This window comes from Kordia jejudonensis (assembly GCF_001005315.1).
Lineage (GTDB): Bacteria > Bacteroidota > Bacteroidia > Flavobacteriales > Flavobacteriaceae > Kordia > Kordia jejudonensis.
In genome coordinates this window covers 1-57,671 of record NZ_LBMG01000002.1, presented here as the reverse complement: position 1 = coordinate 57,671, position 57,671 = coordinate 1, and the positions used below count along the sequence as shown (strand labels likewise).

Genomic DNA, 57,671 nt, shown 5'->3' with positions numbered 1-57,671 from the left:
GTTGTCCGTAAAGGAAATTACAATATCATCAAAATACCGAACAGTACCGCAGCATTTTCCATCTTCAATTTTGTATTTATCGGAAGCGATATTCAAGAAGAAAAACTACAAGATATTCTTTCACACGAGTTGGTTCACATTCGTGAAAAACACTCACTCGACTTATTATATTTTGAACTTTTACGCATTCTGTGTTGGTTCAATCCGTTAGTCTATATCTATCAAAAACGTATCTCAGAAGTGCATGAATACATTGCCGATGCTTCTGTAGTAAAAGAAAATAATACATCCGATTATTATGAAAAATTGTTGGCTGAAGTCTTTCAAACCCAGCATTTTTCGTTTACCAATCAATTCTTTAAACATTCATTAATTAAAAAACGAATCATTATGTTAACAAAACAAAAATCCCGTCAAATTTTAAAATTAAAATACTTGGTATTAGTTCCAGTATTCATTGTTTCCTTATTATACACATCATGTGACGATACCACAGTTACTGATACTGAAGATAAAGTAGAAGCTATGAGTGATGCTGATAAGAAAGAACAGCTTCAAATTATTATGGAGAAAATTGGAGCTATTCACAAAGAAAATAAGCCAAATGATATATTAACTGAAGAACAATTTGACAGACAAACAGTATTGTATAAAGAAGCTTCAAAGTTACTCAGCAGCAGTGAAGGTCCTAGATTTTCTGGACAATCTTACGAAGAATATGTGGCTTCTGTAACAAAAAGTAGAGAAGAGGTTGCGAGTATGAGCGAATTGGAAAAAGAAGCACTTGACTTGAAGTCTCTTGACAAAGTGCCAGTGTTTCCAGGTTGTGAAAATGAAGCAACACAAGAAGATTTAAAAAAATGTATGAGTCAAAATGTACAACGTCACGTAAATGCTAACTTCAAAGTGGAGATAGCAGAAACATTAAATCTTAAAGGAATTAATAGAATATACGCAAAGTTTATCATTGATACCAACGGAGAAGTATCGGAAGTTTCGATAAGAGCGCCACATCCTGATTTGGTAGAAGAAACAAAACGTGTGCTTACATCGTTACCGAGAGTTATACCAGGAGAAAAAGATGGCAAACCTACAAACGTAAAATACATGTTGCCAATCATGTTTAAAATAAATTAATTTTCAACATGAACAGAATAATAATTTTATACATTATGTGTATCATTAGTGGTAAAGTCGGAGCGCAATCTCCGACTTTATCTGTATCTACCGCAGATAGTTTGTATCGTGTTGGAAACTACTCCAAGGCAATTAAAGCGTACGAGAAATTAGACAATAAAGCGTATGCAACGGTTCAAATTGCAAAAGCATACAAAGCGTTAGGAAACAGTAAAAAAGCCATTGAAAACTATGAAAAATCATTGCAAATCGATTCACTAAATACATTGGTGTTGTACGATTATGGAAAATTAGTTTTTACCACAGGAAAGTTTGAAAAATCATTAGCAATCTTTGAAAAATTAAAACAAAAAGACACGCTGAATCCAAACTTTCATTATCAAATAGGTTTGGCAAAAGAAAGTCTACAACATATAGATTACGTTACTTCGTATGAAACCGCTTTTCAATTGGATTCGCAGCATCAAAAAAGTATTCACAAGTTGATCGTTTATCATTTGGAGCGTAAAAATTTTGACAACGTACAGGAAATTATCAAAATTGGGTTAAAAAACAATCCTGACGATTTGAAGATTACAGGATTTAATGCGCAATTACATTATGCTTTAAAGGAATATAGAACGGCCTTAGTTTGGTTTGAAAAAATCATCAATCGGAACAAAGCAACACAATATGTTTATGAAAAATCTGCGTTTGCGGCATATCGTTCTGGAAAAATTCTCAAAGCAATTGCCTATTATGAAGAAGCTTTAAAACGCGATACAGGAAACTACTTTTACCATTCGCAATTGGCAAAATTATACTATCAAGATGGTATAATTAAAAAAGCAGAACATCACGCTTCACAAGCTATTGCAGCAAAAATGTTAGACAGTTCGGGCGATTATTATATTTTAGGATTGGTGGCTTTTGATCGGAAACAACATACTGAAGCCATGAACTACTTTAAAATTGCTTTGCGCGAAAATCCAGATTATGAAGCGGCACAATTTCAACTTGCTTTATGTGCCGATAATTTATATGCCGATTTAAAAGAAAAACTGAAAATGTATGAACTGTTTTTAAAGAAATTCCCAACAGCAAAATTGCGTATGCAAAAGCTGGCAAGAGCTCGTATTAGCGAATTGAAACAGGAAATTCATTTAAAATCAGAATAATCTAACGGAAAATTATTGCAAAATATCTAAAAGTTGTATTTTTCATGATATTTACAGTCATGAAACATCTTTGGAAATACGGTCTATTACTTTTGGTTTGCACTTCGTGTGAATACATCAATAGCACTATTGTAAAAGAAGAAACCATAGTGGCAGAAGAAAAAAAGAGTATCAATTTGGATACTGTAGATGAATTTCCATCATTTGAAAGTTGCGATCATTTAGAGAAAGAAGCACAAAAAGATTGCTTTTTTCAAACACTAACCGATCAAATATACGAGCGTTTATCAGTCAGTAATTTGGTGGTTTCTAAAAATATTCACGATACCATTCAGGTTTCTTTACACATTGATACTTTAGGAATAATTCAAATTGAAAAGATTCAGAAAAGCTCGTTAACTTCTGCACAATTGCCAGCATTAGATAGTATACTTCACGAAAGTATCAACAGTTTGCCAAAAGCTTATCCAGCTAACAAACGCGGCATTCAGGTCGCAACAAAGTTTATCTTGCCTATTATTTTACACGTGGAAGAATAGTTCTTTTCTTATACCATTTACAACTTGAAATTACCGTAATAAAACGCTCTTTTTTCCTTTCTTCTTCCTTTAAAAAAGAAAACGTAGCTACGGCTATGGTTGATTTTTGAAACTCGAATAAAGAAAAAAATCATCATTTTCTTTTACAGTAATTTCAAATCATAACTGGTATTAGAAACGAATTGCCAATTTTCGCAGCAAGCGCAACACTTCTACATACAACCAAATAATCGTTACCAACAATCCCCAAGTGGCAAACCATTCGTATGATTTATTAGCTTTTCCCATATACCGATCTATGTAATCAAAATCGAGCAGTAAACTCAAGGAAGCAAAAATGGCAGCAACTATATTAAAAGCAATTGCAAACCACGAAGTACTCGATAGAAACGTAACCTGAATACCAAAAAAGCTTAAAATAAAGGCAACAATATAAATGATGAAAATAGTTGTCGTTACTGTAATTACAACACTTCTAAACTTTTTTGTCACAATGATGATTTTTGTGATAAAAAGTAACAGCATTATGATAAACGTAACCAAGGTAATTATGACAGCTTGTATAGGTAAATTTGGATAACTAGCATGCATGTAAGCACTAAATCCGCCGACAAACAATCCTTTGGCTAATGCGTAAATAATTGTGAGCCAAGCAACCCATTCACGACGTACAGAAATTAAAATGCTGCATACAATGGCTACGATAATTCCAGCAGTTGTATACCATTTTATAGCAACACCATCAAAATGTAGTTTCCATGTGATACTTGCAGTAGCACACACGAGCAGCAAACAAAAAATTGATTTTAACACAACACCCGAAAGTGTCATTTTTTTGCGTACCTTTTTATTGCCATCACTATTCCAGAAATAACCTGTAAAAGCAGGATTAGAAGTCGATAATCCAAATAAACTCATGTGTTGTTTTTTGTTAAAAATACTAAAAAATTCAAGGAAATGATAGCACTCCGAAAAAATATTCGTAAATTTACGCATACTTATAGGTAAAATAACTAAAATATGGAAGCGCTTACATTAACAAGTTACATTGATAACAGGAATGATTCTCCCCAAAACAAACTAAAAATCATTCATGCCACACGAACAGGAGTCACACGTTCACAGCTAAAAAAATTTAGTTTGCGTGTTGCTTTGCCACTCACAAAAATATCAGAAATAGTTCCTGCATCCTATTCTACATTATCTAAAAAAAACAGTTACGACAAAGAAGTTAGTGAGCGCTTATTTGAAATTGCAGAAGTATACTCAAAAGGTTTTGAAGTTTTCGGCGATGAAAAAAAATTCACACGATGGCTAAATAAAAAAAGCAAAGTTTTAGGAAGTCAAACACCATTTTCACTCCTTGATACAAGTTACGGCGTCAAATTAGTTATTGATGAAATTAGACGTATTGATTACGGAATTTTTGCCTAATGATTGTATACAGAATAGACCGAGCAAAACGTAAAAACGAGTTGCTTTCAGGAATTGGCGCTGAAAAAATCGGCGGTCGATGGAATGAAATTGGAACGCGTGCCATATACACTTCACAACATATTTCGCTTTCGTATTTAGAAGTTGTAATGCATTTAGACATTACGGAAGATTTACCTAGTGATCGAATTTTAGTTCACATCGAAATTCCAGACGATGTTTCTGTTTTTGAACTAAAAAAATTGCCCAAAAACTGGAATACTTTCCCATACAATAGTAAAACACAAGAAATTTTTACAAAGTTTGTTGAATATAATAAACAAGCTGTTCTTAAAGTTCCATCTGCAATTGTTAGAGATGAATTTAATTATATTTTAAATCCAAGACATGTAGATTTCCCTAAAATTAAAGTCGTAAAAGTTCAGAAATTTGCATTCGATTCACGGTTGTATCATGAAGTGTAAAGAATGTTTTAAAATATAACCAATATTACATTTTAAACGCTCTATTCTTCCAAGTATATGACGTAAATAGAGAACTCAAGAACACAAAAACTGTAAAAAACGGATATAAAAAAGCACTTATTATAAAATATAGGAATCGAATTTTCTGTCCAGTAAATCGAAATGTTTGTGCCAATAATAGACTATCAACTAAAAATTTTAGGACTAGAATCAAAACAATCAATTGCCAAGAAACACTAGTAAAAAGTAGTAACAACGGAAGCAAACAAATAAGTATATTCATCAACATAACAACAGCACCAACCAATTTTCCTCTAGCTAAACTGTACTTTGCACTTTTAGAAGCCCAACGCATGCGCTGTGAAATTAATTCAGAAAACGTAGCGACTGGAAACGTATAAATAACAACAGCTCTCGATTTTAAATAGTGTATTCTATTGGGCCATTTTTTAATGAATTTTTCAAGTAAAAAAACATCGTCTCCGCTGGCAATTGTATCGTTTCCTGCAAATCCTTGCACTTCTAAAAAAGCTTCTTTTTGATAGGCTAAATTGGCGCCGTTACACATGAAAGGAGCTTTTAGACCGAAACTTCCGATTGTTGTTCCTTGCAAACTCAAAAAATCGAGTAACTGAAAATACGAGAAAAATGAAGCTGTGTTTTTATACGAAACTGGCGCAGCAATCATTCTTGGGCGTTTCAAGAAAATTTCCTGATTAAAAAGTTGCAACCAATTCGTCGGAAGTATACAATCGGCATCTGTCGTAATGATCCAATTGCTTTTAATTTGTCGAATTGCTGTTCGAATGGCATCTTTTTTAGGCGAACTAGAGACACGTTTATTTTTTAAAACTGAGATATTAATTTCTGGATGTTCTTGTTGAAAACGTTCAATAATTTCACTTGAATCATCTTCCGAATCATCATCAATAAACCAATAAGAAACTTTCGTCGTCGGATACTGTATCTGTGTAATCGATTCAAGCAAAGCAGGCAAATTTGAAGCTTCATTTCGAAAAGGAATAATTACTGAAAAATCAACAACAGGATTTATATGTTCTTGTTGTTTTATTGTAGGTTGTTTCCAAAAGCCAACAATAAAACAGCCAATCATGACAATGTAGATTGCAATACTGCAACACAGAAGAATATCTATCATAATGAGACAGTTTTATCTTCTGCAAAAGAAGGTTGAAACTTCAGTACAAAGTAACTTCCGATACCACTAGGAAGTACAAAATTTAAAATCCACATCAGTGCTACAACGCTTAAAATATGCAACTCAGAAACCTGTAAGTAACTAAAAAGCCAAACAGCAACACTTCCTTTTACAACCACATCAAAAATAAAAAGCATCGGAATAATAGACGTAATAAAATACATGGCTGTAATAGTGCTCATGGCGTTTACATATGAAATGTCAACACTAAAAAGTAATATTAAAAAGTAAAATTGATGCGAAAAAATTAAATACCTAGCCACTGAAAAACTAAGATTTTTAATGTGAATATCTCGTGAAATATTTCGAATAAAATTTTTCAAACTTTCCCATGAATAGCCTTTGAGTTGAAATCGTTTTTGCTTGGTTCCTAAGAAAAAAATAAACGCAAAAAGTCCCACAATTGTGAGCATTCGGGTAATTTTATACCAAGGCAATTCTATATGAAATTGATACACAAAAAAGGAAAATCCGAATATACCAAATACGACTGTTGTGATTAATTGTGCTCCGTTTCCGAGAAAATTTAAACCTACAATTCGCTTCCGTTCTGCTTTTTTAAAATACAATGCTTTTGCGCCATATTCTCCAACTCTATTAGGTGTAAACAAAGATGCAGTAAGTCCACCTAAAGAATGTGCGGTACTTTCCCAAATAGAAATTTTCTTAAGATGAGAAACAAGCGTTTTCCATTTTAAAATTTCTAAAAACCAATTGCAAAAAGTAGCTACTAAAAGTATCAAAATAATAGATATATTCATAAAGTTTGATGCTTTCAGTTGCGCTCTAAACATATCAAAATCCAATTGCTCGTTATGAACCAACTTATCATATATAAAATAAGTCGCTCCAATAACTATGGCAAGTTTTATGACCAAAGCAAAGAATTGCTTAGATTTGTGAGATTCCGTAAAGCGCATGCTGCAAAGAAAAGCATTTCGTTACATAAATTTATATAATCCATTACTTTTACTACGCAAGACTAAAAGCAAGGTAAAACTAACAAAATTGTAAGAAAAATATCAAATTTTTACCAAAAACATTCTAAAAAAAATAATTGAAGACAGAAAAAATCATATTAGGAATTGATCCAGGAACGACAATTATGGGTTTTGGTTTGATAAAAATTGTAGGGAAGAAGATGCAGTTTTTACAACTCAATGAACTTCAATTACAAAAATATTCAGATCATTATTTGAAGTTAAAATTAATATTTGAACGAACCATTGAACTGATTGACACCTATCATCCTGACGAGATTGCTATTGAAGCGCCTTTTTTTGGTAAAAACGTACAATCAATGCTAAAACTTGGACGCGCTCAAGGTGTTGCCATGGCGGCTGGTTTATCGCGAGAAGTTCCTATCACAGAATATTCTCCCAAAAAAATAAAAATGGCAATCACAGGAAATGGAAATGCAAGCAAAGAGCAAGTTGCCAAAATGTTACAAAGCTTATTGGGTTTAAAAACATTGCCAAAAAACTTAGATTCTACAGATGGCTTGGCAGCTGCAGTTTGTCACTTTTACAATCAAGGTAAAGTAGAAATTGGAAAAAATTATTCAGGCTGGGCAAGTTTTGTAAAGCAAAATGAAAAAAGAGTAAAAAAGTAAATCGAAATTTTAACAAATATTGAATGATTTTGATATTTTAGCTACATAACCAAATTAAAACTGTATGAGTTACCAATTAGAATTCTGTAAAAAATGTGTCAACAAATCCTTTTCTTCCTCTCAAGGTATTGTTTGTGGATTAACCAATGAAAAGCCTACATTTACAAATACCTGTCCTGATTTTGTTAAAGATGATAAAGAAGAAAAAAGAATCAAAGAACGTGAAGCTGCAATGGTTGCAGGTGACTATGTAGATGAAAGCGGAAACTCAGTTTCTCCGTGGCGAACGGCTCTCAGCATCATTATATTTATACTTGTCATGATCCGTATTGCCGTACGCTGTTCTAGATATTAACATATTTTCTTTGTAACTAAAGACTTCGCCGTATTTTTACACAAACTTTTCGGTTTAGGAAAGTCAGCACGAATCATTTCTTTTTTATAATCATATGGCTGGAATTTACATACACATACCATTTTGCAAACAGGCATGTCACTACTGTGATTTTCACTTTTCAACTTCGTTAGCTAAAAAAGATGTGATGTTGGAAGCCATTCACAAAGAATTGCAACTTCGTAAAGATGAATTGAAAGATGTTTTAATTGAAACCATATATTTCGGAGGTGGAACGCCAAGTTTGTTATCATTAGCTGAATTGAACAAAATTTTAGAAGTTGTTCAAGAACAATATACCGTAATAGAAACTCCTGAAATTACGCTTGAAGCCAATCCTGACGATTTATCGGAAGCAAAAATAAAAGAACTAGCAGCTTCTCCAATCAATCGATTAAGTATCGGAATTCAATCTTTTTTTGAAGATGATTTGCAACTTATGAATCGGGCGCACAAAGCCGAAGAAGCCAAACACTGTTTGGAAATTGCGACACAGTATTTTGATAACATTACAATTGACCTCATTTACGGAATTCCCACAATGAGCATGCAACAATGGAAAGAAAATCTTCAAATTGCTTTCAATTTTGGCATTCGACATATTTCAAGTTATGCACTCACAGTAGAACCGAAAACGGCGTTGGAAAAATTTATCCGACAAGGAACCTATCCAAATGTTTCTGAAGAAGAATCTCTGGCACATTTTAATGTTTTGTTGGAAGAAACGGCAAAAAAAGGATTCATACACTATGAAATTTCAAACTTTGGGAAACCTGAATATTTATCAAAGCACAACACTTCTTACTGGAAAGGTGCCAAATACATCGGAATTGGACCCAGCGCACATTCGTTTAGCAAAACAACCAGAAGCTGGAATGTGGCAAACAACGCACTATATATCAAGAAAATTCAAGAAGGAATATTACCTTCAACGATTGAAACACTTTCGCTAGATGATCAATACAACGAATACATAATGACGGGTTTGCGTACCATTTGGGGAATTTCGTTATCGTATATTCAAGAAGAATTTGGCGAACATTACAAATTGCACACAGTACAATGTGCGGAAACACATCTTACAGAAAAAACAATTCAACAAGAAGCAGGAATCATCAAAACGACACAAAAAGGAAAATTTCTATGCGACGGCATTGCTTCTGACTTTTTTAAGGTATAATCTAACTTTTTAGCGTAATTTTGAAAAAACGAACCAAAGCCTACGCACATGATTTGTACCATTCAACACAAAACCGTAAAGCATCAAATTGACTTATCAAAACCGTTAGACATTTCAATTCCTTTGCATGCTTCCAAAGACAATGTAAATGCTTGGTATGTTGAAGCACCAAAGATTTTTCCTGTAAAAACGGATGATTGGATTGGAAATGTAAAACAAGGTGGCGATGTCAATTTTAATAACATTCACTTCAATCCTCATGCACACGGAACGCATACAGAATGTGTTGGACATATAACAGAGGAAATTCATTCTATAAATCAACATTTACAACGATTTTTCTTTTATGCCGAGGTAATTACGGTAGTTCCTGAACGAGAAGGAGAAGATCGTGTAATTTCAAAAAAACAATTGCAATTTGCTATCGGAAATAAAAAACGAGAAGCCATTGTCATTAGAACACTTCCAAACTTTACGGATAAAAAAAGCATGCAATATTCGCATACAAATCCGCCATACTTCTCGGAAGAAGCTGTTATATATCTTCGAGAAAAAGGAATCAATCATTTGTTGATAGATCTTCCGAGTATTGATAAGGAAAAAGATGGTGGAGCGCTGTTGGCGCACAATGCTTTTTGGAATACTGATGGCGAAATTCGTATGAAAGCTACCATTACAGAGTTTATTTACGTAGCAAATAGTATCAAAGATGGCGCGTACTATCTAAACTTACAAATTGCACCTTTTGAAAATGATGCATCGCCAAGTAAGCCAGTTTTGTATAAGATAAAAAAATAACTACTGACCTTTCAAATTCTTTTGAATTTCGATACTTATTTGTTCCAAAGTAGGGACGTTTTCAAGTTGATCGCTAAACTCTCGAAACTGTTCTTTAACAATCCGTTTGATTTTATTTTCGATAATTTCATCGATATTTTTACCATATTCCAAAGGTGATTCGTCCGTTGTTGGTTGCTTAGGATCAATAATCATTTTGCCGCGTCCCGTAACGAGCCAAAGTGGGCTTAACTCTGGATATTTTTCAATAATTCTTTCCAATACATCACTTCCAACCGAAGCTTTTGTTTTGGCTTGTTTGCTGGTATAACCGTTGCCAACACCAATAGAATTATCAAAAGCACGCATGCTTAGATTTTTATGTTTTATAAATTTTACAATTCGATCAATTATTTTCATGATAGAGAATTTAAGCCATATAAAAATCAAATTTTATAGAAAATAAGATTGAATATATGCTATATGTTATATAAACTGACAGTAAAACAGCACAAGTTTATCAATTTGTAAATATACATATTTCGTTTAGATATTTAGAAAAGTGACTAATTTTATACTGTAGTTGCACTATTCTGTAGCTGAAAGTAGCATTTTTTTGAAGTAGGAAGTAGCTTATTTTCCTTTTAAATTTTTCTGAATTTCTTTACTAATTTGATCCAATGTTGGAAAATTTTCCAGCTTAGCGCTAAAGTCTTTGAGCTGTTCGCTAACAATTCGTTTAATTTTGTTCTCCAGAATTTCATCTATAGATTTTCCATACTCAGGAAGTGGTTCTTTAGAAGTATCTACAGATAAAATCATAGGCTCTTTTCCTGTAATTAACCATAATGGATTCAAATCTGGATATATATCGATTATTCTCTCCAATACATCACTGCCTACAGAAGCTCCTGACTTTGATTGCTTACTTGTATAGCCGTTTCCTACGCCTATAGACATATCAAACGCACGCATGCTTAAGTTTTTATATTGAATAAAGAGGAGAATTCTGTCGATTATTTTCATAATAATTAGAAATTATACTATAAAATGTTTAATTTTATAGAAAATAGTTTGCAATTGTATTGAGTAAGCTACTACAAGCGTCATAAAATCAATAGTAGTTCAGCATTAATATAACAATTAGTAAATATATGGATAAATTCAAGAATCTAAAATGATACACAAAGAACAAAGAAGAAAACTCAAAGAAATCTTGGGATATCACTATACAGATGGTGTCTTAAAAATCCTAAAAGAAAATAAAATTACGAGTAGAAATGGAAAGCCATACGGTTCTTCAATGATACGAAATGTTTTCAATGGACTCAACGAAAATGAAGATATTGAAAACGCAATCATAGAACTATTTATCAGAACGCAGGAAGATGTAAAAGAAACACAAGAAATCCGAAATAGAATTTTAGGAATATAAATTCGAGTATTTTAGCATAAAACAACACCGTTTCTTACAATTGCTTAAAAATAATGTAAATTTGTCGTGCAATAATTAAGGTATAGTTATTGTAATTACGAGCATTATATGGATATATTTTTAGCACTATTACTTGGAGGAATTGTTTCATATTTCATTTACAATTACTTAGGAAAGAAACAAAGGGAACAGTTAACAACACGACAATCACAGTTATTATTAGATAAAATAAGAAGTGTTTGTAAGTTGACTACGGTTGAAGGTGACTTTAGTGAAATTTACCATTATGAAAACAAATCAGCGCACTTTCTAAAGCTTATACCAAGTAAAAAAAGAGCGCTTATTGTCATAAAAGCTAAAGCAAGTGTTGGGTACGATTTGAAAAAACTTCAACTAAAAGCGGATACAGAAAAAAAGCAAGTTCAAATTATTCATTTTCCAGAACCTCAAATTCTATCAGTCGAAACAGATTTTACCTATTATGATAAAAAAGATGGTTTGCTAAACAAATTTGGTGCTGAAGATTTAACAGCTTTAAATAAAGAAGCAAAACAATATATTATTGATAAAGTGCCCGATAGCGGATTGATTGAAACTGCTAAAAGAGAAGCACTTGATGCCATACTTATCATTGAGAAAATAGTAGAAACGATCGGTTGGGAATTAGACTATTCAAAACTAGCACTTCTAGAAGATGATATCTCGTATCTAAAAGCACGTTAATTGCCTTAATTTCGCATGAAGTTTATGCTGAATTAATACTTACATAACGTAAACTCAGAAATTCTTGTTGTATCTTTGTTGCAAATAATTAGCAATGCAAAAGAAATCTTTGGTTGATAAAGTAGTTTACTATCTAAATGACGTTCTTGTTAGTTTAGATATCGCGCCAATTCAAAAAGTTGGAAATCAAGAAAAAAATAAAAGCAACACGATCACTAAGACAAATATCAATAATTAGTAAAGTTTGCCAATTTTCGTATTCATCGCTTTTTTATATCTTGCCACAAATTAAATGCAATGAATATTGAATTACTTCGTAATTACTGTATTTCAAAACCTGCCGTTACAGAAGAATTTCCTTTTGATCAAGACACCTTAGTATTTAAGGTTTTAGGAAAAATGTTTGCACTCAGTTCATTAAAAAAATGGGAGCAAGGCTTAGGTGCTGTAAACCTAAAATGTGATCCTGAAAAATCGATTGAACTTCGGGAAACCTACGAAAGTATCATTCCAGGGTTTCATATGAGTAAAAAACATTGGAACACTATTGAATTGTTTCAACACGAACTGTCAACTGAATTTGTACAGCAACTCATAGATCATTCATATGAATTAGTGGTAAGTGGCATGACAAAAAAGCAACAAGCCGAATTGAAAAACCATTAAAATTCTAAAAAATACATGTTAGAACTGAGGCCAAATTGCGAACACTGTAACAAAGATTTGCCACCAGATGCTGTTGATGCATTAATTTGTACATTTGAATGTACATATTGTGAAAAATGTGTGACGACTATTTTAAAAAATACATGCCCAAATTGTGGCGGAAATTTTACCAAACGACCATTGCGTCCAAAACGACTTTTGGAAAAATATCCACCAAGTTTAAAACGTGTTCATAATCCTACAGATTTAGAAAGGCATTATGAGAACATCAGTAAAAACAGTACGTAATCGACGAAAAACACTTTATTTAACAAACCATTTATCTATCATAAAGTACCATTCGACTTGTTTAGAATCAATTTAATCGAAAGATACTTTCTTTCTAACATATAAATAAGAAATTTACGTTGTGATTGGAGATATAACAATAACGCCAATGGTAGAAAATCTTTCGTTTTTATTCATCGAAGATGACGAGATTGAAGTAATGAAGTTTAAAAGATCCTTAAAAAAATTGGGCTTTAAACATCGGATACTTGAAGCCAAAAATGGAGAAGAAGCTTTAGCCGTTTTAAAAAGAAAGGAAGAGCTTCCAAACGTCATTTTGCTCGATTTGAATATGCCAAAAATGAACGGACTTGAATTCTTAAAAGAACTCAAGGCGGATGAGCATTTGCGTTACATTCCTGCAATTATTGTAACCACTTCTAACAATCACAAAGACATGCTGGAAAGTTACAAACTTGGAATCGCAGGCTACATCATAAAACCATTACGCTACGAAGATTACATTGTTAAAATTCAACGTGTTATCGATTATTGGATGGTAAATGAAGTTATCAGTCTCTAAATAAAAAACATCCATCTTCCCATTTCTTTACAACAATACATTTCAAAAAAGTGTGTAGATCATCGGTTAATTAGGCTAAACATCTGAAAAGTATACGGAATTTAGTATATTCATCTCGAAATACGAATCCATTCAGATTTGCGTTTAATGAAAGACCCTATCCAAACCCTAAAATTAGCGCTCGAAAACGAAAAAAAAGCACGCGAAAAAGCAGAATCTCTTTTGCTACATCGTACAAGCGAGCTTTTAGAAGTGCAAGAAGCCTTGAAGAAAAAAACCATCGAATTTGATGGCGTTTTTCAAAACATTCTCGACTCTTTTATTCTCATGGATATCATGGGAAACGTTATCAAAATGAACGATGCGGCTGTCAAACTTTTTGGATACGATATCAAAAAAGAAGAGCTCAATGTCTTAAATATCATTTACAAAGATGACTTCGAATATGCCATGAATTCCTTTGCAAAACTAATTGAAGATGGATCTTTTGAAAACTATGAAGCTCGCGTATATACTAAGGAAAAGCAAGTAAAATGGGTTCAAATCAATTCGAGTCTTATCTACAATGAAGAAGGACGTATCATTGCTGCACAAGGTATTGTACGCGATATCACACAAGCCAAAGAAAGCACGAAAATTTTTGACGAACAACAAGAGCAATTAGCCGCTATAGTTAACAACTCTTTAGCAGGAATTGTGTTGGCACAAGATCGAAAAATCATTAAAACCAATAAAGCATTTCAAGAATTCACACAATATTCGGAAGAAGAATTATTTGAAGTACCACTAGCGAAGCTATCATTTCCTGAAGCACGTGAAGAATCGAATATGTATTATGATCAAATGGTTGCTGGCGAAATTGATCGGTACGATCTTAGAGAAACTTACAAACGAAAAGATGGTACTTTTTTTCTATCCAAAACAAACGTGACTGCGATAAGAAATACATCAGGTAACATAAAATACCAACTGGCTTTTGTGCAAGACATTACCGAAAAACACAAAAGACGTTTAATGTTGAATACACTCAACAATCTCACTCGATCATTTATAGGAAAACTAAATTTTCACGACATTGCTTGGGAAATTGCAAACGTAATTGCGCGCGACTTAGAATTTGAAGACTGTGTAGTATACTTGGTAGACAAAGAAAACCAAGTCTTAGAACAAATTGCAGGTTACGGTGCAAAAGTAAATGAACAAAAGGAAATTGTTAACAAAATATTCATTCCGTTTGGCAAAGGAATCGTTGGGCATGTTGCACAAACAGGAAAAGCTGAGTTAATACATGACGCCTGTAATGATGAAAGATATGTTGTTGACGACAAGCGAAGACATTCCGAAATTACCGTACCAATCATCGTAAACGGAGAAGTTATAGGAATCATAGATTCTGAAAACTCAGTAAAAAACTTTTTCACAAAACAACACTTACGCTTACTCAAAAATGTTGCCGATTTAGTGTCAATTCAGTTGACAAATGCCGCAAACTTAGAACGCACAATTGCCGCAGAAAATCAAAACAAAGAACTATTAGAAAACTTAAAACGTAGTAACAAAGAACTGCAAGATTTTGCACACATTGTTTCGCACGATTTAAAATCTCCTTTGCGAAGTATAAATGCATTAATATCTTGGTTTCAAGAAGATTATGAAGAAGTTTTAGATGCGGAAGCGACCGAAACTTTTGACAAACTCAATAACAAACTAGAGCAAATGGATGCGCTTATTGATGGAATTTTGCGCTATTCAAGTATTGCAAACAACAACAGCTTGCCCAGACAAAATGTTGCTATTGAAGAAGTTTTGCAAGAAATTGAAACCATTTTGTACATTCCTGATCATATTGCGTTCGTATATCCAACAAACTTACCAACGATTAATGCCGACAAAACACGCATCAAACAATTATTTCAAAATCTAATCAGTAATGCAATTAATTATATTGATAAAGAAAACGGGAAAATTGAAGTGCGTTTTGAAGAACAAAAAGACTATTGGAAATTTGCGGTTGCAGACAATGGAGTTGGAATTGCCAAAAGCTATCACGACAAAATATTTAAAATATTTCAGACACTTGATAAAAAAGGCAAATCAACAGGAATTGGTTTATCTATCGTGAAAAAAATTATAGAACTCTACAATGGCGAAATTTATCTTGAATCTGAAGCACAAAAGGGAACTACATTCTTTTTTACAATAAAAAAATAATATGCAGCTAGATACACCAAATTTATCCTACATACAAATGCTGTCTGACGGAGACGAAGAGTTTGAAACCAGCATGATAGCCATCCTAAAAAGAGAACTTCCTGTAGAAAAAGAAGCTTTCGTGCAAAGCATCCAGAATAAAAACTATAAAAATTCTGCGGAGCTCGTACATAAAATTAAACATAAAATTAGTATTTTGGGACTTGAAAAAAGCTATGAGTTTGCCGTTTCTTTTGAAGAAGCGCTAAAAAATGATGATTCAAGTGGATACGATACGTTTATGAGAATTCTGCAAAACATGGAAGATTTTTTAACCAAAATTTAAGCCTACCTACTTATGAAGTGTATAATTGTTGACGATGAAGCTGCAGCAAGAGCAATTACCAGACAGCTCTGTAAAAAAATAGAAGAATTGGTTATTGAGGAAGAATTTGATAATGCCATTGACGCGATCAAATACTTAAACTCAGAAACAGTTGATCTTATTTTTCTAGACATTCATATGCCTACATTTTCAGGATTTGATTTTATTCAAACCTTGAAAAATCCACCACAAATCATCTTGACCACTTCCGATAAAAATTTTGCATTGGATGCTTTTGAGTACGACTGTGTTGTTGACTATTTAGTAAAACCAATTACGCCAGAACGTTTTGCAAAAGCTGTGGAACGCATGAAAGATAGAACAGCTCCTGCAAAGACTGAAGAGCCTGTATTAACTTCTTCTGACGATACTGCAAGCATAGGAAACGATTTGTATGTAAATATCGATCGTCGTTTGGTAAAAATAAACATTCCTGATATCTGTGTGATTGAAGCAAAAGGTGATTACATAAAAATTAAAGCCGAAGACAAAAACTACATTGTACATTCTACACTAAAAAAGATAGAAGAAAAATTACCAAACTCTCTTTTCTTAAAAGTACATCGTTCCTACATTATCAATACAACAAAAATTGTTGATATAGAAGACAATAGTGTATTGATAAAACAAGACGTTATTCCTGTAAGCAGAGCGAACAAAAAAGAACTGATGCAGCGTCTAAACTTATTATAATTTAGAACAAATTATAAGGGTTTAAAGGTCATTTTTCTCACATATAGAACATTTAGCGTCAGCACCTTGAAATAATTGCAATATTTTTCTTATATTTTATCTCAAGAAATTAACCTACTGAACCCATGAGATGGAAAGGAAATAAAAAATTCAAGGAAGTCATTACCGATGACGGCTATCATCTAAAAGCAGAGTACATCCAAGAAAGTAAATATTGGTGGATTGTCTACAAAAATGGCAAAGTACTATACAGAGCTATCGCTGAGAGTGAATTTGCAACTAGTTTACAAATTGCCCAAGCAAAAGCGCAGCAACGCATGATTAGACATCTAAAAAGTATGAGCAATTAAGAGCTGACTTAGAATTGTTTTTTCTGTAAATTGAAAAAAGCATCGGCTTGTAACTTCATCAATTCACGTGCTTTTTTGCGTTTGTGTGCGTACAATTCTTCTTCTTCCGCAATATCAGCATACACTTTATTATTTAGTGCTATATCAGTATCTAATAATGTTTTGCGCTGATCTACTTTTTGTGCAACCCAAGTTTTTACTGCGTCTTCCGCATCTTGCAATTTCAAGTCATATTCTCCTTTAGAGGAAAATAGTTTTGCGAAAATTGGCGATGTTTCTACAGCCAAAAATAATAAAAAGATAAAAAAGGAAGGAAGCCAAGGCAATTCTCCCAAAGCATTCACACGCGCCATTAATCCGTCAAAACCTTCAATAATAGGTTGCGTCGTTGCTTCTTGTGTTTTTTGTTTTTCAATCAAATCAACAATCGCTTGATCTTTAGCAGCCAACTTGGTATTTGTTTCTGCGCGTAGCGTTTGTAATTCTAACAACGCAGCATCGTGTTTTTCTCTTTTCTCTTTGTATACAGGACCTTTTCCAACCAATTCGGTACCTTTTCGTCCTTCTGCTTCCGAAATATATGTTTCGTATAAGTCTTTTACTTCTTTCTCTTTGGCAGCAACCTCATTTTTCAGTAGTGTAATTTCTCCTTTAATTTGTTCAATTTCAGGTGTAAATTGTTGTGCAATTTGTGTTTTATTCACCAGTGTTAATTCATTCTTTTGCTCCAACAACACTTGATTGATTTCTTTCTCAAAAATCTTTAATTCCAATGGTTTGGAAATGACAACGGCAATAATTAGCGCTAAAATAATTCGAGGAGTTGCTTGGAGAATTTCATCAAACTTGTTGTCTCTTTTTCGAAGTGTAGAAACAATAAAACGATCTAAATTAAAAATTAACAATCCCCAAACGAGTCCAAAACCTACAGCTGCAAACGCATTGTCAAAAACGGTATATAAAGCGTAACTACTTGCAATAAAAGCCATTAAAGCAGTGAAGAAAACCGTGGCGCCAATTCCAGCATATTTGGTTTGTTCGCCATCGCTACAATCGCGAACCAAGTCGAGGTCTACGCCCGAACAAACGAGAAAAAATTGTTTTAACATAAAAAAGTCTTTTGATTGATGATACTATAAGAACGCAAGTTTTGTAGAAATGTTACAAACTCGTGACTACTTTTTTCTATGTCAGCAGTGTTTATTTTTCTAAAAATGCTCGAAGTTTCGCTATATCACTTGGTCTTGGTGCATTATTGGTCACTAAATTTCCTTTTTTGTCCACAATCAAATATTGAGGAATGGTCACATATCCATCAACTAAAGAGTGATTTTTTTCAAAATCGACAAAAAATTCCTGACTCGCTAATAAGTGCAAACCATCTAATTCAAAATACTTAATATCTTGTTCCCATTTGGTGCGTTTTTCAGGTTTGTCTAAAGAAATGTATAGTTTTTTATATCCTTTTTCTTTCAACAAAGCATTTAAGGTGTCATTGTGTTTAAATTCTCGCTTACAAGGACTGCACCAAGTTGCCCAAAGGTCTATATAATACGGTTCGCCTTTTAAATCTGCTAGTAAATCTGTTAAACTTGCAACCGTTTCATTTTCATAGAATTTTACATCAGCGGGCATTTCTCCTGAAATTTTCAAATGATATTCGCGAATTTTATCAATATCAGGTTTTAAATATGGAGTGTATACACTATTTGGAAAATCTTCTTGAAACTGTTCAAATACAGAAATCAAGCTTTTTTCAAATTTAGTTTGTTTGGCTTCTTCGATAATATATGCTGCCGCAGCTTTTTCGGCAACGGATTGATTTTCATAAGTACGAATTAAGTTATAGTGAAACGGATGCATCTTATCATTTGTGTAATAATTTTGCAAAGAATCTTTCGTAATCGTTCCTTCCGAAAGTACTTCATAGGTAGCATGCTCTTTCAAAACAGTGTTTGCATACGTATTCCAAAAACTTGGTTTGTACTCGGTTTCAAGTGGATACGTAGTAACAGTTTCTTCAAACAGCGCTAAAAAATCATCTGGAATGGTAGTTTGAAAATATTGCTTCGTTGTTACAATTTGAGCAGTTCGCATCGCATAAAAATAGTCAATCTCCTTCTTCAATATTTCTTCCAGCTTAGGATCAATTTTTTTAGTGTCGATACTATTTTGTAATGTTTCTAACTCTGCATTTTTCAACAAATTGATTTTTTCTACTACTTGCGTAACTAAGGTATCATTTTTAAACTTGTTAGATTCAGTCATCGTAAAATACGGTCTTTCAACACTATTCAAAAACTCCATTCCAGCGTTATGTTTTCCGGTAAAAACATAGGCAGAATCTTGTGGAATAATTTCAATACGTTGACCAGGTAACAGAATCGCTTTCAGGTTTTTTTGTCCAATAATAACATTGATAAATTCAGGAGTTTCAATGGTTTTCGTAAATACAAATTCATCCTGTTCATTTTTATAAATAGTATCTGTTTTTTCATTCCACAAGATAAAATCGTCAATCGGATTTCTTACTTCAATAAATTGTATATCAGGCGCGTTAACTTTAATTGAAGCTGGTTTTTGTTCTTTTACAGTACAAGAAATGCAAAGGACTAAAAGAAGTGAAAAAAGGATTGGTTTCATGCTGAGGTTTTAATTTGATGTCTGATTTTTAAAGATACATAAAAGAAAAAGCTCTTTTGTATATTTTAGGATTCAAATTATACAAAAGAACTTTTTATAGTTTCAAGCACTCAAAAAATTACGAATCTGATAACTTTACAAAAGCACTACTATTTTCAGTCTCAGTTCTTGAATATACCTTGAGGTTTTTATTTTTACGAACCATACGCAACGCTTCTCTATACGTAATACGTTTTTCATTAAAATAAAATACAGCATTGTGTCTGTTCATTACTTTTATATGATTCACAATATTATCAGCAGTTACCGCAGGCATCGATTTGACAACTGCGACTGTTTTACCGCTTCCTTTTTTTCTTGGTGGCGGTGGCGGCAATACTTTCCCGTTTTTATCTACAGGTTGTCCAAAACGATTGTATAGTAGTTTTTTCCCGTCTTTAATTGTAAAATAAAATGTTTCCCCGTTAATATCCGTATAACCTGCGTGCACTTCTTTACCGTCCCAAGCGGCAGCTTTTTTAGCATCTGGTGCTACTGGCGGTGGCGGTGGTGGCGGAATTATGTTTCCGTTCTCGTCAACCAATTGACTTTGTTCATTGTAGATATATTTTACGCCATTTTTTACGATATAGTAGTGCTTTTTACCATTAATAGTCATGGTTTGTACGTTTTGACCTTTAATGTTTTCATGCATTTTACCAATATCTTTAGACCTTGCTTCGGTTACAGTTGGAAATGCTGTTTCTTTCACTTCAATAACCACTGGTTTTTTCGGTTTAGGAACTTCCCCAGTTTTTACCTCTTTAATAGTAGGAACTTTTGGAGCTGGTGGCGGCGGCGGTGGCGGAATATCAGTAGAACTGATCGTCTCAATTTGACGAATTTTGAATTCCTTTAGTGCTTTTTTTGCGTTTGCAATTGGTGTTGTAAGCGCTTCTTTTTCGTAACCATCGTAAATAATGAGCCCAGTTCTTGCTCTTTTGTGTTTAATTTTTGAAAGTTCAGCTTGGATGTATTTGTTCAGTTCTTTTAAATCACAGATGTGCTCATAATTCACTAAAAACCTTCCGTTTTTGTTAATATAAATCACGATGTCTTTTCTATTTCCTTGTCTTTTTTCTTTGGCAGGAAACTTCATTTCGTTTGATTCCTTCTTTTCATCAACATATGTAATTGATAATTTGTCGGCGTTGGCAAGTTCTTCTTTTACCGTTCGTTGTATGGTGCTAGCACCAACTTTTTTGTTGTGCTTTCCTTTTTTGAAATACAATATAGCGCTTTTCGATAATGGATTCGATAGTTCAGCTTTCAACGCTTCAAAACCTTTCGCAGTGTATAAGTGCATTTGATACAACTGTGGAAAACGCTTGCTTCGCGCATTTTTTGCCACACGACTTCCTGTATAATGAACAATGTCATAGTTTGAAATTTCGTTGTTTTCAATCACTTTTCCATCGAGCCAAATGGCAAATCCTTCTTTGCTTTTCCAGTCGTTTAATAGTTTTGCTGTCGGACGTTTCGCAACTGGCGTTTTTGGAACAGGCAGCAATAAGGCTTTTTCTTCCTGCGTTAATTGCGCATATTTCTTTTTGACTTTGGAACCATCTTCTTTTTCAAAAATAAAGGTTGCATTTTGGTAATAATATTCTTTTGGATCTTGTTGATCGATGATAATTACCGCTTCCGTTGGCGTTTCAATAGTTGCTGACGTAGTTTCTTTTGCCGCTACTTTTGTGCTAAACAAAAATAGTGCGCCAATAAAAACAGGAATTGTGAGTGCAGCAAAAAGCCAAGCTCGAATTTTAGATGTATGTTTTGTCATCATTTGAAGTCTTTTTTTAGTTACAGAAAAATTTAAATTACTGGCTAAGTATAAGTTATGATTCCAACTAGCATTGTTGAGTAATAATTGTTGATAGCTTGGAATTTGAATGTTTGATTTTAGTACGGCATCATCCGCTAAAAATTCATGATTGAGCTGAATTGCCTTTTTGTAAAAAATTAATAATGGATTGAACCAAAATACGATCTGAATCAATTCGATTAAAATAATATCCAATGTGTGTTTTTGCGTGACATGTGCGAGTTCATGTGTGTACAATTCCTCAGCAATATTTTGCCGTTCATACGCTTCTTTTTCAATAAAGATGAAATGTAAAAATGTATGTGGAAGTGTTGTTTCTTTTAGTAAAACGAGCGATGCTTTTTTGTACAATGCTTTTGCATTTCGCGTAATTTTATAAAAGATTTGATAAATATTATTCATGAAACGTAAAAAGAATACCAAATAGCCAATGCTATAAACACTTGCTAATACGATCATCCAAGTAGGAATTCCGCTTGGTACTTCCGCAGTTGTTTGTGTTACAGGAAGTATTTCTGAAAGATTTGGTTGCTCGAAATTGATCATTGAAGCACTTTCCGTTTCAGGAATTACAAGCGTTGTTTCCATGGTAATGAATGGTACAATTAGTGCAAAACACAAGCCAAAGAGTAAATAATACCGATTGAATTTGTACATACGTTCGCGTTCTAAAAGTACTTTGTATACCAGCAAAATTAGTGCGATACACAATCCTGATTTGATGATATAAGTAATCATTGGTTATTGTCTTTTAATTGTTGATCGATAATTTTTCGCAATTCTTTTAATTCAGTATCGGACAAGTTGGTTTCTTTGGTAAAGAAAGAAGCAAATTGTGATGCTGAATCATTGAAGAAGTTTTTAATCAATCCGTTTAGATGATTGGAGAAATAGTCTTCCTTTTTTATTAATGGATAGTATTCTCTTGATTTTCCAAACGTTGTATAGGAAACATATCCTTTGTCTGTCATACGTTTTAGCAACGTAGCAATTGTAGTGGTTGCTGGTTTTGGTTCATCATATTGTTCCAAAATGTCTTTCATGAATGCTTTTTGGAGCTTCCATAAATGTTGCATCAATTGTTCTTCAGTTTTCGATAGTTTCACAAGTCAAAAATTTTAGTTCATCTTTTAGGTATTGGTACAAATGAATGTTTTTACTTTGGTCGACATCAACGTAAAAACAGCTCAGGAGATACCAAGTAGTGTAATATTACTCTACAAATGTAGAACATAAAATTTAATTCTACAAATGTAGAGGTAAAATAGTTCGTTTCAATAAGTGTTGCGATTGGAGTAGTGAGTATTAAGCACTAAACTTGTTCCTACATATTTTTATCTTTACAACTTAATATTAATAGGTAGGTTCTACTTTCGCGTTAAGGATAGAGGCTTTGTTGAAGCTCCTCGAAGAGAGCGACTGCCGATAGCCTGACCCTTGGGAAACGCCCAAAAAAAAATCCGCACGAAGCGGATTTTATAGATTGTATGTGTTTTTTACTTAGAAAGTTCAGTAAAATATTTGTAAAATAGTGGAATGGTTTCAATTCCTTTGAGATAATTGAAGATTCCGAAATGCTCATTTGGCGAGTGAATTGCGTCGCTGTTAAGTCCGAATCCCATCAAAATGGTTTTACTTTTCAGTTCTTTTTCGAATAAAGAGACAATCGGAATACTTCCGCCAGAACGTTGTGGAATAGCAGGAACGCCAAAAGTATCTTCATAGGCTTTACTCGCTGCTTGATAGCCAATATTGTCAATCGGCGTTACGTATCCTTGTCCGCCATGATGTGGCGTTACTTTTACGGTTGTGCCTTTTGGAGCCAAACTTTCGAAGTGTGTTTTAAATAATTCTGTAATTTCTCGCCAATCTTGATTTGGTACTAAACGCATTGAAATTTTAGCATAAGCTTTACTCGCAATTACGGTTTTTGCGCCTTCGCCTGTGTATCCGCCCCAAATTCCGTTGACATCTAGTGTTGGACGAATGGAATTCCGTTCGTTAGTTGTGTACCCTTTTTCTCCGTATACATCGTCAATATCGAGTGCATTTTTATATTCCTCAAGGGAGAATGGTGCTTTTGCCATTTCAGCGCGTTCTTCCGCAGATAGTTCTTCTACGTTGTCGTAAAAACCTGGAATGGTGATATGATTGTTTTCATCGTGTAGGGAAGCAATCATTTTTGTCAATATATTGATCGGATTAGCGACTGCGCCTCCGTATAAACCTGAGTGTAAATCACGGTTTGGTCCTGTAACTTCAACTTCTACATAACTCAATCCGCGTAAACCTGTTGTAATGGAAGGTTGCGTATTGCTAATCATGCCCGTATCGGAAATTAGAATGACGTCATTGGCAAGTTTTTCTTGATTGCGTTCTACAAACCAAGCCAAACTTTCGGAACCAACTTCTTCTTCGCCTTCGATCATAAATTTTACATTGCAGGGCAATTGGTTGGTTTCGTTCATTAATTCCAACGCTTTTACATGCATGTACATTTGTCCTTTGTCATCACATGAACCACGAGCAAAAATAGCACCTTCTGGGTGAATGTCTGTTTTTTTGATGATTGGCTCAAAAGGACCACTTTCCCAGAGTTCTAATGGATCTGGCGGTTGCACATCGTAATGTCCGTATACTAAGACCGTTGGCAAATCATCTGAAATATGTTTGTGACCGTATACAATAGGATAACCAGGTGTTTCACAGATTTCAACATGATCGCAACCAGCTTTTTCCAAACTTGTTTTGATTGCGGCTGCGGTATCGATTACATCTTGTGTGTAGGCTGGGTCAGCACTTATTGAGGGAATTTTTAAAAGTTCGATGAGTTCATCAATGAAACGAGTTTTATGCGCTTCAACATAAGATTTTATAGTATTCATGAAGTATATTGAATTTATCTAGATACTCAAATGTACTAAAAAAAGAGGTAAAAATAGTTGCGAGTTGCTTTGAAAATTGAAAATCTTCTTTATATTTGCACCCACATTTGCGGGTGTGGTGAAATTGGTAGACACGCTAGACTTAGGATCTAGTGCCTCACGGTGTGAAGGTTCGAGTCCTTTCACCCGCACAAAAAGCGAAAGCCGAAGTTGATAAGACTTTGGCTTTTTTTATGCAATCATATCTGAAATTTTTTTATTACGATTTCTGCAATGTTTCTGCGATTCTTTTGTCATTAATGCAACGATTATACTAATAAAATACTGATTATTAATGATTTAATTTTACGGTTATCCCGTAATTTTGTTTAACTTTTTGAGATTATTTTTAAACAAAATTAATTCAAAACAATTAACCATGAAAAAAATTACGTTTATTTTAATCTCTTTTTTTACAGCAATTTCTTTTGCTCAAACACCTATTCCAGCACCTTCGCCGACACCTATATTGCTTGGGTTTAACCAGTCTTTTGGAAGTGTTAGTTCGTCAATTAATTTTCCCATAGGGCAGCAATTTGGTACAGGGGAAATTTTCAGATTCAGACCAGGTTTGGTAACACAGTTAGATTCTGGAAGTAGTTTTGGTTTTACCAATAGCCGATGGTTTTCTATCGGTAGACTAAATACGGGAAGTCAGAATGTATACGGTTTGCGTTTTCAATTGCCAAATAGAGCATTAACTATGGGATATCAAGATATTAACGATACAAATCCTAGACTGCAATGGGTAGGCGCAGGCTCTTCCGTAGGAACGGATTTTGAATTTAGAGTAGCCAATAGTTTTACATCTACAAATTCTACATTAGTCGCAACAATGACAAATGAAGGAAATACCTTTTTTGGATCTCCATTAGCAACTAGTGAAACAAAAGTTGGCGTGGATTATAGCGATGTTGCTACCAATAGCAGAACAGGTGTAACTGTTGAAAACGGTAAAAGTGAAAGTAATTATTATACAATTACGGGTTTCAAGTCTATCAACAATGTTTCGTGTACCATAAAAACAGGAATGAGCATTAGAAGTGATGGTGGTTCTTACGGGAATACTGGTGTTAGTGTTAGCTTGTTAGATGGATATTATAATACAGGAGTAAGTTCATCTGTGCGAAGTCAAGCAAGTGGCGGTAGCTCTAATGGTGTACGAGGATCTGTTACTGGACCTAGTGGTGTAACACCTACTGGTTTTGGAGCAGGTATATATGGTAGTTCAGCAGCAACGACAAACAGATATGCAGGTTATTTTGCAGGAAATGTAGTAGTAACAGGATCATTTTCTTCAGGTTCAGATAGAAAACTGAAAAATGATATTAAGGTTGAAGAAAATATGTTGGAAAAATTAACTCAGTTAGATGCTGTTAATTATACATTTAAACCAAATGATCAATTAAATCTTCCTTCAAATTTACAACACGGATTCATCGCTCAAAATGTTGAAGAAGTTTTTCCAGAATTAGTATCTACAATTAAGAAGCCTATTTTGGATGAAAATAATAAAGAGCTAGGTATATATGAATATAAATCTGTAAACTATATTGGAATGATTTCAATTTTGACATCTAGTTTAAAAGAAATGAACGAAGAAATGACGTTGTTAAAAAGTGAATTGGCAGATTTAAGATACGAAGCACAATCTAATGAAAAATCTAAAGTAGAAGATGATGAAGGTACTATAGATGGTGGTTTCTTAATGGAGCAAAACAAACCAAATCCTTTTACAGATCAGTCTGTAATCAACTACAGGTTGCCAAGCGATACTAAAGCGTCGATTGCTGTTGTAGACTTATCAGGAAAGTTTGTTAAAGAATATGAATTAGCTAATGAAAAAGGGCAATTGATTATCAATTCAAGCGATATTGGAAAAGGAATATTTATTTATACATTAATCTCAGGGAATGAAGTAATCATTTCTAAAAAGATGATTATTCGATAATTTTATTCATGTATGTAAGAATAAAAAACGAAAGCCGAAGTTAAACAACAACTTCGGCTTTTTTATGTAGTTATATCAGCAATATTTCTGCAATTGTTATGTCATTAATGAAATAATTTATTTATAAAATACTGATTATTAATGGTTTAATTTTACGGTTATCCCATACTATTGTTTAGTTTTTTGAGTCTACATTTAAACATGTTAACCAAAAAATACATCAACTTATGAAAAAAATTACATTACTTTTTGCATTATTTATTACTACAATTTGTTTTTCGCAAATTATAGCACAGCCTGTTCCTCGGAATCAATCTTTTGATCCCGTACAATCAACCATCAACAATCCAATACCACAACAATTTGGAACAGGAGAAATTTTTAGATTCAGACCTGGTTTAGTAACTCAACTAGATTCAGGGACGAGCTTTGGTTTTACAAATAGTAGATGGTTTTCTATCGGAAGACTAAACACGGGAAGTCAAAATGTATATGGCTTACGTTTTCAATTGCCAAACAAAGCATTAACTATGGGATATCAAGATTTAAGTGATATAAACCCAAGAATTCAATGGGTTGGCAATGCCAATGCTTCAACAACTTCTTTAGAATTTAGAGCTGCAAACAGTTTTACATCTACTAGTTCTACACTCGTAGCAACGATGACAAATGATGGAAGAACGTATTTTGGAGATCCATTATCTGCATTTGATACAAAAGTTAGTATTGATTATACAGTAGTCAGTGGCGCTTCTTCGCGTGTGGGTTTAACTTTAGAAACCGATGCGAGTCAAAATGGTGCTTTTATGACAGGAATACGATCCATAAACAATGCTGGAGGCTTTAGTAAAGTAGGTTTAGATATTGAAAGTACTACGGGTTCTAGCTTCGATAATACTGGAATTAATGTGCGTTTAGATGGAGGAACTCAGAATACAGGTGTAAGAGCACTTGTAACTGATAATGGTAGTGATGGTCCAACATATGGTGTTTTTGGATCCGTATCAAGTACCGCTGATGTGAAAAATCCTGCTTTTGGCGCCGCTATTTATGGTACTTCAGCAACAGACTCCAATCGATTTGCAGGTTATTTTAATGGAAATGTTTTTGTAACAGGAACATTTACATCTTCTGATGAAAAATTAAAAGACAATATTAAAGACGAAAGCAATGTGTTGGAAAAATTAGCACAGTTAAATGCGGTTACCTACACATTTAAATCAAATGATCAATTGCATCTTTCAAGTGACTTACAGCACGGATTTTTGGCACAAAACCTTGAAGAAGTATATCCTGAATTGGTAACAACGATTCAAAAGCCTATTATGGATAAAGACAATAAACCGGCTGGAATATACGAGTACAAAGCGGTAAACTATACAGGACTTATTTCAATCTTAACGTCAAGTATCAAAGAGTTAAATGAAAAATCAACAGCCAATATTGAAGAATTAAATGAAAAAGTAGCAACGCTAGAAAGTCAGTTAGAAGACATGAGAAGGGAAGTTGGACTTACGGATAAAGGCGATTTAGACAATCTAGATGATACTATCGATTCAGGTTTTTCCATGGAGCAAAATAAACCAAATCCGTTTACAAATCAGTCCGTTATAAACTACAGATTGCCTAGTAATACAAAAGCAACAATTGCAGTTGTCGATTTATCAGGGAAGTTTATCAAAGAATACAATCTATCTGATGAAAAAGGGCAATTGACGATCAATTCAAGCGATATAGGGAAAGGAATATTTATCTATACCTTAATCTCAGACAATGAAATAATCATTTCTAAAAAGATGATTGTCCGATAATTTTTATTTAATAAAAACGTACTATAAAAATTGAAGAGGTTGCCTGAAAAGCTAAATTTTCGTTAAGCCGAACTTGATTCGGTTTCTCATATCCATTGAAAATCAGTGTAATGAGATGCTGAATTGATACTGAATCAAGTTCAGAATGACGTTTTTTATACTTTTTAGAAAGCCTCTTTTCAATACAATACTTTTTTTAAAAAATCCTTTCAAATCATACGATAGCGCTTCCTTTTTTATCATTTTACGAAAAACTTCAGCATGTTAAAAAAATCATAATTATCTGATACAGAGTCATTTTTACGGTTAAACCGTAATTGTGTTTAATGTTTTAGAAATATATTTAAACAAACTAATCAAAAATTATTTAACCATGAAAAAAATTACTTTACTATTAGCCTTACTCTTTGCGGGAATAACTTTTGCGCAAAACCAATCATCAGGATCTGTGTTTTCTTCAATTTTCAATCCGATTCCACAACAATTTAGCGGACAGGAAATTTTTAGATTCCGACCAGGTTTGGTAACACAATTAGATGCGGGAACAGCATTTGACTTCAATTCGAGTCAGTGGTTTTCTATAGGTAAACTCAACACGGGAACTCAAGAAGTATTCGGATTGCGTTTTCAGTTAAAAAATAGAGCGTTAACTATGGGATATCAAGATGTAGGTGACGATAATCCGAGAATTCAATGGATTGGAGATACTACGAAGAGTAACTTAGAGTTTCGATCTGCTACAAGTTTTACTTCAACATCATCTACGTTAAATGCAACCATGACTTTTGATGGGAGAACATTTTTTGGAAAACCACTAGCTTCCAACGAACCAATGGTTGGTATCGATTACAGTACTTTGACAGGAAGTAGTACTAAAACAGGTTTCATTGTACGAAACAATACTACAACAGGTAGTTACTTTACAGAAATGAAAGCTATCAATCTGCTTTCGGGCTACATAAAAACAGGTGTCGATGTAAATCACAAAGGAGGAGCTTACAGTGATACAGGTGTCAATGTAAATGTAAGTGATGCATTTCAAAGTACAGGAGTACGTGCAAGAGTAACAGGTAGTTCTAACGGAAGTACCTATGGTGTTCAAGGATTTATTGGAAGTATTGTAAGTAATCCTACTGGTTTTGGTGCAGCTATTTATGGAAGCTCTCCAACAACAACAAACCGTTTTGCAGGATATTTTAATGGAAATGTTACCGTAACAGGAACATTTACAGCTTCTGATAGAAAGTTAAAAGAAAATATTCAAAATGAAGAAAATGTATTAGACAAGTTAGCACAGTTAGATGCAGTTACATATACATTTAAAGAAAATGATCATTTAAACTTACCTTCTGAAGTACAACACGGATTCATCGCTCAAAACATTGAAGAAGTATTTCCTGAATTGGTAACAACGATCAACAGACCAATTATTGGGAAAGATGAAAAAGAAGCTGGTACATTTGAATACAAAGCCGTAAACTATGTTGGATTAATTTCAATTTTGACATCAAGTTTAAATGAAATGAACGAAAAAGTAGCTTCATTAGAAAATGAACTAGAAGCACTAAAAAATGGCAACGCTATAGAAAAGAAAGGAACGGTAGAAGGTCTTGAAGATGTAGGTTTCTCTATGGATCAAAACAGACCAAATCCTTTTACAAGTAGAACAGTAATTAACTATACTTTGCCAAGCAGTACAGAAGCAACAATTTCTGTTTTTGATATGACAGGTAAATTTATCAGAGATTACAATATATCTGGTGAAAAAGGACAAGTAAGTATCAACTCAAATGAAATTGGAAGAGGAATGTTTATCTACAGCTTAACTTCTAACGGAGAAATCAAAGTGACTAGAAAAATGATTATCAAATAAGCTCAAATTTACCATATCGTACATACTAAATAATAAAAAAAACAGCAACTGATCGTGTATTAGTTGCTGTTTTAATTTTTCACAAACACTTGCAATTTATAAATCATAAGCATGACTTAATGTTACGGACTCGTAATATATAAATAGCGACTCATATTCCTTTTTTTGGATAGATTTACACCATAGATTTGGGTCATTGTTTAATTATAAAATAGTAAATTATGAAAAAAAAGAATTTCAAAAGTTTAGCATTGAATAAAAAATCAATCTCTAACCTTGAAAACAAAAGAGGTGGTGGTTTGAATTTAGATACAGATACTTTTTCTTGTCCTTTATATTCTTGCGAAAACTGTACAGATTTAACAAATAATACATGTAGAAATTATTGTACAGAACCCTTAAAATAGTATAAAACATAAAAAAAGCTTCTCCAATTGGAGAAGCTTTTATCTTTTATAAAATAACTAAGTTATGCTTAGTTTTCTGTAGCTTTTTGTTTCAAGTCACTAGCAGCTTTCTTCGTATCTTCCACAGCTTTATTTGCTGCATCTTTTACATTTTCAGCGCCTTTTTCAGCACTTTCTTTTACATCTTTAGCAGTTTCTTTTGCTCCATCAACAGCATCATTTACCGCTTTTTCAGTAGCATCTTTTGCATCTTTTGCTGCTTCTTCAATATCCTTTGCTGTTTCTTTTACGGCTTCTTTTGTAGCTTCGGCAGCTTCTTCAATTTCTTCTCCAGCTTTTTTTGCAGCAGCTTCCGTTTTTTCAGCAGCTTCGTCTGTCTTTTTCTTCACTTCTTCACATGAAGTTACACCAAATACCAATGCAACTGCAAGTGCTACTTTTAAAATTACTTTTTTCATCTCTGATCTTATTTATTGTTAATTGTACAACAATGTTAAGATTTCTTTTACGGATAAACAAAGAATGCTTTAACATCTTTTTAACACACTGTAAAATTGTCAATTTTATAGATAAAAGGTAACTTTTTGAAGATATCTTAAAATTTAGATAGATAATTCATGATAATTTCACTAGCATTTCCATGAGAATGAACATAGTTGTGGTTGATGTTACTAACTTCTTCATTAAAATCTGTATCTGTAAGCAAACGTGTCATCGTATTTGCAAACTCATCTTGATGCTTCACAGAAATAATACCACCAAGTTGTACCAAATCTTCAGCTTCCTTAAATCCAGCATACGTTTTGCCAATCACAACCGGAATTCCAAAAACGGCAGGTTCTAGCGTGTTGTGCAATCCTGTAGTTCCCATGCCGCCACCAACATAAGCAATATCTGCATAACTATAAATTTTAGTCAAAATTCCAATTGTATCTACAATAAACACATCAAACTGATTCAAATTTTCATGCTGTTCCATTTCTGAAAACAATACAGTAGATTTGGTAATGCTTTGTTTCAGTTTCAGAATTTCTTGTTGTTTAATGTTATGCGGCGCAATAATATATTTACAATCATTGGGAGACGAATTGATAAAAGGCACAAAAATAGCTTCATCTTCTTGCCAACTACTTCCAATCACAATACACGTTGAATTTCCTTTAAAATCTGCTACAAACGGCAACGAATTATCACGTTCTAAAATCTCTAAAACCCTGTCAAAACGTGTGTCGCCACTAACTGTTACAGTTGTATAATTAATAGATAAAAGCAACTTTTTTGAAGCTTCATCCTGTACAAAAATATGGTTAAACGCATGCAACGACTTTCGCATCCAGCCACCATACGATTTAAAAAACACCTGAGAAGGCCTAAAAATAGTAGAAATAGAAATGGTGTGAATCGTACGCTTCTTTAACTCCGCTAAATAATTTGGCCAAAACTCATACTTCACAAACACAACCAATGTTGGTTTTACCAAATCTAAAAAACGCTTGGCATTCGCTTTCGTATCTAATGGCAAATAGGTAATTACATCTGCAACGCCACTATCTTTTTTCACTTCATAACCAGAAGGAGAAAAAAATGTCAGTACAAATTTGTGTGTTGGATATTGCTTTTTCAAAGCTTCTAAAACAGGCAAACCTTGTTCATATTCGCCCAAAGAAGCTGTGTGAAACCAAATAACGTTGTCTGTAGTTTCAATTTGGTTTGCTAAAGTTTCAAAAACCGTCTTTCGTCCAGTCACAAAAAGTCCAAGTTTTTTATGAAATAGTGCAACTATATTTAGGAAGAACCCCGTAATGTAGATTAATATGTTATAGATAAAATACAAATGACAAAAGTTTGATGCTAAAATACATTCTTTCACTTAAATTCATTGGGTATCGTTGTACAATTTTGTAATATTGTTAGAACAAAAGAAAGATACGAATGAAGAAAATCCAAATGGTCGACCTAAAAGGTCAATACGCAAAAATAAAAGACCAAGTTGATCAATCCGTATTAGATGTAATTGAGTCATCTGCATTCATAAACGGACCTGAAGTACACGCATTTCAAAAAGAATTAGAAGCATATTTAGACGTAAAACACGTAATTCCATGTGCCAACGGAACTGACGCATTGCAAATTGCGATGATGGGACTTGGACTAAAACCAGGCGATGAAGTCATTACTGCCGATTTTACTTTTGCTGCTACCGTTGAGGTAATCGCATTATTGCAATTAACTCCTGTGTTAGTGGATGTGGAAAAAGATTCGTTCAACATTGATCCAGCTGCCATTCGTAACGCGATCACACCAAAAACAAAAGCCATTGTTCCTGTACATTTATTTGGACAATGTGCCAATATGGATGCCATTCAAGAAATTGCCAAAGAACACAACTTATACGTCATTGAAGATAACGCGCAGGCGATTGGCGCAAGCTATACATTTGCTGATGGAAGTGTCAAAAAAGCAGGTGGAATTGGTCATGTAGCTTCAACTTCATTCTTTCCTTCAAAAAACTTAGGTTGTTACGGCGATGGCGGTGCTATCTTTACCAACGATGACGATTTAGCACATACCATCAGAGGAATTGTAAATCACGGAATGTACAAACGTTACCATCATGATGTAGTTGGTGTAAATTCTCGATTAGATTCTATCCAAGCAACTATATTACGTGCAAAACTTCCCAACTTAGACGCATACAATGCAGCTCGTCAAAATGCAGCTCGCAAATACAATACAGCGTTTGCTGGAAACGATAAAATTGTGACACCACAAATCTCGAAATCATGCGAAAATCCTATCTGTACTGGATGCAACTGTCATGTATTTCATCAATATACTTTACGTGTTGTTGATGTGGATAGAGATGCGTTGGTGAAGCATTTAAACGACAATGGAATTCCTTGTGGCGTATACTATCCAATTCCGTTACATGCGCAAAAAGCATACAAAGACGAACGTTACAATGAAGCAGATTTCCCTGTGACGAATCAATTGGTAAAGGAAGTAATATCATTGCCAATGCATACCGAATTGGAAGATGATCAAATAGCATTTATCACAAAAACAATCTTAGATTTCGTAAACGGATAATTCATACATAAAAGAAACTTTTAACAGCCAACACCTAAAAACCCTAAATCAGATAAGTTTGAAAAAGATATTAGTAACTGGCGGATTAGGATACATTGGTTCTCATACAGTTGTAGAGTTACAAACGGCAGGATTTGAAGTCATCATTATCGATAACTTATCAAATGCTTCGGTAAAAGTTTTAGATGGAATAGAAAGCATAACAGGAATTCGTCCCGAGTTTGAAGAATTAGATTTACGCGACAAACAAGCTACAATTTCATTCTTTCAAAAACATCAAAATATCGCAGGAATCATTCACTTTGCAGCAAGTAAAGCGGTTGGCGAAAGTGTTGAAAATCCGTTGTTATATTATGAAAACAATATTTCTACGTTGGTAACGGTATTACAGCAAATTCAGCATCAAGAAAATATTGCGTTCATTTTTAGTTCTTCGTGTACGGTATACGGTCAAGCCGAAAAAATGCCGATTTCGGAAAATGCGCCAATTCAACAAGCATTTTCTCCTTACGGGAATACCAAACAAATCGGAGAAGAAATATTGCAAGACACTGCCAAAATTGCCAAAGGTTTACAAGTAATTTCTTTGCGATACTTCAATCCAATTGGCGCACATGCAAGTGTTGCTATTGGCGAATTGCCAGATGGTGTTCCGCAAAACTTGGTACCTTTTATCACACAAACGGCAATTGGTTTACGAAAACAATTAGCGGTTTTTGGAAACGATTATCCAACGGAAGATGGAACCTGTATTCGTGATTACATTCACGTGGTTGATCTCGCGAAAGCGCATGTAATTGCTTTAAAAAGGTTACTAAATGAACAGCATGAAACGTCTTTTGAAGTATTCAATATCGGAACAGGAACAGGAAGTTCTGTATTAGAAGTTATTGAAAGTTTTGAGCGTGTAAGCCAGCAAAAATTAAACTATAAAATAGTAGATAGGAGAGAAGGAGATGTAATTTCTGCATATGCAGATACGACAAAAGCAAATACAATTCTAGGTTGGAAAGCTACTTCCACACTTGATGAAGCTATGCTTTCCGCTTGGCAATGGGAACAGAAAATACGAAAAACCAAATAACAACCATAAATACAATTAGATGAAAAAACTACTCATACTATTCCTAGGAATAATGTGTTCTACCATTGCATTGGCACAAGAGACATATATTCATTGTGGGAAAATCATTGATACAGAAAATGGAAAAGTACTCACGGAAAAAACAATTGTTGTTTCTGGAAACAAGATTACACGAATTCAAAATGGGTATGTAAATCCTGAAAATTCAACAGCTATTGTTATCGATTTAAAATCGAAAACGGTCATGCCAGGATTAATAGACATGCACGTTCATATTGAAAGTGAAACCAATCCGAAAGCATACATAGAAAAATATACCTTAAATGATGCCGATGTAGCATTTCGATCCGTTGGTTTTGCAAACGCAACGTTACAAGCAGGTTTTACTACTGTGCGCGATTTGGGAGGAACAGGAATCAATATATCATTGCGAAATGCTATTGCGCAAGGAAAAATAGTTGGTCCACGAATTTTTACCGCAGGAAAAGCACTAGCTACAACTGGTGGACACGCTGATCCAACCAATGGAAACCGAAAAGAAATTATTGGCGATCCAGGACCAAAAGAAGGTGTGGTAAACAATGTAAGTGATGCAAAAAAAGCAGTGCGTCAACGTTATAAAAATGGTGCTGATGTCATTAAAATTACGGCTACTGGTGGCGTGTTAAGTGTTGCGAAAAGTGGAAGCAATCCACAATTTACAGTAGAAGAAATCAAAGTGATTTGTGAAACTGCAAAAGATTATGGAATGCATATTGCAGCGCACGCACATGGAGATGAAGGCATGCAACGCGCTATTATTGGTGGTGTAAAAACCATTGAGCATGGAACTTTAATGAGTGACGAAACGATGGAACTCATGAAAAAATATGATGCGTATTTAGTTCCAACCATTACCGCAGGAAAAGAAGTGGCTGCAAAAGCAAAAATAAAAGGGTATTATCCAGATATCATTGTACCAAAAGCGTTAGAAGTTGGACCTAAAATTCAAGGAACATTTGCCAAAGCTTACAAAAAAGGTGTTGGAATCGCTTTTGGAACGGACGCTGGAGTATATGAACATGGACTCAATGGAAAAGAATTTGGTTTTATGGTAGAAGCTGGAATGCCAGCTATGGAAACCATTCAATCTGCAACGGTAACGAATGCAAAAATTCTAGGAATGGAAGATGAACTAGGAAAGTTAAAAGCAGGATTTTTAGCTGATATTGTTGCTGTTAATGACGATCCTACGCAGAACATCAACACGATGGAAAATGTCGTATTTGTGATGAAAGACGGAAAAATATATAAGCAATAAAATAAGTAAAAAGGCGGTCTAAAAAGTATACAAAAGCGTCATTCTGAATTCAATTCAGAATCTCATTACACTGATTTTCAATGATTTTGAGAAACCGAATCAAGTTCGGCTTGACGAAAATTTAGCTTTTTAGACCGCCTTTTTTATGTATTTAAAAATTTACTTCAAAATAAAAATTATTATTTAGTTTCTCCTTTTAGTAATTCTGCATATATGTGACTTAAGTCCGAAGGCGTTAAACCTGGGCTAGAAAAATTTGAGTGACAACTAAAACAGCTTCCATATTGCGCATATCCAGCGCCGTTTTGTGCATACGTTTCCATAGTGCTATTTGCTAATTGACTCGTTCCTATAGCCACACCAGAACCTGAATTTGCTGTAGAATAACTTTCTCCAGTTGGTGCTGCTCCGCTATCTGTCCAAGTAGCTCCAATAAAAATGTAGTTTTTACGTAAATCACCTTCAGCTAATTTTCCTAAAACACTATTATTCATAGAAATTACTTCACTGTTCGATGCAGCTGGAGAACTATTTTCAGGATTAGGCGCGCCTTCATTAGCAACTCCCCAAGGTTTTGTCATTTTGGTATTACTTGCGCTAATAGTATTGCCTGAACTTGCAAAAATAGTATTAAGTTCATCACAACTCTTTGCTTTTAATTCGTTTTCATTACAATACTTCATATGTGATTGATTGTAGGTTGCACTTGCGCTATCGCCATTCAATAACCAATCATTTCCAGTATCCGCTGGTTGTGTTTTCGTAGTACTTGATGTATCTAAATATGTATATTCCAAATTAGGTGCATTATTGACATGTTCAAAAGTTGCCCAAACCATTTCAGGATGTCCATCAATGGTTCCTACAATATGGATTCCTATCATCGCTAACTTTTTTTGCGCTGAACCATTTGGAACCCATTTCATATCATCACTTGTATCATATGTCGGAACAATAGCATTCATGGTAATATAATCACTAACATTCGTTAATTCACTGGCATCTACCCACGAAGTTTTAATTTCCATTGTTAAGGTATTAGGATCTTTTACCGTAATTCCTTGTGTTTTTGCAAAATCAATAATTGTATTTAGTTGATCTTGAGTTGTAGGGAATTCGCTTCCACTTACGCTTCCTCCACTATTTGCAACACCATTCAAGTATTGCGCATACACATCATTTACCATACTTATATAATAAATAAGTGAACCATTTTGAGCCATCAATACATCATCTGTAGCTTGTCCTTCTTCCGTATCAGCAAACAGTCTGTCATTTTTTTGAGCATTAGCTACTGCAGTTATGAGTTTTCCTGTTTCATGAGGTATTAACGTACGTGTATCGTTATTAACGGTAGATACGGTATAAAAGCTACTTGATTCCATCACAGTTCCACTACTATAATCGCCTGAGGTATTTGGGGACGTAACCCACAAAAACATTTGTTCAGACCATTTGTAAAAATCACAATTATTTTCATGTACGGCAGTTACAGAATTGGCAGCATTTACAGCACCATCCTTAGAAACAGTTGCAGAAGCAAACCAAGAACTAAAATCTGAACTACTTACTGTACACGATTGTAATACATCGGCAGGAAGTTTAGTGTTTATGGGAGTGTTCATAACAAGTTGCGCCGAAGCGGTTTCTACATCATCAGTTGTCGTTGTATATTTTCCTTTCTCTTTTTTTTCTTCGCAGGAAACCGTAACAAACGCTAAAACTAAGACGAGCGATAAGCCTTTAAAAAATAAATTCTTCATAATGATTAGTATTTGGTTAGTTTTCAAATGTATAGATAATTTATCAAACATATCTCGGTAAAAATACCTGTTTTTAACGATCGATATTAGTCTAGGTACTATACTAACGGTAAACAAAGAGATCATCAAAGGTATTGATATAATGAAAAAAATATAGTATTTGTGATGAAGACTAGGAGAATTGATTCGCACTAAACACGTACATTTTTCTATAAAAAAAAGAGGAACAAATATACATTTGCTCCTCTTTTTCTTATCAATTTCTTTTCCTAAAAAGGAAGATTGCAAAGAAACGGAATGTCGGTTGGACAAACCCAAGCAGACGGACAATTATCAACAACAGACGTACACGTATCTGTTAATTTTAGACCACCTGTAAGCTTTCTGTTTTCCAGATTAGAAATAGAATTTTTACGAAGCTTTAATGATTTTACATTTCTTTTTTTCATGATTTTATATTTTTAAAATTTATAGGAATGTTTGTAAAAATGTATCAAATCCATTTGGCGCAAAGCTGGTTTATAATAGTTCAACTTTCATTTCAAACAGATTTTGGTAAACAATTCTTAATATGGAAAAGGACATGTTTTTGGATCTACTGTTGGTGGACACCAAGCTGTAGGACAAGCATCAATAAATGAGGTACAACCTGTTTTTGTAATAATTACGGAAGTTGTTTGTAAAGTTCCTCCTTTAATTTGTTGATTTCCTAATTTGGAAACTGAACTTTTGCCAAGTTTTAATGATTTTACACTTCTTTTTTTCATAATTTATAATGTTTTAAGTTTATTGCAAGTATTAAATTATAAAAATCAACTACGATATAAGTACGGGAATACCGTAAATTATTGGAAACTCTTCATTGAATGAAAAGAACAATTCGTTAATTTTTTATACTTATCTAAGTTGTTTATATCGGACATTCTACCAATGATTGGCATACGTAATTAAATGTTGGACATGTATTGTTTAATGTCTGACATGTTGGGAAAAACGTACAACTAAGCGCAGACGGACAAGCGTCAATTTGTGAGCCGCAGACATTAATTTTTGTAATTTGTATAAGTTGACCACCATGTATTTGATCATGGTTTAAATGTGAAATAGAATTTTTGCGAAGTTTCAACGATTTAGTGCTTCTTTTTTTCATGATTAAAAGTATTTTGGTTTATAATACTTTCAAAATATAAAAACAGAATGACAATTGTTTATGGGAATACCGTAGTTAACATTTTGATTTAGTGTAGCATATGAGAAATTGCTGTTTGAGTTACAGTTTAGCAATTCAAACTTCCTTTTCAGCAATTGACTTTCATTACATGTCGTATTCTTTCATAGTTTAGATGCAAATAAATTATAAATCTATAAACTACAAACAATGAAAAAAAGGCAGTTAACCAGTTTGACATTAAACAAAAAGTCAATTTCTAATTTAACAATTAAAGGCGGTTTACCAGGATATACTTGGTTTTGTCCAAAAGACGCATTAACGGATGCGATTGATTGTCAAACTCACCAACCACATACATCAAGAGATATGAATGGTGCACTTCCTAGTGAATGTGAAAGTGTTCCTCTATAAGCTATTTGTAGAAAAGTAAAAAATGGAAGCCAAAAGAAAGCGGCTGTCTAATAAGTATAAAAAAAGCGTCATTCTGAATATGTGCTGAACTTGATTCAGCATCAATTCTGAGTATCATTGTATTGATTTTCAATGGTTATGAGAAATTGAATCAAGTTCAATTTGACGAAAATTTAGCTTTTCAGGCAGTCGCTTTTATAATTTATGATATCGAAACTTCTTTTCGTTTGACAAAGGACAGAATGAGAAACCCTGTTCCAAGCATCACGGAAACGTCCGCCATGTTAAAAATTCCTGTTTTAAAAATTCCGCCCAAATCAATATACATAAAATCAGTTACTGAACTGTATAAAATACGATCGTACAAATTGCCGATTCCGCCACCAATAATACAGCACAATCCAAAAATCATGTATTTATCTAAATCTGTGTTGACGATGATCATTCGTAAAATAAAAAATAATACTGCAACTGGAAGCAATATTAAAAGTATTGCTCTTAGTATTGGATTTTCCAATGTAGATAAAAATCCTAAAAAAGCACCTTTATTTTCAGTTTTTGTCAATGTCACATATTCCCCAAGTACCGAAATATGTTCGCCAGTACTGATGTGCGTTCGTGCTACGGATTTAGAAACCTGATCGCAACCAACATTCATCAGAATAAGTCCGAAAATCAACAACATTCGGAAGGTTCTAGAAATTTTCATAGCAATTTTTTAATTTGTTTTATTCGTCACCAAAAGTAGCACTTTGTGCTGCTACCGAACGATCAATTTTACGCAATAATCCTTGCAATACTTTCCCAGGACCTACTTCTGTAAATGAAGTAGCTCCGTCAGTAATCATTTGCTGTATTGATTGTGTCCACTTTACAGGTGCCGTTAATTGTGAAATTAAATTCTTCTTAATTTCGGATGCATCCGTCACCGCCGTAGTTGTCACATTTTGATATATTGGACAATTAGGAGTATTAAATAGTGTGTTTTCAATTGCTGCTGCTAACTCTTCACGTGCAGGTTCCATCAATGGCGAGTGAAAAGCACCACCAACAGGCAATACCAACGCTCTTCTAGCGCCAGCTTCTTTTAAGGTTTCACAAGCTGCGTTTATGGCGTCAATTTCTCCTGAAATTACAATTTGTCCTGGACAGTTATAGTTTGCTGCTACCACAATTCCAGGAGTTTCTTCACATACTTTTTCAACCACTTCATTGTCTAATCCTAAAACGGCTGCCATAGTACTTTGTTGTGCTTCGCAAGCTTTTTGCATGGCTAATGCACGTTGTGAGACTAATTTTAAACCGTCTTCAAACGTTAATGTTCCGTTGGCAACCAAAGCAGACAGTTCTCCTAAAGAGTGTCCAGCAACCATTTCTGGCTGAAAACCTTCGCCTAATACTTTACTTAAAATTACAGAATGTAAAAAGATGGCTGGTTGGGTAACTTTGGTTTGTTTTAAATCTTCCGCAGTACCTTCGAACATGATGTCTGTTATGTGAAATCCTAGAATGTCATTTGCATCTTCAAAAAGATGTTGTGCTACATCTGATTTTTCATACAGATCCAATCCCATTCCTGTAAATTGTGCGCCTTGTCCTGGAAATATATATGCTTTCATGTGTATGTATTTTGTTTCTTCTAATAAAAGAAGTAGTCATTTTTGTTAGAATTGTTTGGCAAAAATAAACAATTCTATAGAATCTTTGTTGCCAAGCTATTTAATCTGCTTTTTAAGATTAATCTATCTTCTTTTTTTTGTTTAAATCGATGCTTAACTCTTCAGGAATTCTCTTCTTTAAAAATAATATTTGTCCTAAGTGGCTAGACTGATGCTCCATAACATGAAACCAATAATAGTGATTGTTAGATTCATATGCAGGATTAATTTTGTTGAGCCAATCATCATCTCGTTTTTTTAGTTCTTCAAGAGTTACAGCTCTTACTTCTTTGTAAATTTTCAGATAGTACTCAACATCATGGTTTGTGTACGTTTCTCTACCTGCATCATCAAGATTTAATGCAGGTCCCCAAAATTTTTCCTCTTCTTCATTGAAACCTCTGTTTTCAAACGTATATAATTGGTAAATTTTCTCGGCAGCAGCCAAATGCATAATTAAAGCACCAATAGAGTTTGCTTTTTCATCATGTAAATGATCTATTTGTTTTTGATTTAAATTTTTAACGACACGTTCTACACGATCACTTAAGTTATTAAGCATTGAAACTAATGTACCTATTTGTGGAGTATATCCTTCACGTGTACCAATTATACTTTCCCTGTCAACTTTGATATTTTTCCCTTCTATATGTAATGAATATCCTTTTTGAGCATCATCTTTTACCAAATCAAAAGCAAAACCTTCCTTAAAGTTGGTGCTAATTTTGTCAGATCGAAAAGACCATCCAGTTAGTTTTAAGCTTTTAGGAGTATTCTCAAAATTAGCATTGGAAATTTCTATTTCTTCTAACTCTCCAGTATTCATATTTTCTATAAAAAGTTTAAAATCATCAAAATAAAATGTTCCGTTAGAACTACAGATTCCTCCAAACACCAAATCTTCCGAATGTTTATCGATATATCCATCTATTGTATATGTAGCCCATTTGTTGGAAGTAACAGGACGATCTCCCATGTTGTCGAAAAAACCAATTTCTTCATTACTGTTGTCCACTCTAGCCCAAAGAGAAGCCCAAGTTATGTCTCCTTTATTTTTTACTTTCACAGAACCCGTAAGTCTGAATTTTAATTTTTTATCAGTTTTTATCTCAACACTTTGAGAAAAAGCTATCCATTTGTTTTGACTGTATAGATTTTCACCTACAAATAGGCTTATTAAAATAACGCAAACTGTTATTTTTCTTTTTAAGAAAATAAGGATGTTCATTAAAGTAGATATTAATCGTTTTTAGATTCTCTCATAGGTAATAAAAGAGAACTCGTATTCGTGTTTTTCATCTTTTGTGTGGAAAGTATTGGCAACTTCTTTCCATATGTCTAAATTAATTTCAGGAAAGTAGGTGTCGCCTTCAAATTCATGATGTACACGCGTTAATTCAATTTTTGTTACAAACGGAAGTGCTTGTTTGTATATTTCTCCACCACCAATGACAAAAGGTTCATTGTCATTTGCTGTAGCAATTTCTATCGCTTTTTGAATTGAGTCAACAACAATAACTCCCACAGGAACTTTGTAGTCTTCTTGTCGTGTAATAACAATATGCGTACGATTTGGAAGTGGTTTCGGGAAGCTTTCAAACGTTTTGCGTCCCATAATAATGTAGTGACCAGAAGTGAGTTGCTTAAATCGTTTTAAGTCGTTGCTTAAATGCCAAATAAGATCATTGTCTTTTCCGATGACATTATTTTCAGCCGCCGCAACAATTAGAGATACATTTTGTCGGTCTGTGATGGGTTTTGGTGCGTTGGCAATTTCTTTTTTTGCTTTTGCTTTCGCAATTTCAGTCTCTTGTAGTAAAAATTGTTGTTTTAGTTTTTCAATGCGATATTCTTGCTTGGCAACCAATTTTTCCAATTGTGCGGCTTCCCAATCTTTCCCCATGAATTTGTTTGTAATAAATACATTAAACACATGAAATAAAAATAGGAACAACCAAGCCAATACTGCCCAGACAAACCAGTCCGTATTGAATAACTTAACATCTTGTCCATATCCTAAAACAACATTTAAAAGCACTAAAAATGCAGAGCCAATAATGAAGATGACCAAGTGATAGTATAATTGCTTTTTTTGTTTGATACGTTTTTGAGCCGTTTCAATAAGCGCTAATTGTTCTTGATCAATTTGAGTGGTAGGTTTCTTTTTCTTACCGAACATAAGTATTCAGTTTTTTATTTTGCAGCATTTCTTAACAATGTATCTGCTTGAAGCCAAAAAGTAAATGAAGTTTTTACAGCTTTTCCTTGATGCATTCCTATTGAAAATTTAGGCAATGTTGCTAAAATTCGTTCTACTTCTGCTTTCATTTGTTCGTTTGATACACGCACACCTACATTTTCTGCAACTCCTTGCTTGTTTACAATGAAGCGAACATATATTTTGTTTCCAGCAATATTTCTATTTGCAGAAATCGATCTTGCAATGGATGCCGTAAAATTCTTCTGAATATATGCTTGAATTTTTTCCTCAGTACATGTATTTTGTTGTTTTGCGTCGGAAATATTCTCACAACCTTCCAATGTTGGCGCTTTGTCTATTAAGCTATAATGAACAGTTCCATTTGCTGATACTTTTGCTAGAGATGTATTTGTTGCTTTTTGTGCAAAACCAACATGTGCAATTAAACAAAATAGAATAGGAATAATAAATTTTTTCATCACTTTATAATTTTAATACCCTAAAGATACTTTTCTTTTTTGAATACTACATTCTGTTGATACGAAAAGATGAATTTTTACCATGAAATGCAACTTTTTTAGATGAACGTATGTTGTGTTTTTGTACGATTTTTGAAAAATAACGAAAACGATGTCGTTGAAAATCAGGAAGAAAACCTGTTAAAATGCCATTGAATATCTGTTAATTAAAGCTGCTTTTTTTTGATTTCTTTTTGATTTTGAATTGTGTTTTTTGTCAAAATGATAATTCTTTCATTTTTGTGAAATCATTCATTTGTCAGTGGAAATTTCTTCTATACATTTGAATTTAACAAACACTTGAAATTATGGCAATTAAGAAGCAATATTTAAAAAGCAAACCTGTATGTAAAGTTACATTCAGCGTTGCGGCAAAAGAAGCAGATTCAGTTTCTGTAGTAGGAAATTTTAATGAATGGAATACAGAAGCTACCAGCTTAAAAAAGTTAAAAAACGGAACGTTTAAAGGAACGGTAGATTTAGAAAAGGGCAGCGAATACGAATTTAGATATGTAGTCGATGGCGCTTATAAAAATGACGAGCAAGCAGATGCTTACAAATGGAATGATTTTGCAGCTGCTGAAAACGGCGTGTTAAGTTTATAGTCTTTTCTAGGAATATGAAAACAACATCTTACACGTATAGTTGAGGTGTTGTTTTTATAATTTTTTAGCAAGTTCTCTTTTTACACGACTAAACCATTCGTGCTTTAAAATACTGAGCACAATACTGTCGCGTCTTCCTTCTGGAGAAAGGCAATTACTCCGCAAAATACCTTCTTCTTTGCAACCAATACTTTTCATGGCTGCAATACTACGTTTATTGTTTGCATCTGCTCTAAACTCTAAACGTTGCACTTTCATATGTTCAAATGCGAATTGAAGTAGTAAAAATTTGCAATTTTTGTTCAATCCAGTACCGTGAAATTCTTTTCCATACCATGTATAACCTAAGGAAACGGCTTGGTGTTCTTGTTGAAAATCATAAAAACGTGTGCAACCTGCATAGGTGTTAAACCGTTTGTCATACACAATAAAAGGATATGCTTTTTTGTCAATTCGGGCTTGAATTGCCAATTGCATATAATTTCTTAAATTTTCTTCGCCATCTGCAGGTGTTAGGGAATATTTCCACAATTCGGCTTCGTTTAACGAATAGGGAAGTAGGTGTTTAAAATCGTCCATAGTTAGCGGACGCAATTGCACAAAACCATTATCTAAAATGTAGTTTTTATTGAAATCTAATAATATCATATTCAAATTCCTTGAAATAGTAAGTTACGAATCATTCTTGTAAATACACTTGTAATTTAAAATGATTTTTTAGCATATATTTTTCGTAGAATACTGCATCATCTACCTTTTCAATTGGAACGTTTTCCTCGTACAGTAAAAACAATTGGAAGTGTATACGCTACGCTTATAGGAATATTTTCAATAGTAGCCGGAATCATTTTAGGAAGTTTTTTGATAATTCGAATCGCTTCTTTTTCCAATCTTGGATGTGGACCGCGTGCACGTATGTCAACAGGTTTTCCTTGTAAATTAATTTTAAAAACTACGTAAATTCGCTGAACACCATCTAAACCTAACTTTTTACCGAGTCTTGTATTGAATCGCTTTGCTATAAATTGCGAGATTTTTGTAGACATGCAACGCTTTCGTTCTTCATTTGTTTTTGCACTACTACATCCAGGATAAATAACTCCAACTTCAGGACCACTAAATGGAATTCGTTTCGGAACATAATCATACAATGGAATAAATACATTATTTTCTCGATCTATTTTAAGAAATAAATGTTTTGAGATGTAACCATTTTGCTTTTTAGACACAGATGCCAATTCAATTTCAAATTCTTCTATTGGCGTTGTAACTTCAACAGCTAAAGGCTTCATTTCACTTTCATAAAAATTTAAGAAAGAATCTTTTTCAAGAATTTCTCCACTTTTATTTGTAGTAAGACTCACATTGACCAAAATTGTATCTTTTTCAGTAATTTTTGCCACATTGAGTACATCAGCGGGTTGTAAGAATTGAAATGTAGCGCGTTGCAACTTTTCGGTAGAACATTGATAGACATCTTCTTCAAATTGACAACCTTCTACGGTGATTACTTCAGCACTAAACGATGTTTTTTTCTCTTTATTTTGAGAAATTACAAATGTTGTAAAGAAAAAAAGTACTCCGATACATACGTTTTTATACGTCATATAATATGATGTGAGAAAGTTAATTTAAATAGCGACTGCACCTTTAATTCGTGGATGATGTTGATAGTTTACCAACTCAAAGTCTTCAAATTTAAAATCGAAAATACTCTTGATTTCAGGATTTATTTTCATGGTTGGTAATGGATAAGGCTCTCTTGTCAATTGCAATTCTACTTGTTCAAAATGATTGCTATAAATATGTGCATCGCCAAAAGTATGAACAAAATCGCCATATTCGTAGCCACATACTTTTGCCATCATCATGGTTAGTAACGCATAGGAAGCAATATTAAAAGGAACACCTAAAAATACATCAGCACTTCGTTGATACAATTGGCAGGATAATTTGCCGTCAGCTACATAAAATTGAAAAAATGCATGACATGGCGGTAACGCAGCTTTTCCATTGGCAACATTTTCGCTAAAAGACACTTTTGTATTTGGCAACACACTCGGATTCCAAGCGGAAACTAACATACGTCTACTATTTGGATTGTTTTTGAGCGTTTCAATAACTTCTGACAATTGGTCAATGCTCTCGCTATTCCAGTTACGCCATTGATGTCCATATACAGGACCCAAATCGCCATTTTCGTCTGCCCATTCATTCCAAATACGTACACCGTTTTCTTGTAAATATTTTACATTCGTATCGCCTTTAATAAACCACAATAACTCATGAATAATCGATTTTAGGTGTAATTTTTTCGTCGTTACCATTGGGAAACCTTCATTCAAGTCAAAACGCATTTGATATCCAAATACACTTTTTGTTCCCGTTCCTGTACGATCTCCTTTTTCATTTCCGTTTTCCAGCACATGCTTTACGAGGTCTAAATATTGTCTCATGTTGATTTCTTTTTTATGATGCGATACAATTTTTGTAGGGTGTAAAAATAAAAAAAACACGTTGATTTTGAACCAAAGCATTTGTATTTTATCAATAGGTTATCAACCGTAAAAAATTACAATTTTCTTTACTTTTTGAATAACTTTCCTTCCATTGGAAACGTCTTAGTATTTGTGATGATTACCTTATTAAAATCTTTATGCATCGGATTGATTAAATAATTAAAACAAGAAGAAATCATAGCCGAAGGAACTTTCATCACTAAATGTTCGTTCTTTTCAATAAAAAAGTCTCCGAATTTCTGTGTAACTAATAGTTGATCAATCCATTGTTCGTCCTTAAAAAATGTGTCTTCAACCAGCAAATGTTCAACATCAGGAACTTCAATTTGAAGCAATGAATAGTTTTTTGGAATAAAAGAAGGAGGAAGATATTGATGTATTTCTACAGCACACAAAGCTGGACTGTCAGAAGTGTATAGCATAGGAGTTCCAAAGGAATTCCAGCGATTACTTCGTTGTCTTTTTGAACTTTCACCTGAAATGTCATTCGCGTATTTAGAACCGCAAACTCTATAAACTATCATACCAAGTTACCTGAGTCAATTTTGAATAATTGTTCACGCAGCATGGTAATACCTTGAAATGTATCAACATAATCAATAGGCGATTTTCCTTGTAATGCAGGCGATTTATAACCAAGCCATTCTTCTACATTTTCTTTACTTTCTAACACATTTAAGGCGTATTCTATTAAAGTTAAAAATGACAAAAGTTTCTCAGATTTATTTTGATCTAAATTTTTCTTGTCTTTTAAAATACTTTGCATGGTACGTTCGCTAACGCCAATAATTTCTGCCCATTTAGTATTGGACAATTGCATTAAATCATAGACTTTTTTGAAATCGTTGAATTTTACACCACTTCGAGCAGAAGTAATCGTATCAATAGCGGAATACGAGAAATAAAGCTCAGCAGTTTCTTTTTTTCTACGAGTAGAACCTATTTCAGGTATTTTTGTATGTGAGGCATGCGTTGAAGCAGTTTTAGAACTCGTATACATGATAATTTGTTCGCCAACGGATGCAGCTTTGTTTTTAATTTTTGGAATAGGGACGAAATTATCAATATCTGGTTGAATAATTTCATCTAAGATTTTATAAAAGTCAGCTGTAGATTTTTCAAACTTGGTATGTGTCGCTATCTTGTTCATGCAATGTTTCGTTTTGAAACGACAATTTACTATTTTTTATTTGAGCTAGAAACTTTTTTATAGTTTTTTTACACAGAAAAAGCACATTTTCTATTCTTTTAATGGAAAATGTGCTTTTATATTTTGTTAAATAAATTGTATGTATTATCCAATCAGCATTCCTGCAATAGTAGCAGAAATTAAAGAAGCAATGGTTCCTCCGATAAGTGCTTTAATACCAAATTCGGAAAGTGTTTTACGTTGTCCAGGTGCTAGCGAGCCAATTCCACCAATTTGAATTCCGATAGAAGCAAAGTTGGCAAAACCACATAACATATATGTTGCCATGATAATCGATTTATTGTACGTTAAATGTACAGCATTCGTTGCATCTTTTAATTCAGCTAACTGAATATATCCAATGAATTCACTGGCAGCTAATTTGATTCCTAATAGTTGTCCCATGAGTGACATATCTTGACTATCAACACCAATTAACCACATTAATGGCGCAAAGAGATATCCTAAAATAAATTCTAATGATAACGAATCGTATGGTGTATTTGCTGCAATAATTTCATTAAGCGATGTAAAATGCCAATTAATATTCATAGATTCTATCGTGATACCATCAAAACCTGCAACACCACCCAAAATACCATTTAACATAGCAATAAACGCTACAAATACTAATAACATGGCTCCGACGTTTACGGCTAGTTTCAATCCTTCAGTAGTTCCATTAGCAATAGCATCTAAAATATTTGAACCAATTTTTTCTTGAGAAACTTTAACGTCATTATCAATCTTTTCTGTTTGTGGATATAATATTTTTGAAATCACAATGGCTCCTGGTGCTGCCATTACGGAAGCAGCCAATAAATGTTTGGCATACACCAATTGTAAATCAGGATCGTTACCACCTAAGAAGCCTATATATGCTGCTAAAACGGCTCCAGCAACAGTTGCCATTCCTCCAATCATAACGAGTAAGATTTCGGAACGTGTCATTCGTTCTAAATACGCTTTTATTAATAATGGTGCTTCCGTTTGTCCTAAAAAGATATTTCCGGCAACGGATAAACTTTCAGCTCCAGAAATTCCGAGTAATTTGGTTAGTAATTTGGCTAATGCTTTTACAATGAACTGAATGATACCGAGATAGAATAAAACGGATGTTAGTGCAGAGAAAAAGATAATTGTGGGTAATACTTGAAAAGCAAATATGAATCCGAACGATTCTACATTCATCATTCCGCCAAACAGAAACTCACTTCCTGCTTTGGTGTATTCTAATATTTCAATAAATAATCTTCCAACAAGTTCAAATCCTGTTTTAATAAATCCTACTTTTAAAACGCCTATAGCAATAATAAGTTGAAAACCTAAACCTAATCCAACTGTTTTCCAATTAATTGCTCTTCGATTGCTACTGCATAAAAATGCAATTACAAGCAAAACGAACATTCCTAGAATTCCTCTTAATAAACTTGATGTACTAAATCCTTCACTCGGTTTTATTTTTGAAACTGTTGCATCAGTCGTTGCAGTTACTTGTGCCTCTTCTTTTTGTTTTACTTTTTCAAAATGATAGGAAACTCCTTTTTCTGTAAATACTAAGGTAGAGTCGGTAAGCGTGGCAATTTTGTATTTACGAATGGTATCGTTTGGTTCATTGTAATAAAAAACCAATAATTTATTTTGGTAGATATAATCTCCACTCGCTTTTAGGTTATTTTTTGCGGCAAGTTGATAGCTAAATTCTCCTGCTTCAAGCTTCAATTGATCATTTTTAGTAACAGGAATGATGTTTTCTTGTAACGAATTTTGAATACTACTAAAGTTCCATGTACCGTCAATTTCTTGTGCATTTACGCTAAAAAGCACACAGAAAACAGTAAGAATACTTGCTACAAATTTTCGCATATGAAAAGGGTTTTTATTTTTTGTTTTCTCGGTTAGAAATCTCGTCGCGGAGTCTGGCAGCTTTTTCGTAATCTTCGTCTGCTACAGCGCCATCTAACATGTTGTATAATTCTTGAAGTGAAAGCGATTTTAATCCATTATCAGGATTATTTTCAACAATTTCGGCTTCTTCTTCCGTAAATAATTCATCGACTACGATGCTTTCTTTTTCAGCAGCTTCTTCCTCTTCTTTGGAAGTCAATTTTAAGAAAATACCAGCTTTGTCTAAAATTGTTTTGTAGGTAAAAATAGGAGCGTCAAAACGAAGCGCTAAGGCAATTGCATCCGAAGTTCGCGCGTCAATAATTTCTTCAATTTTATCGCGTTCGCAGATAATACTCGAATAGAAAACACCATCAACTAGTTTGTGAATTATGACTTGTTTGACAACAATATCAAACCGATCTGCAAAGTTTTTGAAAAGATCGTGTGTAAGTGGACGCGGTGGTTTTATTTCTTTTTCGAGCGCAATGGCAATAGATTGGGCTTCGAAAGCGCCAATGACTATAGGTAGTTTTCGATCTCCATCAATCTCATTCAAAATAAGCGCGTATGCACCATTTTGTGTTTGACTATAAGAGATTCCTTTAATATTTAGTTTTACTAAACTCATTTGTTTGTGAATGCATGAACATAAAAAAAGGCTGTCTAAAAGAAGGGATTTCCCATTTTAGACAGCCCTTAGTTGGGCACAATTTAAAAAAAATTATGCGTTATTCGCTTTAAATTCTTTCAATTTTTCGATTAGTGTTGGAACAACTTCAAACGCATCTCCTACAACACCGTAATCAGCTGCTTTGAAGAAAGGAGCTTCAGGGTCAGTATTGATGACAACTTTTACTTTCGAAGCGTTGATTCCAGCTAAATGCTGAATAGCTCCAGAAATTCCGATAGCAATATATAAGTTCGATGCTACAGGCTTTCCTGTTTGCCCAACGTGTTCTCCGTGTGGTCTCCATCCTAAGTCAGAAACTGGTTTTGAGCAGGCTGTTGCAGCACCTAAAACGTCTGCTAATTCTTCAACCATTCCCCAGTTTTCAGGACCTTTTAATCCTCTTCCTGCCGAAACGACTACGTCTGCATCTGCAATGGTAACTTTTCCAGTTACTTTGTCTACGTTGTCAACTTTTACACCAAATAACGAGTCGTCTAAACTTGGCGAGAACGATTCCGCTGTAGCGGCACCACTATTTTCAACCAATCCGAATGCATTGTTAGAAACGCCAACAATTTTCACATCAGAGTTTATTTCTGTAAAGTTGAATGCTTTGTTTGTAAATGCGGTTCTTTTTACGGTAAACGGACTTGTATTTGTTGGTGCAGCAACTACATTTGAAGCGTAACCAGCTTGCAATCCTACGGCTAGGCTTGGCGCTAATGTTTTGCTGTCTGCGCTAGAGCTTACCACAACTACTTTGGCACCTTCTTGTTGTGCTGCTTGTTGTAAAACCGAAGCGTATGCTTTTGAGTTAAAGTCTTTTAAGTTGTCTGCTGATACAGTTAATACTTTGTCTACACCATAGTTTCCTAATTCGGCAGTGTTTTCAGCATTGATAGTAACTGCTGTAACAGTAGTTCCTAATTGGTTTGCAACTTCTTTTGCATAGGAAGCAACTTCAAAAGCTGCTTTTTTGAGTTTTCCTTGATCTGATTCTGTATATACTAAAACTGACATGATTTTTTTAATTTAATGATTTAAAGATTAAATGATTGAAACATTAATTCGATTTTGTCTTTCGATTAAATCACTTTTGCTTCATTGTGAAGTAAGCTAATTAATTCATCAATGTTTGCAGCGTCAACTAATTTTACCGCTCCTTTTGGTGCTGGTTTTTCAAATTTAACAGCTGTAGTTTCTTTTCCAGCATCTGTAGCATCAACTACTGTTAAAGGTTTTTTACGCGCCATCATAATTCCTCTCATGTTTGGAATACGTAAGTCGCTTTCTTCAACTAATCCTTTTTGTCCACCAATTACTAATGGTAATGCTGTCGTTGAAGTTTCTTTTCCGCCATCAATTTCACGAACTGCTTTTGCGTCAGTTCCATCAATTTCAAGACTGATACAGTTGTTTACAAAGTTAGCATCAATTAATTCGGCTAACATTCCAGGAACCATTCCACCGTTGTAGTCAATTGATTCTCTACCTGCAATTACTAAATCGTAACCACCTTCTTTTGCAACGTTGGCTAATTGTTTGGCAACAAAAAAACCGTCAGTTGCTTCTGCGTTTACACGAATTGCTTTATCTGCACCAATAGCTAAGGCTTTGCGAAGTGTTGGTTCAGTTTCTGCTCCTCCAACATTAATAACGTCTACGGATGCTCCTTGTTTTTCTTTGAACCACATGGCGCGAGTTAATCCAAATTCATCATTTGGGTTAATCACAAATTGCACACCAGTAGTATCAAATTTAGTATCTCCTTCTGTAAAATTGATTTTTGAAGTAGTGTCAGGCACGTGACTAATACATACTAATATTTTCATTGATATATATGTTTTTAGTGTTTTTTGAAATTTTTTACGAAGATACTGATAATTTCTCTAAAAATACTGTGCGTGCATAATAAATTTTAATTATTTTTTATTTTCAGGCTACTTTTTTCCATTATTAATAATATTTAACTGTGTTTGAGGCTAATTTATCAAGTTTTTGTGATAAAATGCTTTTGCAAAAGCTCGTTTATTTGTGTAAAAAATCTCAAAAGCGGTCATATTTCTGCATTAATTTGCGTGTAGAAAAAGTATGAAGAAGATTTTTTAACAATTTTTAGCACTGAAAATAAAGAAGATGCATAATATTTTCTTGGATTTACTGAAGAAATCACAAAAACGACTCACTTTGATAAATGTTTGATTTTGGTATTCTCATTTTTAGAATTAATTGTTATTTTTGTTTTTCACTTTTTTAAAACAATAATAATTGTATGAGAACAATACAGTTTAGAGAAGCGGTAGCCGAAGCTATGAGCGAAGAAATGCGAGCAGATGATAGCATTTATTTAATGGGAGAAGAAGTTGCCGAATATAATGGAGCTTACAAGGCTTCAAAAGGAATGCTTGATGAGTTTGGAGCAGATCGTATTATTGATACGCCAATTGCAGAATTAGGTTTTGCAGGAATCGGAGTTGGTTCGGCAATGAACGGAAACCGACCAATTATTGAGTTCATGACGTTTAACTTTGCATTGGTAGGGATTGACCAAATTATCAACAATGCCGCAAAAATGCGTCAAATGTCAGGCGGACAGTTAAATGTTCCTATCGTATTTCGTGGACCTACAGCTTCAGCTGGACAGTTAGCAGCAACACATTCACAAGCTTTTGAAAGCTGGTTTGCAAATTGCCCAGGCTTAAAAGTTGTTGTTCCTTCTAATGTGTATGATGCAAAAGGATTATTGAAAACTGCCATTAGAGATAATGATCCAGTTATTTTTATGGAATCTGAGCAAATGTATGGAGATAAAGGAGAAGTGCCTGAAGGCGAATATACAATTCCGTTAGGCGTTGCAGATATAAAACGTGAAGGAACGGATGTTACGATTGTTTCTTTTGGTAAAATTATCAAAGAAGCTTACAAAGCAGCAGACGAATTAGCAAAAGAAGGAATTTCTTGTGAAATTATCGATTTGCGTACAGTTCGTCCAATGGATCACGATGCCATTTTGACTTCTGTGAAGAAAACAAATAGATTGGTTATTTTGGAAGAAGCATGGCCTTTTGGAAATGTGTCTACTGAAATTGTATATCAAGTACAAGCACAAGCATTTGATTACTTAGATGCGCCAATTCAAAAAATAAATACGGCTGACACGCCAGCACCATATTCTCCAGTATTATTGGAAGAATGGTTACCAAATCACAACGATGTGATTAAAGCTGTCAAAAAAGTAATGTACAAGTAAAACAGTACTTTTAACATAAAAAAAGCTTCATCGGCATGTTTGTTGATGAAGTTTTTGTTTTTTAAAACATAAGAATTTGAAGACTACCCTATATTGTTTTTTAGCCCTATTTATTTGTTACACAGGATATTCGCAGACCAAAGTAAGTGGACTCATTAAAGATAAATCAGGCGAACCTGTTCCTTTTGCAAATGTTGTATTCAAAAATTCAATTGAAGGAACGATTAGTAATGAAGATGGACGCTTTTATTTAGAATCAGATAAAACATATGATGTTATTATAGTTTCATTTATTGGGTTTACAACGAAAGAAATCAAGTTAGAGAAGCGCATTAACTACAAAATGGAAATTGTCCTTGAAGAAGGAGAAAAACTAAAAGCTGTTGTAGTCGTTTCAGGGAAACAGTCTAAGAAGAACAATCCTGCCATTGATATTTTACGAAAAATTTGGAAGCGAAAACGGTTCAATGGAGTCAATCAGTTTAAACAATATGCCTACGATAAGTATGAAAAAGTAGAGTTTGACTTGAATACGATTGATAGTGCCATGATGAAAAGCAGACTGTTTCGTGGCATGGAATTTATTTTTGAAGAAATAGATACTTCCAGCGTTACAGGAAAAACATACTTGCCTATTTTTATCAATGAAGCCGTTTCAAAAGTATATGGCGATAATGTAAAAAATAAAGTCAAAGAAGATCTTTTAGGGAACAAAAATTCAGGTTTTAGTAGCAATGAAACCATTACTGCTTTTATCAAAGATTTGTATGCCGATTATGATATTTATGATAATTATTTAAAGTTTTTTGACAAGAGTTTTACAAGTCCATTATCGCGTACAGGAATCAACACCTACAATTATGTATTAGCTGATACAGCCTATATTGACAATAAATATTGTTATAATATTATATTTTATCCACGACGTAAGAACGAATTGACCTTTAAAGGCGATTTTTGGGTAAACGATTCTACATTTGCCATCAAAAAAATAAATCTTCAAGCGAGTAAAAGTGCCAATATTAACTGGGTAAAGGAAATTTACATAGAACAAGAATTCGATGTAATTAATGATTCTGTATTTCTGCTTAAGCGTGATTATATGCTGTCTGATTTTGCTTTAAACAAAAAAGAAAAATCAAAAGGTGTATATGGAAAACGTACAACATTGTATGATAATTACGTGTTTGATGAAGAGAAACCTGCAGAGTTTTATAGCGAAGAGATCAATCCGTTTAACGAAGAGATTTACGAACGTGATGATGCTTTTTGGCAAGAAAATCGAATGGAAAAGTTGAATAAGGACGAACAAGGCGTTTATAAAATGCTGGATACTTTAAAGACAGTTCCAAAATTTAAACGTTTATACAGTTTGGCTTCAATTTTGGCTTCGGGTTATGTCGAATTTGACAAATACAATCTTGATTACGGACCAATTTTTTCAACATTTGGGTTCAATGATGTTGAAGGAATTCGTGTGCGTGCAGGTGGACGAACGTATTTCGGCCCTAATGATAAATGGCGAATTGAAGGTTATGGCGCTTATGGTTTTAGAGACAACAAGTTTAAATATGGAATTTCAGGAAAGTGGTTGTTAGATCCTAAAAACCGTTTGATAATTTCTGCTGGAAATCGTCGTGATGTAGAGCAAACTGGTGTAAGTTTAACAGTAAATGACAATGTATTGGGAAGAAGTTTTGCTTCATCAGCATTATTTGCTAGCGGAAATAGTGATCGATTAACAGATATTAATTTATCTACATTTGCCATACAAATGGAACCTTGGAAAAACATAACCATGCGTTTGGGAAGTTCCTATAAAACCATGCGATCGGCTTCGCCAACTACATTTAGTTTGTCATATATAGATCCGCAAGCACCAAATGGTATAAATGATCGATTGGTACAATCGGAAGTGAACTTTTCTATTGATATGACACCTGGAAGAAAAACCATTCGTCACGGTGTGGAACGAAAAATAGTGAATGATGATTTTCCACGAATTTATTTAAATTATAGTAGAGGCGTAGAAGGTTTATTTAATAGTGATTTTAATTACTCTAGAGTACAATTGTTTTACAGGCAACCGTTTCAAGTTGGTGGTTTTGGACGTACATACACCACTTTAGAAGCAGGAAAAACATTTGGAACTGTGCCATTAAGTTTGTTAAATGTTGTTCCTGGAAATCAAGCGTATTTTTCCATTCATAATACCTTTTCACAACTAAACTTTTACGAATTTGTAACTGATACTTACACTTCTTTACACGTAGAACATAACTTTAATGGACGTCTTTTTTCGAGAATTCCATTCTTGCGAAAGCTGAATTTGCGTGAAATTGTGGGGATTAGAGGTGTTTGGGGAAGTATTTCTCAGGAAAATGTAGACATGAATATACCCGCATTTCAAAGCTTACCGTTTAGAAGTATTACTACAGAAAGAATTGCACCAAACAATCAAATATATTGGGAATATTCACTTGGAATTGGTAACATTTTTAAAGTCTTCCGAATTGACTTTAACTTCCGTGGAAATTACAAAAATAACATTGATGCACGACAATTTGGAGTCACAGGTGCATTTGGATTCCATTTTTAGAAAGAAAAATTTTTAAGAATTTATACGAAAAGTGAGTTGAAAGACTCACTTTTTTTATTGCGTAAAAATTACCATGGGTTTTAGTTTAATTATTTGAAAATCAATAGTTAAAATCTTTATTATCTCACCTATAATTATCGAATCGTAGTTTATTTTAGTTGGATACATGAATCTTTCGGTATAGTTTTACACTGTAATCAATAACAAACATATATATCATCAAAAACAAATTTTGGGGAATGTGTTGAGATGATAAAAAAAGCGCATAAACTTGGTTTATGCGCTTTTAAAATACTGTTCAATGTAAGGGAGTCTTAACAAACTTTTCCTGGCTGGCTTAGTTCATTTAAGCTACAAAAATCACTTTCTGCTTTAGTTTTGATAGTTGTTCCACCTGTAAGTTTAAGCGACTGAAATTTAGAAATGGTATTCTTTTTTAGATTAAGTACTTTGTTTTTTTTCATAGTTTTGATCTTATAAGTTAATAATAAAACTCACAAAAAGCATTCCGAAAAAAAAGCGCATAAACTTGGTTTATGCGCTTTTAATAATTTTGGAATACAAGTTATTAGCAAATCTCTCCTCCTTGACTAGGGTCGTTTCCTCCACAATAATCGCTATTCGCTCTTGTGTGTAGAGTGGTTGAACATGGTCCTCCAGTATCTGTATTGCAGAGGTCAGTAAGACAAGCTTGATCACGTGTTATACATATTACAATTGAATCAGGTGCACCACCTACAATTGAGTTTAATGTACTAATTCCTGCAATACTAATTTTACCTAATTTTAATTTTTTTTGTTTCTTCATGACAATATGTTTTAGAGTGATCGAAAGTAGTTGTAGCTTGTTAAAAAACAAAGTAAAACAACCGTTTATTATCGAATTAAAGGTTGTTAAATACTTTCTGAACTATTGATTTTGTTGATATTTTTAATATAATACGACGGATAGATGCCCGTTTTGTTTTTAAAGGCTCTTGAGAAGGAATCAGGGGATTTAAAACCCAATTCTGATGCAATGGATTTAATATCATACGAACGAAATAGCTTGTCTTCTTTTAGTTTTTCTAATGCAT

62 protein-coding genes and 1 tRNA gene (1 of these 63 running past the window's edge) are annotated in these 57,671 nt (G+C 33.7%); 31 read left to right on the top strand and 32 right to left on the bottom strand.

Features of this window, described 5'->3' with window-relative positions:
- The 3 genes in view from AA089_RS01160 to AA089_RS01150 are tightly spaced (at most 59 nt apart) and all read left to right on the top strand, a layout consistent with a single transcriptional unit that may run on beyond the window.
- Positions 1–1,137: the 3' portion of a M56 family metallopeptidase gene (locus tag AA089_RS01160; RefSeq protein WP_046755073.1), read on the top strand. Its footprint begins 342 nt before the window's first position; the window shows 1,137 of its 1,479 coding nt (coding positions 343–1,479); its start codon lies beyond the left edge, outside the window; the stop codon is at positions 1,135–1,137.
- An 8-nt stretch (positions 1,138–1,145) separates the two neighbouring features.
- The gene (locus AA089_RS01155; RefSeq protein ID WP_082113163.1) at positions 1,146–2,294 is read left to right on the top strand and encodes a tetratricopeptide repeat protein; all 1,149 of its coding nucleotides are present in this window, start codon (positions 1,146–1,148) and stop codon (positions 2,292–2,294) included.
- Positions 2,295–2,353: 59 nt separating this feature from the next.
- Complete coding sequence (locus AA089_RS01150; RefSeq protein WP_046755201.1) at positions 2,354–2,833, top strand: hypothetical protein; 480 nt, start codon at positions 2,354–2,356, stop codon at positions 2,831–2,833.
- 171 nt (positions 2,834–3,004) lie between these two features.
- Here AA089_RS01150 and AA089_RS01145 read toward each other — a convergent pair whose 3' ends face one another.
- A complete protein-coding gene (locus AA089_RS01145) occupies positions 3,005–3,751 on the bottom strand; it encodes a Bax inhibitor-1/YccA family protein (RefSeq protein ID WP_046755071.1) in 747 nt (248 codons plus the stop codon).
- A gap of 102 nt (positions 3,752–3,853) precedes the next feature.
- On the opposite strand from AA089_RS01145, the gene parS reads away from it, so the two are divergent.
- Together parS and AA089_RS01135 are read left to right on the top strand one after the other, a co-directional pair.
- Entirely contained in the window at positions 3,854–4,267 is a 414-nt protein-coding gene (parS, locus tag AA089_RS23410; RefSeq protein ID WP_053002152.1) for a type II RES/Xre toxin-antitoxin system antitoxin, read from the top strand.
- Positions 4,267–4,731, top strand: a complete 465-nt coding sequence (locus AA089_RS01135; protein WP_046755070.1) for an RES family NAD+ phosphorylase — start codon at positions 4,267–4,269, stop codon at positions 4,729–4,731. Before parS ends, AA089_RS01135 begins: the two co-directional genes overlap by 1 nt.
- A gap of 25 nt (positions 4,732–4,756) precedes the next feature.
- On the opposite strand, the gene AA089_RS01130 is transcribed toward AA089_RS01135, so the two are convergent.
- Positions 4,757–5,890: a glycosyltransferase family 2 protein gene (locus AA089_RS01130; RefSeq protein WP_046755069.1), complete on the bottom strand. Its 1,134-nt coding sequence runs from the start codon at positions 5,888–5,890 to the stop codon at positions 4,757–4,759.
- Positions 5,887–6,870 (bottom strand): lysylphosphatidylglycerol synthase domain-containing protein, encoded by a 984-nt coding sequence (locus AA089_RS01125; RefSeq protein WP_046755068.1) that lies wholly within the window; start codon positions 6,868–6,870, stop codon positions 5,887–5,889. Before AA089_RS01125 ends, AA089_RS01130 begins: the two co-directional genes overlap by 4 nt.
- Positions 6,871–7,007: 137 nt before the next feature.
- Here AA089_RS01125 and ruvC point away from each other — a divergent pair, with 137 nt between their 5' ends.
- The 4 genes from ruvC (at position 7,008) to AA089_RS01105 (ending at position 9,934) form a co-directional block, all read left to right on the top strand.
- Positions 7,008–7,562 (top strand): crossover junction endodeoxyribonuclease RuvC, encoded by a 555-nt coding sequence (ruvC, locus tag AA089_RS01120; protein ID WP_082113162.1) that lies wholly within the window; start codon positions 7,008–7,010, stop codon positions 7,560–7,562.
- Between the two features lie 64 nt (positions 7,563–7,626).
- Complete coding sequence (locus tag AA089_RS01115; RefSeq protein WP_046755067.1) at positions 7,627–7,917, top strand: hypothetical protein; 291 nt, start codon at positions 7,627–7,629, stop codon at positions 7,915–7,917.
- Between the two features lie 94 nt (positions 7,918–8,011).
- Positions 8,012–9,136 (top strand): radical SAM family heme chaperone HemW, encoded by a 1,125-nt coding sequence (gene hemW / locus AA089_RS01110; RefSeq protein WP_046755066.1) that lies wholly within the window; start codon positions 8,012–8,014, stop codon positions 9,134–9,136.
- A gap of 48 nt (positions 9,137–9,184) precedes the next feature.
- On the top strand, positions 9,185–9,934 hold the full coding sequence (locus AA089_RS01105) for a cyclase family protein (RefSeq protein WP_046755065.1): 750 nt from the start codon (positions 9,185–9,187) through the stop codon (positions 9,932–9,934).
- Here the strand turns inward: AA089_RS01105 and AA089_RS01100 are convergent, their stop codons facing one another.
- Positions 9,935–10,333, bottom strand: a complete 399-nt coding sequence (locus tag AA089_RS01100) for a hypothetical protein (protein ID WP_241479957.1) — start codon at positions 10,331–10,333, stop codon at positions 9,935–9,937.
- Positions 10,334–10,546: 213 nt separating this feature from the next.
- Positions 10,547–10,939: a hypothetical protein gene (locus AA089_RS01095; RefSeq protein WP_241479956.1), complete on the bottom strand. Its 393-nt coding sequence runs from the start codon at positions 10,937–10,939 to the stop codon at positions 10,547–10,549.
- A gap of 151 nt (positions 10,940–11,090) precedes the next feature.
- Here AA089_RS01095 and AA089_RS01090 point away from each other — a divergent pair, with 151 nt between their 5' ends.
- From AA089_RS01090 to AA089_RS01050, 10 genes are all read left to right on the top strand, one after another.
- On the top strand, positions 11,091–11,348 hold the full coding sequence (locus AA089_RS01090; protein ID WP_046755064.1) for a hypothetical protein: 258 nt from the start codon (positions 11,091–11,093) through the stop codon (positions 11,346–11,348).
- A gap of 108 nt (positions 11,349–11,456) precedes the next feature.
- The gene (locus AA089_RS01085; protein ID WP_046755063.1) at positions 11,457–12,071 is read left to right on the top strand and encodes a DUF4230 domain-containing protein; all 615 of its coding nucleotides are present in this window, start codon (positions 11,457–11,459) and stop codon (positions 12,069–12,071) included.
- Between the two features lie 94 nt (positions 12,072–12,165).
- The gene (locus tag AA089_RS24455) at positions 12,166–12,309 is read left to right on the top strand and encodes a hypothetical protein (protein WP_156168853.1); all 144 of its coding nucleotides are present in this window, start codon (positions 12,166–12,168) and stop codon (positions 12,307–12,309) included.
- A 59-nt stretch (positions 12,310–12,368) separates the two neighbouring features.
- A complete protein-coding gene (locus tag AA089_RS01080) occupies positions 12,369–12,737 on the top strand; it encodes an MmcQ/YjbR family DNA-binding protein (protein ID WP_046755062.1) in 369 nt (122 codons plus the stop codon).
- Between the two features lie 15 nt (positions 12,738–12,752).
- A complete protein-coding gene (locus tag AA089_RS01075; protein ID WP_046755061.1) occupies positions 12,753–13,025 on the top strand; it encodes a DUF1272 domain-containing protein in 273 nt (90 codons plus the stop codon).
- 148 nt (positions 13,026–13,173) lie between these two features.
- Positions 13,174–13,587: a response regulator gene (locus AA089_RS01070; protein ID WP_046755196.1), complete on the top strand. Its 414-nt coding sequence runs from the start codon at positions 13,174–13,176 to the stop codon at positions 13,585–13,587.
- 147 nt (positions 13,588–13,734) lie between these two features.
- Positions 13,735–15,798, top strand: a complete 2,064-nt coding sequence (locus AA089_RS01065) for a PAS domain-containing sensor histidine kinase (protein WP_046755060.1) — start codon at positions 13,735–13,737, stop codon at positions 15,796–15,798.
- A gap of 1 nt (position 15,799) precedes the next feature.
- The gene (locus tag AA089_RS01060; protein ID WP_046755059.1) at positions 15,800–16,123 is read left to right on the top strand and encodes an Hpt domain-containing protein; all 324 of its coding nucleotides are present in this window, start codon (positions 15,800–15,802) and stop codon (positions 16,121–16,123) included.
- 12 nt (positions 16,124–16,135) lie between these two features.
- Positions 16,136–16,855: a LytR/AlgR family response regulator transcription factor gene (locus AA089_RS01055; RefSeq protein WP_046755058.1), complete on the top strand. Its 720-nt coding sequence runs from the start codon at positions 16,136–16,138 to the stop codon at positions 16,853–16,855.
- 125 nt (positions 16,856–16,980) lie between these two features.
- Positions 16,981–17,205 carry a hypothetical protein gene (locus AA089_RS01050; protein ID WP_046755057.1) on the top strand — a complete coding sequence of 75 codons (225 nt, stop codon included), beginning with the start codon at positions 16,981–16,983 and terminating at the stop codon, positions 17,203–17,205.
- 8 nt (positions 17,206–17,213) lie between these two features.
- Here the strand turns inward: AA089_RS01050 and AA089_RS01045 are convergent, their stop codons facing one another.
- The 5 genes from AA089_RS01045 to AA089_RS01025 all read right to left on the bottom strand — a co-directional run bounded on the left by AA089_RS01045 (position 17,214) and on the right by AA089_RS01025 (position 24,597).
- Entirely contained in the window at positions 17,214–18,314 is a 1,101-nt protein-coding gene (locus AA089_RS01045) for a DUF4407 domain-containing protein (protein WP_046755056.1), read from the bottom strand.
- A gap of 91 nt (positions 18,315–18,405) precedes the next feature.
- Positions 18,406–19,848 (bottom strand): TlpA family protein disulfide reductase, encoded by a 1,443-nt coding sequence (locus tag AA089_RS01040; protein WP_046755055.1) that lies wholly within the window; start codon positions 19,846–19,848, stop codon positions 18,406–18,408.
- Positions 19,849–19,966: 118 nt separating this feature from the next.
- On the bottom strand, positions 19,967–22,450 hold the full coding sequence (locus AA089_RS23405; protein ID WP_053002149.1) for a M56 family metallopeptidase: 2,484 nt from the start codon (positions 22,448–22,450) through the stop codon (positions 19,967–19,969).
- On the bottom strand, positions 22,447–22,818 hold the full coding sequence (locus tag AA089_RS01030; protein ID WP_046755054.1) for a BlaI/MecI/CopY family transcriptional regulator: 372 nt from the start codon (positions 22,816–22,818) through the stop codon (positions 22,447–22,449). Before AA089_RS01030 ends, AA089_RS23405 begins: the two co-directional genes overlap by 4 nt.
- A 390-nt stretch (positions 22,819–23,208) precedes the next feature.
- A complete protein-coding gene (locus tag AA089_RS01025; RefSeq protein WP_046755053.1) occupies positions 23,209–24,597 on the bottom strand; it encodes a dipeptidase in 1,389 nt (462 codons plus the stop codon).
- 109 nt (positions 24,598–24,706) lie between these two features.
- Here AA089_RS01025 and AA089_RS01020 point away from each other — a divergent pair.
- From AA089_RS01020 to AA089_RS01000, 5 genes are all read left to right on the top strand, one after another.
- Positions 24,707–24,788: transfer RNA gene (locus tag AA089_RS01020), tRNA-Leu, on the top strand.
- A 227-nt stretch (positions 24,789–25,015) separates the two neighbouring features.
- Entirely contained in the window at positions 25,016–26,587 is a 1,572-nt protein-coding gene (locus AA089_RS01015) for a tail fiber domain-containing protein (protein ID WP_046755052.1), read from the top strand.
- A gap of 227 nt (positions 26,588–26,814) precedes the next feature.
- Entirely contained in the window at positions 26,815–28,398 is a 1,584-nt protein-coding gene (locus AA089_RS01010; protein ID WP_046755051.1) for a tail fiber domain-containing protein, read from the top strand.
- 373 nt (positions 28,399–28,771) lie between these two features.
- A complete protein-coding gene (locus tag AA089_RS01005) occupies positions 28,772–30,271 on the top strand; it encodes a tail fiber domain-containing protein (protein ID WP_046755050.1) in 1,500 nt (499 codons plus the stop codon).
- Positions 30,272–30,492: 221 nt separating this feature from the next.
- Entirely contained in the window at positions 30,493–30,678 is a 186-nt protein-coding gene (locus tag AA089_RS01000) for a hypothetical protein (protein ID WP_046755049.1), read from the top strand.
- Positions 30,679–30,746: 68 nt separating this feature from the next.
- Here the strand turns inward: AA089_RS01000 and AA089_RS00995 are convergent, their stop codons facing one another.
- On the bottom strand, positions 30,747–31,136 hold the full coding sequence (locus AA089_RS00995; protein WP_046755048.1) for a hypothetical protein: 390 nt from the start codon (positions 31,134–31,136) through the stop codon (positions 30,747–30,749).
- Positions 31,137–31,273: 137 nt separating this feature from the next.
- On the bottom strand, positions 31,274–32,512 hold the full coding sequence (locus AA089_RS00990) for a 3-deoxy-D-manno-octulosonic acid transferase (protein WP_046755047.1): 1,239 nt from the start codon (positions 32,510–32,512) through the stop codon (positions 31,274–31,276).
- Between the two features lie 98 nt (positions 32,513–32,610).
- On the opposite strand from AA089_RS00990, the gene AA089_RS00985 reads away from it, so the two are divergent.
- From AA089_RS00985 to AA089_RS00975, 3 genes are read left to right on the top strand one after another with little or no spacing between them, the layout of a single operon-like run.
- Entirely contained in the window at positions 32,611–33,768 is a 1,158-nt protein-coding gene (locus AA089_RS00985) for a DegT/DnrJ/EryC1/StrS family aminotransferase (protein WP_046755046.1), read from the top strand.
- 58 nt (positions 33,769–33,826) lie between these two features.
- Entirely contained in the window at positions 33,827–34,852 is a 1,026-nt protein-coding gene (gene galE / locus AA089_RS00980; RefSeq protein WP_046755045.1) for a UDP-glucose 4-epimerase GalE, read from the top strand.
- A gap of 19 nt (positions 34,853–34,871) precedes the next feature.
- Positions 34,872–36,152 (top strand): metal-dependent hydrolase family protein, encoded by a 1,281-nt coding sequence (locus AA089_RS00975; protein WP_046755044.1) that lies wholly within the window; start codon positions 34,872–34,874, stop codon positions 36,150–36,152.
- A 179-nt stretch (positions 36,153–36,331) separates the two neighbouring features.
- Here AA089_RS00975 and AA089_RS00970 read toward each other — a convergent pair whose 3' ends face one another.
- The 3 genes from AA089_RS00970 to AA089_RS00960 form a co-directional block, all read right to left on the bottom strand.
- A complete protein-coding gene (locus tag AA089_RS00970; protein ID WP_046755043.1) occupies positions 36,332–37,915 on the bottom strand; it encodes a hypothetical protein in 1,584 nt (527 codons plus the stop codon).
- A gap of 269 nt (positions 37,916–38,184) precedes the next feature.
- The gene (locus AA089_RS00965; protein WP_046755042.1) at positions 38,185–38,364 is read right to left on the bottom strand and encodes a hypothetical protein; all 180 of its coding nucleotides are present in this window, start codon (positions 38,362–38,364) and stop codon (positions 38,185–38,187) included.
- Positions 38,365–38,481: 117 nt separating this feature from the next.
- Positions 38,482–38,682 carry a hypothetical protein gene (locus AA089_RS00960; protein ID WP_046755041.1) on the bottom strand — a complete coding sequence of 67 codons (201 nt, stop codon included), beginning with the start codon at positions 38,680–38,682 and terminating at the stop codon, positions 38,482–38,484.
- A 611-nt stretch (positions 38,683–39,293) separates the two neighbouring features.
- Between AA089_RS00960 and AA089_RS00955 the strand changes: the two genes are divergently transcribed.
- Positions 39,294–39,497 (top strand): hypothetical protein, encoded by a 204-nt coding sequence (locus AA089_RS00955; RefSeq protein WP_156168852.1) that lies wholly within the window; start codon positions 39,294–39,296, stop codon positions 39,495–39,497.
- Between the two features lie 202 nt (positions 39,498–39,699).
- Here the strand turns inward: AA089_RS00955 and lspA are convergent, their stop codons facing one another.
- The 5 genes from lspA to AA089_RS00930 all read right to left on the bottom strand — a co-directional run bounded on the left by lspA (position 39,700) and on the right by AA089_RS00930 (position 43,834).
- On the bottom strand, positions 39,700–40,206 hold the full coding sequence (lspA, locus tag AA089_RS00950; RefSeq protein WP_046755039.1) for a signal peptidase II: 507 nt from the start codon (positions 40,204–40,206) through the stop codon (positions 39,700–39,702).
- Positions 40,207–40,225: 19 nt separating this feature from the next.
- Positions 40,226–41,116: an ACP S-malonyltransferase gene (gene fabD, locus AA089_RS00945; RefSeq protein ID WP_046755038.1), complete on the bottom strand. Its 891-nt coding sequence runs from the start codon at positions 41,114–41,116 to the stop codon at positions 40,226–40,228.
- Between the two features lie 118 nt (positions 41,117–41,234).
- Entirely contained in the window at positions 41,235–42,383 is a 1,149-nt protein-coding gene (locus tag AA089_RS00940; RefSeq protein ID WP_046755037.1) for a DinB family protein, read from the bottom strand.
- Between the two features lie 21 nt (positions 42,384–42,404).
- On the bottom strand, positions 42,405–43,334 hold the full coding sequence (locus AA089_RS24145) for a dihydrofolate reductase (protein WP_046755036.1): 930 nt from the start codon (positions 43,332–43,334) through the stop codon (positions 42,405–42,407).
- A 14-nt stretch (positions 43,335–43,348) separates the two neighbouring features.
- Positions 43,349–43,834: a hypothetical protein gene (locus AA089_RS00930; RefSeq protein WP_046755035.1), complete on the bottom strand. Its 486-nt coding sequence runs from the start codon at positions 43,832–43,834 to the stop codon at positions 43,349–43,351.
- Positions 43,835–44,181: 347 nt separating this feature from the next.
- Here AA089_RS00930 and AA089_RS00925 point away from each other — a divergent pair, with 347 nt between their 5' ends.
- Entirely contained in the window at positions 44,182–44,478 is a 297-nt protein-coding gene (locus tag AA089_RS00925; protein ID WP_046755034.1) for an isoamylase early set domain-containing protein, read from the top strand.
- Between the two features lie 54 nt (positions 44,479–44,532).
- Here the strand turns inward: AA089_RS00925 and AA089_RS00920 are convergent, their stop codons facing one another.
- From AA089_RS00920 to AA089_RS00880, 9 genes are all read right to left on the bottom strand, one after another.
- Positions 44,533–45,126 (bottom strand): GNAT family N-acetyltransferase, encoded by a 594-nt coding sequence (locus AA089_RS00920; protein ID WP_046755033.1) that lies wholly within the window; start codon positions 45,124–45,126, stop codon positions 44,533–44,535.
- 110 nt (positions 45,127–45,236) lie between these two features.
- Positions 45,237–46,085 carry an energy transducer TonB gene (locus tag AA089_RS23400; protein WP_053002148.1) on the bottom strand — a complete coding sequence of 283 codons (849 nt, stop codon included), beginning with the start codon at positions 46,083–46,085 and terminating at the stop codon, positions 45,237–45,239.
- A gap of 24 nt (positions 46,086–46,109) precedes the next feature.
- Entirely contained in the window at positions 46,110–46,934 is an 825-nt protein-coding gene (locus AA089_RS00910; RefSeq protein ID WP_046755193.1) for a thymidylate synthase, read from the bottom strand.
- Positions 46,935–47,062: 128 nt separating this feature from the next.
- Positions 47,063–47,521, bottom strand: coding sequence for an RES family NAD+ phosphorylase (locus AA089_RS00905; RefSeq protein WP_046755032.1), 459 nt, complete (start codon positions 47,519–47,521; stop codon positions 47,063–47,065).
- Positions 47,518–48,147, bottom strand: a complete 630-nt coding sequence (locus AA089_RS23395; RefSeq protein WP_053002147.1) for an antitoxin Xre-like helix-turn-helix domain-containing protein — start codon at positions 48,145–48,147, stop codon at positions 47,518–47,520. The genes AA089_RS00905 and AA089_RS23395 overlap by 4 nt, the downstream gene beginning before the upstream one ends.
- Before the next feature lie 144 nt (positions 48,148–48,291).
- Positions 48,292–50,052, bottom strand: a complete 1,761-nt coding sequence (locus AA089_RS00895) for a nucleoside transporter C-terminal domain-containing protein (protein ID WP_046755031.1) — start codon at positions 50,050–50,052, stop codon at positions 48,292–48,294.
- A gap of 13 nt (positions 50,053–50,065) precedes the next feature.
- Positions 50,066–50,704 (bottom strand): bifunctional nuclease family protein, encoded by a 639-nt coding sequence (locus AA089_RS00890; protein WP_046755030.1) that lies wholly within the window; start codon positions 50,702–50,704, stop codon positions 50,066–50,068.
- Positions 50,705–50,797: 93 nt separating this feature from the next.
- On the bottom strand, positions 50,798–51,766 hold the full coding sequence (locus AA089_RS00885) for an electron transfer flavoprotein subunit alpha/FixB family protein (protein ID WP_046755029.1): 969 nt from the start codon (positions 51,764–51,766) through the stop codon (positions 50,798–50,800).
- Positions 51,767–51,831: 65 nt separating this feature from the next.
- Positions 51,832–52,578, bottom strand: a complete 747-nt coding sequence (locus AA089_RS00880; protein ID WP_046755028.1) for an electron transfer flavoprotein subunit beta/FixA family protein — start codon at positions 52,576–52,578, stop codon at positions 51,832–51,834.
- Between the two features lie 440 nt (positions 52,579–53,018).
- On the opposite strand from AA089_RS00880, the gene AA089_RS00875 reads away from it, so the two are divergent.
- Both AA089_RS00875 and AA089_RS00870 read left to right on the top strand, forming a co-directional pair.
- Entirely contained in the window at positions 53,019–53,996 is a 978-nt protein-coding gene (locus tag AA089_RS00875) for a pyruvate dehydrogenase complex E1 component subunit beta (protein WP_046755027.1), read from the top strand.
- Between the two features lie 76 nt (positions 53,997–54,072).
- A complete protein-coding gene (locus AA089_RS00870) occupies positions 54,073–56,595 on the top strand; it encodes a DUF5686 family protein (protein WP_046755026.1) in 2,523 nt (840 codons plus the stop codon).
- 314 nt (positions 56,596–56,909) lie between these two features.
- Here AA089_RS00870 and AA089_RS24450 read toward each other — a convergent pair whose 3' ends face one another.
- The 3 genes from AA089_RS24450 to AA089_RS00860 form a co-directional block, all read right to left on the bottom strand.
- Positions 56,910–57,059 (bottom strand): hypothetical protein, encoded by a 150-nt coding sequence (locus AA089_RS24450; protein WP_156168851.1) that lies wholly within the window; start codon positions 57,057–57,059, stop codon positions 56,910–56,912.
- A gap of 104 nt (positions 57,060–57,163) precedes the next feature.
- The gene (locus AA089_RS00865; RefSeq protein WP_046755025.1) at positions 57,164–57,403 is read right to left on the bottom strand and encodes a hypothetical protein; all 240 of its coding nucleotides are present in this window, start codon (positions 57,401–57,403) and stop codon (positions 57,164–57,166) included.
- A gap of 86 nt (positions 57,404–57,489) precedes the next feature.
- Positions 57,490–57,671 (bottom strand): helix-turn-helix domain-containing protein (locus AA089_RS00860; RefSeq protein ID WP_046755024.1); only part of this gene is annotated, 182 nt, incomplete at its 5' end.

Coding starts and splice junctions, on each gene's coding strand:
- AA089_RS00890 (WP_046755030.1), bottom strand. CDS start 50,704: ATGAGTTTAGTAAAACTAAATATTAAAGGAATCTCTTATAGTCAAACA.
- AA089_RS00905 (WP_046755032.1), bottom strand. CDS start 47,521: ATGATAGTTTATAGAGTTTGCGGTTCTAAATACGCGAATGACATTTCA.
- AA089_RS01075 (WP_046755061.1), top strand. CDS start 12,753: ATGTTAGAACTGAGGCCAAATTGCGAACACTGTAACAAAGATTTGCCA.
- AA089_RS00910 (WP_046755193.1), bottom strand. CDS start 46,934: ATGAGACAATATTTAGACCTCGTAAAGCATGTGCTGGAAAACGGAAAT.
- AA089_RS01090 (WP_046755064.1), top strand. CDS start 11,091: ATGATACACAAAGAACAAAGAAGAAAACTCAAAGAAATCTTGGGATAT.
- AA089_RS00885 (WP_046755029.1), bottom strand. CDS start 51,766: ATGTCAGTTTTAGTATATACAGAATCAGATCAAGGAAAACTCAAAAAA.
- AA089_RS01055 (WP_046755058.1), top strand. CDS start 16,136: ATGAAGTGTATAATTGTTGACGATGAAGCTGCAGCAAGAGCAATTACC.
- AA089_RS01060 (WP_046755059.1), top strand. CDS start 15,800: ATGCAGCTAGATACACCAAATTTATCCTACATACAAATGCTGTCTGAC.
- AA089_RS01125 (WP_046755068.1), bottom strand. CDS start 6,870: ATGCGCTTTACGGAATCTCACAAATCTAAGCAATTCTTTGCTTTGGTC.
- AA089_RS01045 (WP_046755056.1), bottom strand. CDS start 18,314: ATGTTAAAACAATTTTTTCTCGTTTGTTCGGGCGTAGACCTCGACTTG.
- AA089_RS23405 (WP_053002149.1), bottom strand. CDS start 22,450: ATGATTACTTATATCATCAAATCAGGATTGTGTATCGCACTAATTTTG.
- parS (WP_053002152.1), top strand. CDS start 3,854: ATGGAAGCGCTTACATTAACAAGTTACATTGATAACAGGAATGATTCT.
- AA089_RS01070 (WP_046755196.1), top strand. CDS start 13,174: ATGGTAGAAAATCTTTCGTTTTTATTCATCGAAGATGACGAGATTGAA.
- AA089_RS01080 (WP_046755062.1), top strand. CDS start 12,369: ATGAATATTGAATTACTTCGTAATTACTGTATTTCAAAACCTGCCGTT.
- AA089_RS23400 (WP_053002148.1), bottom strand. CDS start 46,085: ATGACGTATAAAAACGTATGTATCGGAGTACTTTTTTTCTTTACAACA.
- AA089_RS24450 (WP_156168851.1), bottom strand. CDS start 57,059: ATGAAAAAAAACAAAGTACTTAATCTAAAAAAGAATACCATTTCTAAA.
- AA089_RS01135 (WP_046755070.1), top strand. CDS start 4,267: ATGATTGTATACAGAATAGACCGAGCAAAACGTAAAAACGAGTTGCTT.
- AA089_RS00925 (WP_046755034.1), top strand. CDS start 44,182: ATGGCAATTAAGAAGCAATATTTAAAAAGCAAACCTGTATGTAAAGTT.
- lspA (WP_046755039.1), bottom strand. CDS start 40,206: ATGAAAATTTCTAGAACCTTCCGAATGTTGTTGATTTTCGGACTTATT.
- AA089_RS01005 (WP_046755050.1), top strand. CDS start 28,772: ATGAAAAAAATTACTTTACTATTAGCCTTACTCTTTGCGGGAATAACT.
- AA089_RS01145 (WP_046755071.1), bottom strand. CDS start 3,751: ATGAGTTTATTTGGATTATCGACTTCTAATCCTGCTTTTACAGGTTAT.
- AA089_RS01095 (WP_241479956.1), bottom strand. CDS start 10,939: ATGAAAATAATCGACAGAATTCTCCTCTTTATTCAATATAAAAACTTA.
- AA089_RS00970 (WP_046755043.1), bottom strand. CDS start 37,915: ATGAAGAATTTATTTTTTAAAGGCTTATCGCTCGTCTTAGTTTTAGCG.
- AA089_RS00880 (WP_046755028.1), bottom strand. CDS start 52,578: ATGAAAATATTAGTATGTATTAGTCACGTGCCTGACACTACTTCAAAA.
- AA089_RS00985 (WP_046755046.1), top strand. CDS start 32,611: ATGAAGAAAATCCAAATGGTCGACCTAAAAGGTCAATACGCAAAAATA.
- AA089_RS01050 (WP_046755057.1), top strand. CDS start 16,981: ATGAGATGGAAAGGAAATAAAAAATTCAAGGAAGTCATTACCGATGAC.
- AA089_RS01015 (WP_046755052.1), top strand. CDS start 25,016: ATGAAAAAAATTACGTTTATTTTAATCTCTTTTTTTACAGCAATTTCT.
- AA089_RS00895 (WP_046755031.1), bottom strand. CDS start 50,052: ATGCGAAAATTTGTAGCAAGTATTCTTACTGTTTTCTGTGTGCTTTTT.
- AA089_RS00865 (WP_046755025.1), bottom strand. CDS start 57,403: ATGAAGAAACAAAAAAAATTAAAATTAGGTAAAATTAGTATTGCAGGA.
- AA089_RS00965 (WP_046755042.1), bottom strand. CDS start 38,364: ATGAAAAAAAGAAATGTAAAATCATTAAAGCTTCGTAAAAATTCTATT.
- AA089_RS00920 (WP_046755033.1), bottom strand. CDS start 45,126: ATGATATTATTAGATTTCAATAAAAACTACATTTTAGATAATGGTTTT.
- AA089_RS01105 (WP_046755065.1), top strand. CDS start 9,185: ATGATTTGTACCATTCAACACAAAACCGTAAAGCATCAAATTGACTTA.
- AA089_RS00960 (WP_046755041.1), bottom strand. CDS start 38,682: ATGAAAAAAAGAAGTGTAAAATCATTAAAACTTGGCAAAAGTTCAGTT.
- AA089_RS01025 (WP_046755053.1), bottom strand. CDS start 24,597: ATGAATACTATAAAATCTTATGTTGAAGCGCATAAAACTCGTTTCATT.
- AA089_RS00975 (WP_046755044.1), top strand. CDS start 34,872: ATGAAAAAACTACTCATACTATTCCTAGGAATAATGTGTTCTACCATT.
- AA089_RS01085 (WP_046755063.1), top strand. CDS start 11,457: ATGGATATATTTTTAGCACTATTACTTGGAGGAATTGTTTCATATTTC.
- AA089_RS01115 (WP_046755067.1), top strand. CDS start 7,627: ATGAGTTACCAATTAGAATTCTGTAAAAAATGTGTCAACAAATCCTTT.
- fabD (WP_046755038.1), bottom strand. CDS start 41,116: ATGAAAGCATATATATTTCCAGGACAAGGCGCACAATTTACAGGAATG.
- AA089_RS01130 (WP_046755069.1), bottom strand. CDS start 5,890: ATGATAGATATTCTTCTGTGTTGCAGTATTGCAATCTACATTGTCATG.
- AA089_RS00955 (WP_156168852.1), top strand. CDS start 39,294: ATGAAAAAAAGGCAGTTAACCAGTTTGACATTAAACAAAAAGTCAATT.
- AA089_RS01000 (WP_046755049.1), top strand. CDS start 30,493: ATGAAAAAAAAGAATTTCAAAAGTTTAGCATTGAATAAAAAATCAATC.
- AA089_RS01150 (WP_046755201.1), top strand. CDS start 2,354: ATGAAACATCTTTGGAAATACGGTCTATTACTTTTGGTTTGCACTTCG.
- AA089_RS00875 (WP_046755027.1), top strand. CDS start 53,019: ATGAGAACAATACAGTTTAGAGAAGCGGTAGCCGAAGCTATGAGCGAA.
- AA089_RS01155 (WP_082113163.1), top strand. CDS start 1,146: ATGAACAGAATAATAATTTTATACATTATGTGTATCATTAGTGGTAAA.
- AA089_RS24145 (WP_046755036.1), bottom strand. CDS start 43,334: ATGTTCGGTAAGAAAAAGAAACCTACCACTCAAATTGATCAAGAACAA.
- AA089_RS23395 (WP_053002147.1), bottom strand. CDS start 48,147: ATGAACAAGATAGCGACACATACCAAGTTTGAAAAATCTACAGCTGAC.
- AA089_RS00930 (WP_046755035.1), bottom strand. CDS start 43,834: ATGAAAAAATTTATTATTCCTATTCTATTTTGTTTAATTGCACATGTT.
- AA089_RS01065 (WP_046755060.1), top strand. CDS start 13,735: ATGAAAGACCCTATCCAAACCCTAAAATTAGCGCTCGAAAACGAAAAA.
- AA089_RS01100 (WP_241479957.1), bottom strand. CDS start 10,333: ATGAAAATAATTGATCGAATTGTAAAATTTATAAAACATAAAAATCTA.
- AA089_RS24455 (WP_156168853.1), top strand. CDS start 12,166: ATGCAAAAGAAATCTTTGGTTGATAAAGTAGTTTACTATCTAAATGAC.
- AA089_RS01040 (WP_046755055.1), bottom strand. CDS start 19,848: ATGAAACCAATCCTTTTTTCACTTCTTTTAGTCCTTTGCATTTCTTGT.
- hemW (WP_046755066.1), top strand. CDS start 8,012: ATGGCTGGAATTTACATACACATACCATTTTGCAAACAGGCATGTCAC.
- AA089_RS00940 (WP_046755037.1), bottom strand. CDS start 42,383: ATGAACATCCTTATTTTCTTAAAAAGAAAAATAACAGTTTGCGTTATT.
- AA089_RS00995 (WP_046755048.1), bottom strand. CDS start 31,136: ATGAAAAAAGTAATTTTAAAAGTAGCACTTGCAGTTGCATTGGTATTT.
- AA089_RS01010 (WP_046755051.1), top strand. CDS start 26,815: ATGAAAAAAATTACATTACTTTTTGCATTATTTATTACTACAATTTGT.